Genomic DNA, 57,671 nt, shown 5'->3' with positions numbered 1-57,671 from the left:
GGTTTTGACTTTCTGTCACCATCACCTCGGGGGGGGAGGTGCCGTTGGTTTTGCGGAGAAGGGCGTGGGCCAAACTCAGGCCGCTAATACCGGCGCCGACGATTAGGGTATCGAGTACGTTTGTCATAGAGGAATCGGTCGAAAAGTTGGGAATTGGACAGCAAGCCGGGGAGTCCGACAAATGGGGGGGCTGACGTCCTAGGCTAACCGGTCGGACTGGAACAGCGTTTCGAGGTAAATCCGGGCGGCTTGGCGGCAGCTCTGCAGGGCCTCCGGCGTGTTATTCCTTCCATTTTGCAACAAAAACAGTGACAGGGCTGCGGAAAAGACCCGATCCTGATCCCAGTCCGGATGCGTTTCGAGGTAGCCCTGGAGGGATTCGTGCAGCGTTTCAGGAATTTCGGCAAAGATGCTCACACTTGTGTTCATGAAACTGCTCCCAGGGTTGAAGGTACAGGACAATCCGCAATTTTTAAAGCTGGGAGGAAGGGGAGAATGGCCCGCTTTCCGATCGCCACTCCAAAAATTGGGTAGTCGATTTATTGTGTGCTATTGGGGGGTGGGGTTGTCAATGTTGCAAAGTGTTACAACCCCCGTCCGGGCGGGCCGGACTTCACGACGGAATGGGATTTTCAGCCCTTTTTTTGTTACAGAGCTTTACAAGAAATCGAAAATTTGCCCGTCGCAATGGGGGCGATCGCGAAATCCCCAATTCGACCGCAGGTCGTCATTCTGCGACGATTTCCTGTGGAAAAAAAACCGAAATCTGTGGAAAACCCCGGGAAAGCCTGTGGAAAATCTGTGGAATTTCTGGGGAAAAATCTGCGAAAAGATAAGAATTTTAAAGCGGGGGCAAAATGGGGAAAAGCGACCCGGCGTCCCCGTCAACCCCGGGAGTTCCGGTGCCAGTCCGCGGCCTTCTCGGCGATCGCGTCCAGTTCCTCCGGGTCGATCCGGTCCAAGTTGGCCAGCATCAAATTCATCCGCCCCAGGGACTTGAGCTTGTCCCGGTGGCGGGCTAGAAAGTCCCAGTAAAAGAAATTGAAGGGGCAGGCCCTTTCCCCGGTGCGATCGCCGCGATCGTACCCGCAGCCCCGGCAGTAGTCGCTCATGCGATCGATGTAATTCGCCGACGCCGCGTAGGGTTTGGTCGCCAGCAACCCCCCGTCCGCGAACAGTCCCATCCCGATGGCGTTGGGTTGCATCACCCAGTCGTAGGCGTCCACGAAAGCCGCGTGAAACCAATCCTCCACCGCCTGGGGAGAAATTCCGGAAATCAGCGCGAAATTCGCCAGCACCATCAACCGCTGGATGTGGTGGGCGTACCCCCGCCGCTCCACCTGGGAGAGCACCTGACGCAGGCAATTCATGTCCGTCTTGCTCCCGTCCCAAAAAAAGTCCGGCAGGGGGCGGTCATGTCCGAACCAGTTGCTCTGGAAATACTCCTCGTCCACCCAGCCGTAAATCCCCGCCATGTACTCCCGCCACCCCAATACCTGGCGGACAAACCCCTCCACGCTGTTGAGGGGCAAATCGCGGGTTCGGTAAGCCTCTTGTGCGGCTCGAACCACTTCCAGCGGTTGCAGCAACCCGAGGTTGAGATAGGGGGAAATCAACCCGTGCCACATCGTCTCCTCCCCCGTCACCATCGCATCCTGGTAGGGGCCGAAGGTGGGGAGGCACTCGTCCAGAAAATACTCCAGCACCGCCCGGGCTCCGTCGCGGGTCACGGCCCAGCCGAAATCGTCGAGGCTCCCGTACAGGGGAAACGGCAACTCCCGCACCCGTTCCATCACCTCCCGGGTGATGTCGTCCGGCTCGAAGTGTGGGGGTGACGGCCTGTCGGGGAGATTCTTGGGGGGTTTGCGATTCTCCCGGTCGAAATTCCAGCGTCCCCCGGCGGGTTCGTCGCCATTCATCAACACCCCGAACCGCCGCCGTCCTTGCCGATAAAAATCCTCCATCACCAGCCGCTTCCGACTTTCGGCCCAATTCTGAAATTCCGCCCGACTCCAGATAAAATGATTGTTGGGGATGCGGCGAATCGCGATCGGCAACTGCAAATTTTCAATCAAATCCCCAAAGGGGCGATCGCTCGGTTCCATCACCCACAACTCATCGACATCGTTGGCCTCGATCCAACGATTCAGGGGCACCTCAAAATCGTCGGCCTGGCGGACGTAAGTCACCGCCGCCCCCGACTCCTCGAGTTCCCGCGCAAAATGGCGCATGGCAGACCAAATCAACGTCAGTTTTTGCCGGTGGTACGGCCGGACCCGGGCGCGAGCGAGGGACTCGATCAGGATGACGGGGGTATCTGACAGGTCGCACTGTCGGAGGGCGGCCTGTCCGCGCCAGAGCTGATCGCCTAAAATCCAGATGCCAGTTGTCATAACAATTATGGGTTGGATTGGAAATTTTCCAGGGGGAGTGAGGCGCTAGAAATCCGGCCCCCCAAAAATGGCTCGCCCACTCGATTCTATATAATGAAGTGACAACAAAAATCAGACTCCGAGCCATATCCGCGCATCCGCTCCGCGATCGGCCTCGTGGCACGCTCCGCGATCGCACACTTCAGTTGTTGACCAATTCAGCTTATTATACGGGTTGACACCGACCAGTTGGGCGAACGACTCCTGAAAATCGAGCTGCCGTTGGGCATTGCACCTTCAGTTGGATTTGAATTATGCCTGAGCTAGGTCAATCCTCCTTTCGCCGTCTTCTTCTATCCCGGATTTTGCTGTTGAGCCTTCCGGTCCTATTGATTGGCGAGTACGTCACCTATCGTAAGGCTCGCTCGGGGTTGCTGGAAACGGCCCGACTCAACTTGACCGAAAGTGCCGTCAAAAAAAGTCAAGATATCGACGAATGGTCCCGTTCTTTGAAGTCGAGTTTGATTCTCGCGGCCCGCAGTTCCGTCTTGCAGTCGGGAAAACAGGAAAACTTCCAACCCTTTCTCGAACAACTCACCTCCCAGTTGCCGTTTATCGTCAACTGCCTGCAACTGAAGGATTTGCAAACCGATCGCATCGTGGCGAGTACCTGCGGCGATCGCGCGATCGGCCAGATGCCCACGGACTTGTGGCCCGCCTCCCAACCGCAAAACTGGACCCTCAATCAATCCCAAGTCTACATCTTCAATGTCGGCCTCCCCGACCTGACCACAACTTTGACCCCCCCCGGCGACGAGGCCGAACCCGACACCGGGGGCCAATCTCCCGTCGAACCCATCCCCCGGACGCCAGAAAATCAACTGCGGTTGGTCTCCGTCGCCCCGATTTACATTTCCGACGGGAAAACCAACCAACTCCGCTACGGGTTGGGTTTGGAATCCTCCTGGATGCTCGGCGGGTACGAGATCCCCAAATCCCTCACCGGAACGACGGTGATTTTGGATCAGGCGGGAACCATCGTCGCCCACCCCAACCCCCAATCCGTGGGCTTGAATATCGAAGAATACCCGGACTCGCTCCGGCTTCAGAGCCTGCTCGCCAGCGCCCTGGCCGGCCGCAGCAACTTCATCCACCTGTTCTCATTTGAACAGGATGGGGAAGAATTGCTCGCCGGGTACAACGCCATTCCCAGCCCCATTTCTCGGACACCGGAGAGTCAGTGGGTAATCCTGGCCGTCGCCAGTTTGGACGATGCCCTCTCCGGGCTGCGGGATATCAATTCAGTTTTGATCGTACTCACCCTCAGTTTGATCGTGGCGAGTATCATCGCGGCCCTCTACCTCTCCCGGGATCTGGCCCGCCCCCTGGAAAAGCTCCGAGATTACGCCCAGCGCGTCAACAGCATCGAATCCCCGTCGCAGGTCCCCCAAAATCTCAAGATTCGCGAGGTGGAACAGTTGGCCCAAGCGTTGCGGACGATGGTCGATCGCCTCCAGTCCCGGGCGCAAGCCCTGGAGTTCGCCACCCGGGAAGCCCAAGTCGCCAACCAACTCAAGGACGAATTCCTGCGGGTGATCTCCCACGAACTGAGGACTCCCTTAAACGGGATTTTGAATTCCCTGAACTTGATTCAAGAGGGGTTTTGCGACGATCGCGACGAGGAAATGGAGTATTTGCAGATGGCCAACGATTCCGCCCTGCATTTATTCAACATCGTCAACGACATTTTGGATATCGCCCTGATCGAAGAGGGCCAGTTGTCCCTGATGCTCGAACCCACCGACCTCAACGAAGTCCTCCAGGAAGCGATCGCCCTGCAAACCCTGGAACTCCAGCAGAAAAACCTGGATTTGCAAGTGATGCTGTCCCCCGAAACTCTCAACGTCCAGGCCGACCGGGACAAACTCAAACAGGTATTTCTCAACCTCCTCAACAACGCCGTCAAATTCACCAAAAAAGGGAGCATCACCGTTTCAAGCCAACTTGAACGCCTCCCCAATTCTCTCCCATACACTTCGTCGAAATCCCCCGACTCCGCCCCGTTTTTGGAACGGGCGAGTGTCACCATCGTCGATACCGGAATTGGCATCCTCCCCGAAAAACAATCGCAACTGTTCAAACCCTTCGTGATGGTGGACGGTTCCACCACCCGGGAAGCCGGGGGCGTGGGGTTGGGATTGGCGATCGCCAACCGCCTCATGGAGATGATGGAAGGCCGCATCGAACTCTACAGCGCCGGCCTCAACTGCGGAACTCGAGTGATCGTTTCCATGCCCACCCTCAACACCGCCTTGCCCTCCGCCCAACCCGCCCGCCCCAAACGGAAAACGAAGAAGCGGGTCAAGAAATAATTTTAGATTTTAGATTTTAGATTTTTATCCTCACCTGTTATAAATTAGGTAAAACTGACGGCATTCACTAAATTTTCCCCATGACTGAACCGATCGCCCCGGGATGGCACGGCCTTCTCAACCTCACTTATGCGCCCCAAAATGGCACGACTAAAATTGTCGATAAATATGCGCGATCGCCCTTTAAAATACAGCGTCCATTTTATCCCGCCGGCGAGGAGATTTGTCAGAGCGTGGCCCTGCACACGGCCGGGGGAATGGTGGGGGGCGATCGCCTCTCCCAAACCCTCCATTTAAAACCGGATGCCAGGGCATTATTCACCACCGCTGCGGCGAGTAAAGTTTATCGGAGTGCCGGAAAAACCGCCACCCAAACCGTCGATATCCGCCTAGAAACGGGATCTCATTTGGAATATTTTCCCCGGGAAACGATCCTGTTCGACGGGGCGATTTACCGTCAGGATTTGCGGGTGGAGTTGGAACCCGGCGCCACCTGGCTGGGGTGGGAAATTGTCCGGTTCGGCCGTTCCGCCCGGGGGGAACAATTTTTAAACGGGGAGTGGCGATCGCATACGGAAGTTTGGCAAAATGGATCGCCGCTGTGGGTCGATCGCCAGTGGCTACCGGGCGATCGGGCAATTTTGGAGAGTCCCCACGGTTTGGGCGGATGGCCCGTGGCGGCAACCCTCGTCTGGGTGGGACAACCCGTCGCCGAAGACACCCTAAATCGTGTTAGAATCCTCTGGAATCGAAGAGGGGCAAAAGGAGAAGCCGGGGCCACTCAACTTTTATCGGGGTTATTGTGTCGCTATCGCGGCCCTTCCACCGCAGAGGCGATCGCCTGGTTCACCGAAATTTGGCAGGGACTCCGCCCCAATTCTGCGGGACAAAAAATCGCGCCACCCCGAGTTTGGAGCGTTTAAAAAAATCGCCTAATTTGAGGAGTTATGAATGCAACTATCACCCCAAGAAAAGGATAAGTTACTGATTTTTACCGCTGCGTTACTCGCCGAACGGCGGAAAGAACGGGGACTGAAACTGAACTATCCCGAAACCGTCGCCTACCTCTCCGCCGCCATTCTGGAAGGGGCGAGGGAGGGCAGGACGGTGGCGGATTTGATGAGTTACGGAACCACATTATTGACCCGCGATGATGTCATGGAAGGGGTGCCGGAAATGGTGGAAGAAGTCCAGGTGGAGGCGACATTTCCGGACGGAACCAAGTTGGTGACGGTACACAACCCAATTCAGTAAGTCAACCGCCCTAATATAACCATCCAGCTTTTTACAGGCAGGATGCCTGTGCTACCTACGTTTTAAAGTTGATAAAGGAGCTATGATTCCAGGAGAATTGATTGTAAAACCGGGCGAAATCGAACTCAATGCGGGTCGCCCGACGCTCAATGTCACCGTAGCAAATGCGGGCGATCGCCCCGTGCAGGTGGGTTCCCACTTTCACTTCTACGAGGTCAATTCCGCCCTGCAATTTGACCGGGAATTGACCCGGGGAATGCGGCTGAATATCCCCGCCGGAACCGCCATCCGCTTTGAACCGGGGGACGAACGAGAAGTGGAATTGGTGGCGATCGCCGGGAGTCGCGAAATTTATGGTTTTAATGGCTTGGTGAATGGGGCATTGGAACCCAAAGCGTCAGGGGAAAAAAAGAAGAAAAAGGACAAGGATAAAAAGGGAAAATCGAAGAAAAAAAATAAGTGATGGGACTCTAGCCAACGCCGCCCTTGCCAGGTCGCACCGGGAACCCACCAGCCATTTTTCAGCGGAGAATGAAATGGTAAACTATGAAGTATGTTTGACAACGTTTGTCGCTACCTGACCGAGCACTTCAGTGCCGATATCGCCTCCTGGTTGTTGGGCGAACCCGTCGCTCTGACGCGCCTGAGTCCGACGGAACTGTCCCTGCAACCGTTGCGGGCAGATGCCCTGATTCTTCTCCAATCCGAGACGGTGGTGCTGCACGTCGAATTTCAGACCCAGCCCGACGCCGAGATCCCCTTTCGGATGGCGGACTATCGCCTGCGGGTGTTTCGTCGCTTTCCTCAGAAACGGATGCGTCAAGTGGTGGTTTATCTGCGAGAGTCTGCCTCCCCGTTGGTGTATCAAACCCGGTTCGAGCTGCCCGGAACCCGACATGAATTTCAGGTGATTCGTCTGTGGGAACAGCCCGTCGCGACCTTTTTGACATCGCCGGGATTGTTGCCCTTCGCGATATTGGCTCAAACGGGCGATCGCGCGGGGGTTTTGCAGACCGTCGCCCAGGAGCTAGAGGCGATCGAGGATTTGACAAGGCGGAGTGATTTGACGGCATCGGCGGGGATTTTGGCGGGGTTAGTATTAGAGAGAGAACTCATTCAACGACTGTTGAGGCAGGAACTTATGCGGGAATCTGTTATTTATCAAGAAATCTTGCAAGAAGGGGAAGCCCGGGGCAAAGCCGAAGGTAAAGCCGAAGGCAAAGCCGAAGGCAAAGCCGAAGGCAAGATGGAAGTGGCCATGAATCTGCTGACATTCGGGATGCCCATCGCCCAAATTGCCGAGGTGACGGGATTGACCCTGGAGCAAGTTTCACAATTACAAGCCGATCGCCCGGAAGCGGGGGAAGCGGAGGAAAATCAATAGCGTTTTTCAACTGTTATTTCGCCCTTTTGTCCCGCCGGGTCGTTTCATTCTCCCCTGAAAAATGGGGAGGATAGAACGGCTTTTCCCCGACCGAGGGAGAGGAGGTAAAATTATCGTTATCAATTGGGAGTAAAAAATGAGTTATCGGATGGATCGACAAGCCTACGCGGAAACCTTCGGACCGACGGTGGGCGATCGCGTGCGGCTGGCGGATACGGAATTATTTATCGAAGTCGAACGGGATCTGACAACCTACGGCGACGAGGTGAAATTTGGGGGCGGAAAAGTCATCCGGGACGGGATGGGACAGTCCCCCATTTCTCGGGAAGATGGGGCGGTGGATGTGGTGATTACCAACGCCTTAATTTTGGATTGGTGGGGGATTATCAAAGCCGATGTTGGCATTAAAGACGGCAAAATTTACAAAATTGGTAAAGCCGGAAATCCCTACATTCAAGATCATATCAATATCATTATCGGGCCGTCCACAGAAGCGATCGCGGGGGAAGGAAAGATCCTCACCGCCGGGGGAATTGACAGCCACATTCACTTTATTTGTCCCCAACAAATCGAAACCGCGATCGCCTCTGGAATTACGACGATGATCGGCGGCGGGACGGGGCCGGCGACGGGGACGAACGCCACCACCTGCACCCCCGGATCTTGGAACATTCACCGAATGTTGGAAGCGGCGGAAGCGTTTCCCATGAATTTGGGATTTTTAGGAAAGGGAAATAGTGCCCAACCCCAGGGGTTAGTCGAACAGGTGATGGCGGGGGCGATGGGTTTGAAATTGCACGAAGATTGGGGGACGACTCCGGCGGCGATCGACACCTGTTTGAATGTCGCCGATCGCTACGATATTCAAGTAGCAATTCACACCGACACCCTCAACGAAGCCGGGTTCGTGGAAAACACCATCGCGGCTTTTAAAGAACGGGTGATTCACACCTACCACACCGAAGGGGCCGGCGGCGGACACGCACCGGATATTATCAAAGTTTGCGGCTTGAAAAATGTGCTCCCCTCCTCCACCAATCCCACCCGTCCCTACACGACAAATACCCTCGAAGAACACTTGGATATGTTGATGGTCTGTCACCATCTCGATCGCAACATTCCCGAGGATGTCGCCTTCGCAGAATCCCGCATCCGCCGGGAGACGATCGCGGCCGAAGATATCCTCCACGACCTCGGCGCCTTCAGCATGATCGCGTCCGATTCCCAGGCGATGGGACGGGTGGGAGAAACCATTATTCGCACTTGGCAAACCGCCCATAAAATGAAGGTGCAACGGGGGTTATTAACGCCGGAAAATGAGGGAGAAACCCACGATAATTTCCGCGCCAAACGCTATATCGCCAAGTATACGATCAATCCTGCGATCGCCCACGGAATTGCCGATTCTGTCGGTTCTATCGAAGAAGGAAAACTCGCGGATTTGTGCCTGTGGAAACCCGCCTTTTTTGGAGTGAAACCGGAAATGGTGATCAAAGGTGGTGCGATCGCCTGGTCGCAAATGGGCGACCCCAACGCCAGTATTCCCACCCCCCAACCGATCCACATGAGGCCGATGTTTGGAAGTTTCGGAGGTGCGATCGCGGCCACATCCCTCACCTTCGTTTCCCAAGCCTCTTTGGAAGGCAAAACTCTGCAAAAACTGGGATTGAAAAAATCTTTAGTTCCGGTTTCAAATACCCGCAATCTGAGCAAATCTGACCTGAAATTAAATGAGTTTTTGCCTCAAATGGAAGTCGATCCGGAAACCTACGAAGTGCGGGCGGACGGGGAGTTACTGACCTGCGAACCCGCGACAAGTTTGCCAATGGCACAACGTTATTTTTTGTTTTGATAATAACGAAATTTTCGATTCAAAGTCCCCCTTTTGAAGGGGGATTTAGGGGGATCTTCCGGTTTCGGCAAAAGTGTAGATCCCCCCCAGCCCCCATCCCCCCCAGCCCCCATCCCCCCCAGCCCCCCTTTGTAAGGGGGGAGAAGGGGGGAGAAGGGGGGAGAAGGGGGGAGAATTGAACTCAAAGTCCCCCTTCTTAAGGGGAGAATTCAACTCAAAGTCCCCCTTATTAAGGGGGATTTAGGGGGATCTCTTAGCGAAAACCGCTATAATGTATCAACAAAAATATGGAGGAATAATGGTCGAAAATACGCAGACGCCCAAAGTCGTCGTTGTCGGGGCGGGTTGGGCCGGTTTGGGGGCGACACACCACCTGGCAAAACAGGGTTATGACGTGACACTGCTGGAGGCGAGTCCCCAGGCGGGGGGTTTGGTGGCGGGGTGGAAAACTCCCGGCGGACGTTCCGTAGAAGCCGGAATTCACGGGTTTTGGTATCCCTATCAAAACATCTTTTCCCTAGTCCGAGAATTGCGATTAGATCCATTTACCCCCTGGACTCGTTCCGCCCAATATTCCCCCGATGGGTTAGTTGTAGAATCTCCGATTTTTCAAGATTTGCCGCGTCTTCCGATGCCGTTGGGGACGTTTGTTTATACGCAATTTAAACGGTTGCCTTTGAGCGATCGCCTGTCCGCTTTGCCCCTTTTATATGCGGTGATTGATTTCGACAATTCCGAGGAGGCTTGGCGGCGTTATGACTGCATCACCGCCCGGGAATTGTTCAAACAATACGGCGTTTCTGCACGACTGTATCACGAAGCATTTAATCCGATGTTGTTGGTGGGTTTGTTCGCCCCTGGCGAACAGTGTTCTGCCGCCGCTGCTTTGGGGATGTTGTACTATTTTATTTTGGCACATCAGCCGGATTTTGATGTCGTTTGGTGTCGCGGAACGGTGGGCGATCGCATCTTCAATCCCTGGATAGAAACTATTGAAAATTCCGGCGGAAAAGTCCTGACTAACAGGCGAGTCAGCGATTTAAAATTGGACGAAACCGGAAAGGCGACGGCCGTCATTTGCGGGGACGAACAGTTCGATGCCGATGCGGTTATTTTTGCGGTGGGAATTGGCGGCATGAAAAAAATTGTCGCCGGAAGTTCCGCCCTCCAAAACCATTCGGAATTCCGTAATATTCAGAACTTGGGTGGGATTGATGTCTTATCAACTCGCCTGTGGTTCGATCGCAAAATTACCATTCCCAAACCATCAAACGCCTGCTTCGGTTTCGACCCGACGACGGGTTGGACGTTCTTCGATTTAAACGCCCTCCACGACGAATTTAAAGACGAATCCGGAACCGTCATTGAAGCGGATTTTTACCACGCCAACCAGTTTTTACCCCTCGACGACGATGAAATTGTGGATATCGTCCACGGGTATTTGAAAACCTGCATTCCCGATTTTAAGTCCGCACAAATTTGCGATCGCAGCGTGGTTCGCCTCCGCCAAGCCGTGACCCATTTCTTCCCCGGTAGCCACCAATTTATGCTTCCCGCCACCACCAGTTTTGAGAACGTTTTCATGAGTGGGGATTGGATTGTCAACCGCCACGGTTCCTGGTCCCAGGAAAAAGCCTATGTGACGGGTTTGGAAGCTGCAAATTTGATTTGCGATCGCTTCCAATACGGCAAAAAAGCCCAGATTATCCCCGTCGAACCGGACGAAGACCACGTTCAAGTTTTGCGACAGATGAATCGAAGCGTCCGAGATATTGCCAAATCGGTCATTCCCGATCTTTGGTTGCCGTAATGTCAGCCGAATTGGTGGGTTGTCAAAAAAATCAAAGTTTGATAAAATATCATTTGAGCTTGGAGAAAAATCCGATGGTTCAGGAAATTAAAACTCCGAAACAGTCGGGCATCGTTTACCCGGAAAGCGACGGCAAGCCGATGGCAGATAATACCCTTCAATTTCGTTGGATCGTAAAAATCAAAGAAAACATCGATTTTCTATTTTCCGATCGCGATGATATCCTCGTCGTCGGCGATTTGTTGTGGTATCCGGAGGAGGGAAATAATCAGATTTCTCGTGCCCCGGATGTGATGGTCGTTTTCGGTCGTCCGAAAGGCGATCGCCGTTCCTATTTGCAGTGGAGAGAAAACGACATTCCGCCCCAGGTGGTGTTTGAAATTCTCTCCCACAACAACACCCTGAAGGAAATGGCTCAAAAGCTGGATTTTTATCGGAAATACGGGGTTGAGGAATATTATCTTTACGATCCCATGTCCGTCGATTTCTGCGGGTGGCTGCGTTCCGAGGACGGTTTTACGGCTATTGATGAAATCGATAATTGGGTGAGTCCTCGGTTAGGAATTCGCTTTGTTTTGGGGACGGAAGAATTAGAAATTTATCGCCCCGACGGGAAGTTATTTTTAACCCCGGTTGAGTTGGCAAAACAGGCGGAACAAGCCGAAAACCGAGTCCGACAGTTGGAGGAACGGTTGAGGCAGGCAGGAATCGATCCCGAACAGCTTTAAAAAGCGGGGATATGTCGGCGACAAAATTTGATCGCGATCGCCCGATCTTCCGTGTATTGAGGATAGGCAATTTTGGGGCGATCGATGATAATTAAAGGCACTCCCAATTCCCTCGCAACCTTCCGTTTTATCCCCTCTCCCCCGGCGTTTCCCGATGCCTTGGTGACAGCCAGGGAAATCCCCCACTGTCGCCATAATGAGGCTTCCAACTCCGCCGAAATGGGGGGGCGGATGGCGATAATGCGATCGCCCGTAAAACCAGAATTTAGGGCGACTTCCAGCGAGACTAAAGACGGGAGAATCCGGGCAAATAATACCGCCCGATCCTGCCATATTTTAAACTTCGGTAACGTGCGATAACCCAGCGTCAACATCACCCGCTGTCCGGCGAGGTAATCCCCCGAAACGAGGGTATCGAAGCCGTCCAGGTGCAGGACATCCGATTCGGTCGTTTTATCCAATTCTTGAATTTGGGGGCGTTCGTAACGCAAATAGGGGACGTTGCGTTCTCGGGACGCAGCGATCGCCAACCGGGAAATTTCCGCCGCGTGGGGGTGGGAGGCGTCCAAAATTGCGCCGATGTTTTGCTCTTGTAAAAATTGCTGAATTGTGGTAAGATTAAGCTGACAGACCACAATTCTTAATTGCGGACAATTGACCGGATACAAACCCTTCGCCGATTCAGTGGTGACGGTAACGGTAAAGGGAATTTGAAGGGTTGCGATCGCACCCGCCAAAGCCGCACTCTCACTGGTTCCGCCGATCAGCCACAGCCGAGGATTCGAGTCCATATTTAATCAATTTAATAGAGCAATTTTCAATCCAATGAAACAGAGTCAATCCCCCTAAATCCCCCTTCAATCCCCCTCCCGTCCCCCTTAGTAAGGGGGAAGCCCAAGGATGCTTCGCTTTGATTTATACGGGGACTTTGACTCCCTCTCTCTGTGTCCTCTGTGCCTCTGTGGTTAAAATCCAACTTAAGAAAACCGCACTTTATACATTTGAAATAACTCTCCAGACTGCCGTTTAACAACCTTCGCCCCCGAATTTTTAATCAACTCCTCCCAATCCGCGATCGCCTCCAAATAAACCTCCGTCCCCAAATACGTCTCCAAAATTGCCCAATCTTCCGCCAGAGGCATTTCCGGATTGAGGACATCAAAAACGAAGATTCCCTCCGGTTTCAACACACGTTTAACTTCGCCGATTACCTCCTTCCAATAATCCAGAGGATAGTAACAACTAAACCCCGTCGCGATCGCCAAATCGAACTGTCCCGCATCGTACTGAATGTTGTGCGCGGGGGCGAGTTCCGCCCCCTTAAACAGCTTGGAATTCAACTGCGGCCCCCTCGACAGCAACGCATCCCGCGCCACCGAACTGACATCCTGGCCGTAAAATAAAGCGTTCCAATCCCGCCAGGGGTAAATCAAAAAGCTGACCCCGCAGCCGAGATCCAGACAGTGTTGATTCTTCTTCGGTTTGGCGATTTCCCAAAACGGAGACGTCAGTTTTTCTTGGAGGACTCCCGAGACGCGATCGCGAAAAATCGGCATCGTCTCCACCTCCTGCGGGAGCTCGAACGGTTCCCCCCGATACTCCTGATTGAAACGGCGGGCGACGGCGACAATTTGGGACTGCCATTCGTCACCCGCGCCGCCACTCAAGCCGAAAAATCCTTCTGGATGGTTGCGATCGGGGGTTTTAGACATTACAATTTCCGAGAATTACCGATTCGATCCTTTCAGTGCTTTGGTAAAGTTTTGTCGGTAGGAACGGTTGGCGATCAGCAGCACCGGCCACAACAGCGACAGGGTGACGCGATTGCCAAAACTCTTTTCAAAATTCGTGCGGTTAAATCCCGACCAAAATTTCCAGACTCCACCGACGTAGACAATTAATAATGCGATCGGAATAAGGGGATTCATGAGATCAATTGCCCTAAGAAGTGAACTAGAGAATCACTACCCTTTCTGTTGTATCTTTTCGGAAAAGGTCGTCAATTGAATAGCAGATCGGGCGGATAGCATCAGCGATCGCCTTCTATCGTACCAGAAATATCCGACTTGGGGGAAGCCGATCCGATCGCCCCCAAATCCTCCGGCCTATTGCAGTTGAACAGCATTTCCGCTTCCGCCTCCCCCACCGCCAGGGGTTCAGCTTCCACCCGACTCAGCCACCGTTGCAGCGATCGCCCCCCAGTTTCGATAGACTCTTGCAGTGACTCCAGGGCCTCCCGGCGGTAAAATCCGCACAGGGGCTCCCACCTCGACCCGCGACGGGGCACCACCGCCAGACGCGATCGCGGCACCTCCTCCAACCGGGACGTCCACCGCCGCAGGATGTCCGATCGCAATTGCGGCAAATCGCAGGCCAACAGCAACAGCCAATCCGTATCAATTCGCGTCAGTCCGTCCGCCAACGCCACCAAAGGCCCCTCGCCGGGGTGGGTTTCCAGGAGAAACGGATATTCGCCCTTCACGATATCCCGGTAGCGTTCCGGCCAGGGTGTGAGGATGTAGGCGCGATCGCAACACCCGGCCGCGGCCCGACACACCCGCAGCAGCAGGGGAATTCCCGCGATCGCAATTGTCGCCTTATCCCGGCCCATGCGGGAACTTTGCCCCCCCGCCAGGATCAAAGCGGTCAGAAAATGAGTGTTCATTGTATTGGGGGAATGGGGGATGGGGAATGGGGAATGGGGAATGGGGAATGGGGAATGGGGAATGGGGAATGGGGAATGGGGAAAAATTGATACAGAGGGCAGGCACGGAGGCACTGCCCCTACAGTTATCTGATTATGATAATGTGGTGGCAACCGTCTCTGGTTGCCGGGGCTCCCCCCCGCTTCCCCCCCGCTTCCCCAAATTTAAATCAACCCGTCCATCTGCAATTCTTCGATAATCTGCAATCCTCGGGGATCGCCGACCCGCAGTAACGAGGATTTGGCATCGTCCCGGACGCTGAGATCGTCATCTTCCTCCAGGGACTCAATTAAAGCATCGATCGCCACCGCATAAACCACGTTCGAGGGCAATTCCCGACTCAACTGGCCCAAGGACCAGGCGCAATTGCTGCGGACGGCGGCCACCTCATCCCGCCGCAGGGCCTCGATCACCGGGGGCACGGCCTTCACCACCACGTCATATCCCACCTTCGCCATCTGGCCGAGGGAACTCGCCGCCCACAGCCGCACGGCGGGAATGTCCGTTTTCAGGGCGTCCAGCAGGGTATCCAAAGCCCGGGCGTCGCGGCAGTTTCCCAGGGCCCAAACCAACCCCTTGCGGACGTAACCGTTCCAATCGCGGTTGTATTGGTCGATCAGCGGTTCCACCGCGTCGGGGCTGGGGTTTCGGCCCAAAGCGTAAGCCACGCTCACCCGCACCAGGGGGCAGGAATCCTGCAATAAATGAATCAAAGGCGCGATCGCGCGATCGTCCTGAAGTTCGCAAAACGCCCGCGCCGCAATCATCCGGTGTTGCGGTTCCGGCGATTCGAGCAACGGCAACATCTCCTCCGGATCGGGCTTCGGCGCTTCCTCCTCTTCCCAGTTGTCCAGGGGACTCTCAGCCGTCGGCTGGAAATTAATTACACTCAGTTCATCATCCTCCATATCAATCACTTTACATCAGAGCGAACGCAGATGGAATAATTAACAATTGATAATTGATAATTGATAATTGATAATTGATAGTTATCAATTCATGAGCTTTTCCCCGACTCCCCACTCCCCACTCCCTACTCCCCTGACAGGGGTTTGATCAGACTCAGGGATTGGGACTGGTAGCCCAATTTTTGATAGAGGTTGAGGGCGGGTTGGTTGTGGGTGAAGACTTGGAGGCCGATCGCGCGATCGCCCCGGTTTCTCGCCCAGGTTTCGGCGTATTGGATTAAAGCCGAACCGATGCCCCGGCGGCGGTGTTCCGGGCGGACGTAGAGGAGGAAAATGTGGGAAGTGCGATCGCCCGTCACCTGGTCGATCGCGCTTCCCATCCACAGACAGGCGATCGCGGATGGGTTGTCCCCCCGGTTCGCTTCCACCCACCACAGGGGCGTCCGGCCAGAAAAATACTGATCGACGGTCCGCGCCAGGTGGGAAAATTCCCCGTCGGGGAAGAGTTCCCGGTAGGTGCGGTTCATGAATTTGACCAATAGGGCGCGATCGTGGCCAGACCCCCGGCGGATATCGTAACCCGAAATTAAAGCCTCAGACACGGATCGACGAAACCACCCCCCGCGCCTGTTCTCCCAGATGGTTAATTAATAACCCCACCGGGGCGGGCGCCTGCAAATCTCCCGGCAGGAAAATCCGGGCGCTGACGGCCACCAAGGCCACCAAAAAGATCAGAACCACGATCAGCGGTGCGATGTACTGACGGAAAAAAGCCATATCGGAAATTTCAATGGTTGATGAGAAAAATGGGAAGATCCCGTAACAAATTGTAACGCTTTTCCGGCAATTGCGGCTCTGGGGGAGCGGAGGGGGCGGAGGGGGCGGAGGAGGCAGAGGAGGCGGAGGGGGCGGAGGGGGCAGAGGGGGCAAGTTTATATTAGATTCTGTACAAACTCCCCAATCATCTTTAGATGATTTTGGCTGTTAGCTTGGGAATTGATTCCCAAGCGGGTGTCGTTTGGGCGAGAGAATTGGGGGTGAAAAGAAACCGGGTTTCTATGAGAGTTCCTCGTTCTTAATCCGATAGTCCGCTAGAAACCCGGTTTCTAATTGGCGGTGAGATTGAGGACGAAGAAACCGGAAAGTCCAAAACAACAAAGGCGAAAAATGGTGGGTTACGGCGCCGATGAAAAGTTGTGGGTTTTTCCGAAAAATTACGGCGGCGCCTAACCCACCCTACTGGACTAGGGGGGCGAGAGAATTTGGGGTGATAAGAAACCCGGTCTGCTACACCCTAAATCAAATCCTCATCGTCCAAACCGGGGCGCGGCATGGGGAGCGATCGCGCTTTCGACAACTTTCGCAGCCAGACGCCGCCCACAACCGCCACAATTAGAGACACCCAGGCGACGGTTTGTTGCAATAGCAAAAATCCGCCCGTCGCCAATAGCGTCCCCAACAATAACAAAATCGACGCGAGGACTTTTTGCAAATCCAATTCCAAATCCTGGGCAGGAGATAAACCCGTCTTCACCCGCTGCCGCCGCCAACCTGGTCCCCCCGGTCGCGCCCGTTCGTAGAAAGTTTCCAGGGTATCTTCCGACTCCGGCGCCGTCAGCAGCAGCACCGCCACCCACAGCAGCGTCACGCTGGCGGTGATGAATATGATCCGCCAACCGAAATCCTCGATTTTGAACCCGGGGGAAAGACTCGTCAGCATCCCCACCAAAAAGCTGCCGACGATCGCACTTAACTCCGCCGCCGCGTTCACCCGCCACCAGAACCACCGCAGGATCAGCACCAACCCGGAACCCGTTCCAATGGCAATTACCAAACGAAATACCGTCGCCACGTCCGTCGCCAAAAATGCCGCGATCGCCCCCAAAACCGTCACCAGAACCGACGAAAGCCGCCCCACCAATACCAACTCCCCCTGAGACGCCGCCGGGTTCGCAAACCGCAAATACAGGTCGTTGGTGATGAACGACGCCCCCCAGTTGATGGAAGTCGAAACCGTGCTCATGAACGCCGCCAGCAGCGACGCCGCCACCACCCCCAAAACCCCCACGGGGAGAAAGTCCAGCATCAATTTCGGATAGCCCAATTCTTTATCTGCCAAATCAGGATAAAGAACAATAGAAGCCAGGGCGACCAAAATCCAGGGCCAGGTGCGGATCACATAGTGCATGATATTGAACGTCCAGGCCGCCTTTTCCGCGTCCGCCTCATTTTTCGCCGCCGCGAACCGCTGCACAAATTCCCCGCCGCCGTCACTCCGTCGCCAGGACCACCATTGAATAAAGATATAGGCGAAAAAGGTGCTCGCCGTAATTCCGGCGGTTTTGCTGAAGGAAATCCACCCGTTTTCTCCCCCCACCGTCAGGGGTAAAAGGGAGAGGATATCTTTGTCGGGGGAGGCGAGGGGAACTTGTTCCACCAAGGCATCAATGCCCCCCACACTTCCCAGGGCGAAAGCCGCCACCACAACGGCGCCGAATAATGCCAGAAAAAACTGGAAAAAATCCGTCGCCACCACCCCCCAAAGTCCGGCTAAACCCGCGTAAATCAACACAAAAATGCTGACGCCGATCACGCTGAACAGTTTCAGGTTATTATCCCCCGCCTCGATACCCAAACTCTGCCAAATTTCCAGGGCATCCACCACCTTCACCATCGCCAACATCGCGTAGCCGATCGCGATACAATTCATGGGAACGGCAAAAATAAACGCCTTCACCCCCCGCAGGATCGCCCCCATCCGGCCCCCGTAGCGGAGTTCCGTCAGTTCGGCATCGGTGAGCACTTCCGATCGCCGCCACATCCTGGCGAAAATGTAGATCATGATCACATGGGAGATGCCGAAGGTCCACCACTCCCAGTTGCCGGCGATGCCGCGGTTGGCGACGACGCCGGTGATGTAGAGGGGGGTGTCGATGGAAAACGTCGTCGCCGCCATGCTGATGCCAGCCAGCCACCAGGGCAGCGATCGCCCCGAGACGAAGAAATCGGCCAGACTTTTCGACCCCTTCCGCGACAGGTACAGCCCCATCGCCATCGTCAAAATCAGGTAAATCAGGACAATCAGCCAGTCGATCGGATGCATGAATTGAAGTTTCCGGAGTTTGGGGGATCTATCATACTTTGCCCGGTCCGATCTCGTCTAGCCGCCGCTCCGCGTTTCTCGGGGAAGATCCGGAAAGATCCGGCGGCGATCTGAAAAGTTGTCAAAACGGTAATTATGCTGTTATCTTGCAAGTGTAATCCGTTGGAGATGAGTCCTCGAATTGGCTGCATTCTACACACTTATTTTGAAGGGCGGTTGACGGTCGGATCGGAACCCTTGGGAGCGATCGCCGGACTCACCTCACGACCGGAGCTATGGGTGCATTGTATGGCGATCGCCAGGACGGTCGGGACATCTGAAAATCCCCAAACCTCCCCATGACGGACAGTGGAGCGAAAGCCGATGGCTGAAAGTTGACTGCCGATTGCTATATCAACCCCCAAAATTGACAAAATTCGATCCGTTCGTTCCCCATGTTCGGGTGGATATCCAGGCGGAGATAGATGTTATGGTGACAAATTCGCAGATCGGGAAATACGGGTTGGGGGAGCAACTGTTTCAATATGCCGTTTTGAAACGGATCGCCTTACAGAGGCATTACCGGTTGCGACTCAACGTATCCCACAAAAATTTCTTGTTGTCAGAATTTAAGATCGGAAATTATGAAATTATCACCCCGGAGGAGGCAGAAAAAATTACCAATTTATATCAAGAAAAACACTTTCACTTTGACCCCGGCGTATTAGCCGTACCTTTCGATACCGACCTGCGCGGTCACTTTCAATCCGAGAAGTATTTCCGACCGATCGCCGACATCATTAGAAAAGAACTGACCTGCCAAAATCAAGCCATTACTGAAACCGTTAATCATTTCACAAATCGGCTGAGGATAGATGGGTCTGAATTGATTTCAATTTATGTAAAACGGGGCAATCTTTTGTTAGATAAAAGTCTGGAGATTGACACTTCACCGGGCTGCAATTATTATCGAAAGGCGATGGATTATTTTCAAAAAAATGGCGATCGCCCGATCTTCGTTATCTGTTCGGACGATCTCGAATGGTGCCGCCAGAATTTCCAACATCCAAACGTCGTCTATTCGCCCTTCGCGACGGAACTGGAAAATTTGGAATTGATGCGGAGCTGCGATCGCAATATCATCGCCAATAACGCCCTCAGTTGGTGGGGGGCTTGGCTCAACGACAGTCCTCAAAAACAGGCGATCGCCCCCAAGCAGTGGTTCGGACTCGGCCTGCGCCGGTTGGGGATTCCCTTATCCCTGAAACTGCCCGACTCGACCCAAGATTTGATCCCGAAAAGCTGGATCACAATCTGAGATCCGGGATTTGATATTAACTCACTTTCACCTCGTCGGCAAAACTCGCCCAGCGCACGAATTCAAACGGTCCGGCGATGGAACCCCAGAGGTGTTCGTCGGTTTCCGGGTCCATGCCGCGATCGTGGCTGACGAAGCGATCGGCGTCGATTTCAAACCGGCTGTCCAGGTAGGTCCGTTTCCCCTTCCGTTCCACCATGCAGCCTTTCCCCGGTTCCACTTCCCCCTTGAACCCCGTCCCCGTCCAGTGGGTGATGAACGTGCAACCGGGCAGTTTTTGCAACTGTTCCGTCTTCATGGTTTTCAGCCGTTCCGGTTGCCGGGAGGCCCCGAAAAATTCCTCCTGGCCGGCGATCGCGTAATTTTCCACCTGGATGTGATCTCCGGCGGGAACCAGCTTCAGCACCCGCACCCGATAGGGCCGCATCAGGTCGATATCGTAGGCCTGTTCCAAATACAGGCTCAGACCGTCCGTCAGTTCCCAGGGGAGGGGACGCACGCAGACGCGGATGTGGGCGAAAAAGGGCGGATTTTCAAAGGCCTGGGCCTGGTTGCTGAAGTCGGAAGCCAGCCACCGGCCCAAGGTGAGAATATCTGTGGCGTGTGTCATGGAATGGAAAAAATTCAGTTCGCAACACTCAACCTTTCAGGATACTACAAAACAGGGTGGAGGGAGCGGGGGAGGCGGAGGAGGCAACGGTGAAGCGGAGGGAGTGGAGGAGGGCAGGCACGGAGGCAGAGCCCCTACAACTCGGGATTTAGGGAATCTAAAATCTAACATTAGGGCGCAAGCCTTGTGCCCCTACAATCTAAAATTCCCTAACTCTCCCGGAGGCGGAAGAGGAACAGCCGCGTCGGGTTGTCTGCGATCGCGATCAAACTTTGTCCGCCGTCGGGGAGCCGGGGACCCAGAGTCATGGCGGTGACGGCGGCATCGATGCCGGAGGCTGGCCAATCCAGCAGCAGTTGTTTTCGCAGGGGTTGCACTTTGGTCAGTTCTCCCCGCAAACTGGCGATGCGGGTGGTGTCGGTGGAGTCGCCGCTGAACACTTGATAAATAGCCGTTCCCAGGCCGTCGGGCGATCGCTCCAAACTCAAAAACGAGCCGCCCCGGTTGAGGGCGACGAATCCCGCCAGGTCGGTTCCGGGCGAGTTTTCATCAAAAGGATACAGGTTTTCGGAGACGAGGAAAGACGCGCGATCGGCAATCACATAATGCAGCAGGCGCACTTTTGGCGGGCGATCGCTATCTAAATCCTGCAACAGCGGGGCTTCCGGGGCGACAAATAACCGAAACGGGTCCATTCCGCCGGCACTGAAGCCGTCCGGGGCGATGGAAAGGGATTTCAGGCCCAATTTGGGTTGCAGCCCTTGTTCGGCATCTTCCCGGGGAAAATAGGTGGGGGGGAGGGGGACGTCGTTTTTGAGTTGTCCGGTTTCCAGGTCGTATTCTCCCACCCGGAAGGGGCGATCGGGTTCGTCGGTGGCGGCGGCCACAAAGACGGATTTTCGGGGGGAAAAGACGATGCTGCGGGGATGGACGGCGAGGGGCTCGCCGGTGGATTCCCGCAAAATGGTGGTGTCTTCAAGGGCGATCTCGGAGATGTCGTCCCCGTCCCCAAATTCCAGCCGCAGGGTATAAAATTCCGGATCGCTGGCCGCCAACCCGTAGAAGCGAATTCCTTTGTCGGCGGGTTCTCCGTAGCCACTAATCTCGTAGGTGAGATCCGAAATGGGTTTGTCTTCCGGTAACTGGTAGTCCCCCAGATACTCCAGGGACAAGTCCAGAAACATTCGTTGCTCGGCGGAGACTTGGGGGATGTCGCAACCCGTCAGGAGAGTCAGCAAAAGGGCGGTGCACAGGGCGATCGCTCCCCGGAGGCACGGGAACGGGCTAACTTTAGCATATGGCTGAAATTTACCATATTTTCGATCAACTGTCAAGATTTGACTCCTTTTTTTTACAATTTCCTAATCTTAATTTAAGGGTTTTGGGGCGCGAGATTGCATCCGCAACGCTTTGCGATCGCACCTTTTTAAATTTGACAAAACTCGAACAATCGATCGCTCGTCCTGTCGGAGTCGTCGAGGGGGATGGTGAAGTCCGTCATCATTTTAGGTTGAAGGATTGTAATCGAATTCGATCCAATTATACTATGGGAGTGCATTGGGAGGTCAAAAAAATTTTCCCCCGAGGCACGGAGGAACGAGTCGATGTCGATCGTTCCGAATCTCAATGTTACTATATCTCTTTTTTGGGATGGCGTGGGAGGCACCGAAGGTGAAACAAAAAGCGATCGCACTTTTTCAGCAATATCGATGCGACATGATTTTACTCGTCTCTCTGCTGATCGCCGGAATTAAGCTGGTTTTAAATATCGATCGCGTCAGCGATTTGCGGATGTTCGACGAGACGATATATTTGGCTTCCGGCTTGCAGTTGATCGAAGACGGACTCCCCGATCCGCAGTGGGGGCCGCTTTATGGAGTGTGGTATTTTCTATTATCAAGATTGACATCCGATCCCGTCAATCTGCATTTTTTTAATCAGCAAGTTTTGCCGATCACAATTGTCATCGCACTCTATCTCTATTTGCGGACGCTGGCGGTTTCTCCGGCAATCTCCCTCGCCGCGTCCGGTTTATTTTTGATATCGGATATTTTGGAAATCGATCCCCGTCCCACCCATTTCGCACTGCTGATTTTACTGATAACTTTGATTGTCGCCACTCCGACTCGAACCGCGATCGCCTATTTATCCCGTCTGGGCATCGGGGTTTTATTGATGTCCTACGTCCGTCCGGAATATACGCTGTCGGTGGTTCTGATTTTGGCGATCGCTATTTATGAACTGATCTACAGTTTCAAAACACCCGTCAATCGAAAACGCAATTTTTCCGAAATCGGCTTATTCTTGTTGTCCGCCATATTATTACTAATTTTGATTGGCAATCCCCTGGCAGGCGGACGCAGTTGGTTTGCCTTCAGCCAGCATTTTTCCCTTAATTGGGCGGCTTGGAACCATCTCACGTTAAATCCTTGGGATCATCATGTCGATTGGATTCCCATTCTGTTTGACGGTGCGGATAACCTCGCCGAAGCCTTTGGGAATTCCCCGGTTTTATTCGTCCGCCACATTCTCGCCAATTTGAATCGATATCTCAACACATCCATCGCCATCCTCTTTGTCTCTTTTCAATCCTTCGGTTGGAGTTCGGTTTTTGTCGATAAACTGATTTTTGCCGAAATCGTTCTGTTGGCGTTTATCTGTCGGCGCATCTTTCAAAAAAGAACTCGAATTATTCAGAATTTGGATCGGAAACAGTGGCGGCGTTTGACTGTCACCGCTGCGGTTCTTTTTCTGGCGATTTTTCCGTCGGCAATTCTGATTTATCCGCGATCGCACTATTTAATTATTCAGGGTGCATTTTTGTCGATCATCTTGGCTGTCTTATTCGATGCCAGCATCGCCACATCCCCACGACAACACTTGAGGATCGATCGGGCGATCGCAGCGGGAAGCATTCTGATTCTGTTGACTCCGAATCTGGCGTTCGGGTGGTGTATCGCCTACGACTGGTGCGGCATTCCCCGCCACTTTGGTTCGGTAGAACTTCCCCACCAAAACACCGTCAATTTTATCCGAAATTTGAACATCGAAACCCCCGTCAAACTGCTGGATGCCGACGGCGGTTTCGCCACCTATTTGGGGGACAACTACACTGGGGTTTTGCCGTGGGACAAATCCCGCGATCGCACCATCGACGAATTTCTACAAAACAATCAAGCCGACGCCATATTGGTGACACCGACACTGACGGGACATCCCAACTTTCGGGGCGATCGGCAATTCCAGGATTTACTCAAAAATCCCCGATCCCGAGGATTTATCGAATATCTAATCCCCCAAACCCAATTTCGCTTCCTCCTCAAACAAAAAGAATAATATCTCTCTGTGTCCTCCGTGTCTGGAGTGGTTAATTTAATAATTTAAAAACCCGATTTCCAGGACAATCCTAGAAATCGGGTTAGAGGGAAAATTGAATTGATGCCAGATGCCAAAAATTAGGATTTCACACTCAAACCGGCTTGGGCTTGAACGTAATCCGCCAATTCGATGGGGACGGCTTTAGCTTGCCAGATTTCCTCGCAATATTCGCGGATGGCGCGATCAGAGGAAAACTTGCCGCTGCGGGCGGTATTCAGGATGGACATCCGCAGCCACAAATCGCGATCGCGCCACACTTGAGACACCCGATCCTGGCAGTCGATATAAGCCTGATAATCGGCGAATAGCATATACTGATCTTGGTGCAACAAGGAATCCACCAACGGTTGAAAGAGGGTGCTATCCCCGTCGGAAAAATAGCCGGAACTGATCGCGTCGATAACCGCCTTCAATTGGGGATTGCCATAATAGTAATCCCAGGGATTGTAACCCTCGGCTTTGCGTTGGTAAACCTCCTCGGCTGTCAAACCGAACAGGAAGAAATTCTCCTCCCCGACCTCTTCGCGGATCTCGATATTCGCCCCGTCCAGCGTTCCGATCGTTAGGGCGCCGTTGAGGGAAAACTTCATATTTCCCGTGCCGGACGCCTCCTTTCCGGCGGTGGAAATTTGTTCGGACAGGTCGGCGGCGGGATACACCATCTGGCTGTTGGTGACGTTGTAATCGGGGATAAAGACAACTTTCAGGCGATCGCGGACGTCCGGATCGTTGTTCACCACCTCACCCACCGAGTTGATCAGTTTGATGACCAATTTTGCCATAAAATAACCCGGCGCCGCCTTGCCGCCAAAAATAAACGTGCGGGGGGCAATATTAATGTCGGGGTCTTCTTTGATGCGGTTGTAGAGGGTGATAATGTGCAGGACGTTGAGATGTTGGCGCTTGTACTCGTGGATGCGCTTCACCTGAATGTCAAACAGGGATTCGGGGTTCACCGTCACGCCGACTTTCTGTCGGATGCGATTCGCGAGATCTCCCTTGATCTCCAATTTAATCTGTCCCCAGCGATCGCGAAATTCCGGATCGTCAACCAACCCTTCCAACTTCCGCAATTCGTCCAAATGGGTAATCCAATTGTCGCCAATTTTATCGGAAATCAACTGAGTTAAACGGGGGTTATTTTCCACGATCCAGCGGCGGGGCGTAACACCGTTGGTTTTGTTGCTGAATTTCTCCGGAAACAGTTCGTAAAAATCTCGCAGCGTGTCCTGTTTTAACAGTTCGGTGTGGAGCTCCGCCACCCCGTTGATGGCGTGGCTTCCCAGGCCGGCGAGGTTCGCCATCCGAATGTAGCGTTCCCCGGCTTCATCGATGAGGGACAGCCGCGAAATTTTGCCACCGTCGCGGCCGTTTGTATTTTGCAACTCTTCCAAAAATCGGCGGTTGATTTCGTAGATAATTTCTAAGTGGCGGGGCAGGAGGCTTCCGAACAGACCCACCGGCCATTTTTCCAACGCTTCCGGCAACAAAGTGTGGTTGGTATAGGCGAAGGTTTTCTGGGTAATTTCCCAGGCTTTATTCCAGGGTATCCCTTGTTCGTCCACCAACAAACGCATCAGTTCCGCCACGCCGATGGAGGGGTGGGTGTCGTTGAGTTGGACGGCGAATTTTTCGTGGAATGTTTCCAAGCTGCCGCCGGACTGCAAATGGAAACGGATCATGTCCTGTAAGGAACAGGAAACAAAGAAAAATTGCTGTTCGAGTCGCAGTTGTTTTCCCTGGAGGGGTTCGTCGTTGGGATAGAGAACTTTGGTGATATTTTCGGAGACGACTTTTTGATCGACGGCCCCGTAGTAATCCCCCAAATTGAAGGCTTGGAAATTGAACGATTCGGGCGCCTCGGCTTTCCACAGGCGCAGGGTGTTGACGGTGTTGACTTTGTAGCCGGTGATGGGGGTGTCGTAGGGGATTCCTTTGACAACTTGGTGGGGAATCCAGCGGACTCGGTACTCACCCGTTTCGTCGGTGTAACTTTCGGTGTAGCCGCCGAATTTCACTTTCACCGCCGCTTCCGGCCGGGCGATTTCCCAGGGGTTGCCATTTTGCAGCCATTTGTCCGTAATTTCGACTTGCCAGCCGTCTTTAATTTCCTGGTCAAAAATGCCGAATTCGTAGCGGATGCCGTAACCGATCGCCGGAACTTCCAAGGTGGAGAGGGAGTCCATGTAGCAAGCCGCCAGACGCCCCAAACCGCCGTTGCCCAACCCCGGTTCTTCTTCTTGTTCGACTAATTCTTGAAAGTTCAAACCGGAGGCTTCGACGGCTTGACGGACGGGCTCGTAAATTCCCAAGTTGGTGAGATTATTAACCAAGTGAGGGCCGAGGAGAAATTCCGCCGACAGGTAACAGACGACTTTCACGTCGGATTTGAGGGTCGCCGTGCGGACGGTATTCAGCCACCGCTGCAACAGACGATCGCGGACGGTGTAAGATAAGGCCAGGTAGAAGTCATTCAGGGTGGCAATTTCCGGATATTTTCCCTGGATATAAAACAGGTTATCTGCAAAAGCACGCCGCAGAGTTTCGATGTCCAATCCCGTGCGATCGTCTTCGATGGTAATGTTTCCGAAGGCCGGTTGTTCCTGTGGAGTTATGGTCATGGCTGGTTCCCACCTTTTAAATAATCGTTTCCATGTTGACATCAAGTCTTGCCCCTCCGAAATTTAATGGATTGTCCGGTTACACTTTCCTGAGTGTAGGTCGATTGACGGATCGGACAACTCAAGTCTTCAGTAGGGTAACGCTGTCAAGTTAAGGTTAGCTAAAAATTCGGTTAAAATGGAACAAGTTTTGATTTTTTTTATAAATTCAACCGGAAAAGGACTCCCCGTCCCCCACCCCCGGATCGCCACTGTATCAAATTGGCCAGAATTTGAACTCGAAAGTCTGAATTTTGTCCCGTCTGAACGTCCGTTCCGGGACTAAATGGGCGGATCTTTTTGGGGTCGAATTCTTGCCTTTAAAGATTGAGATCTGCACGGTTTTTTTTCCCCTCGTAAACGCCGATCAATAAAACCGCAACGACCAAGGGGAAAAAATAGTAGATTCCTCGAAAAACTAGCAGCAGGCTAAACAACGTCGTTTTTTTTATCGCGGGAGTCAGAGACAAAAGGAAGACGGTTTCAAAGACACCTAATCCTCCCGGAACGGTACTGAGTAAACCGGCGACCATCGCCAGCATATAGATGCCGAAAAATTGCGGATATGATAGGTTATATTGTCGGGGTAATAGCAGATAAAGTGCGGCGGCTGCAAAGCCCCAATCGAGTGTAAAAACTACAATCTGTCCGAGGGCGAGTTTGAGGGAGGGAAAGCGAAATGAGAGCGATCGCAGCCGCAACGGCGATGGGTGCAGCCCACAAATTCCTAAATAAAGTCCCGTCAATAAAAGAAAGGTAATTCCCCCAATTCGCAGAGAGTCAAATGGCAGGTCTAATTGGGAGGGGAGGATGAGGGGTTCGATTAAAAATACCCCACCGCCGATCGCACAAATTCCCACCCACAGGCTGAGGTTTGAAAAGACGATCACCTGGGCAATTTTGAGGGTTGATATTCCCCAACTTGAATAGAAACGATAACGGATCGCACCGCCACTCAATGCGGCGAAACCGATACTGGGACTGACGGCATAGGCGATCAAGCTGGCAAAGGCAATTTTAGCGCGAGATAGGGGTTGTTTGATGTAAGCAAAAGCCAGGATATCATAACAAGCGATCGCCCCGTAACTGATCACCGTAAAACCAACCGTCCCCAGCAGGGTATGGGGATCGAATTGCCGGAGATTGATCCAAATTTTACGATAATCTTGGGCTTGTAATTCTCGCAATATCGCGACGATAGCGAGACTAAAAATTACCAATCCAAGGAGGGAAAATAAACGGCGTATAATTGGAGAATTTGATGGAGGCATTAATGAAGCAGCAGATTCACGCTCGGATCGGCTGAAATGGAATCAAAGGCGATCGCACCTTACCATCATAGCATCGCCGTTCGGATTGTGAAGCGATCAAGGGCTGTCCGTCAACTTGCGTTGCCAATGATCAGATCGTAGATGAAAACGATTTCCGAACCCATGAGAGCGATCGCCCCGCCGGAGATGCGCCGATTTTGAAAAGGGATCTGAATCTGTTGTAAGATGATCGATCAGTTACCATTGGGTGATCGCCATCACATCGAGCTATGACCGCAAGCGACAAAATCAAGCCGGACTGGGCGGGGGAAGACCTGCTTTCCCGTTTCGTCAACCTCCTGATTCAAACGAAGCCGATTTATGCCCTCATGAAGCAACAGGCGAGACGGGTACTGATCAAAACAGCCGAAAAAAAGGGCATCCCCTGGCGGGACAATTCTCGCCAACTGGAAGCCTCCGACGCCGCCGAGTTGTTCGACACGATCGCCGATCCGAATTGGGTTTATCCCGACTATTATCAACTGCCCTTCCACGCCTATGACCAGGGGAATTTGTGCTGGAAAGCCGCCTTCGAGGCGGAGTCCGCCACCTACGCGATGGCGTTGCGGGTATGGCCCGGGGAAGAGTTGACTTGGGAGGCGGCACAGGAACGGTTGCGATCGAGTTTTCACCAAGTGTTAGAAACCTACAGCCCCCACCCAGTCCGGGATGTGTTAGACCTGGGGTGCTCGGTGGGCATTTCGACGCGGTGGCTGCACCGATTTTATCAAAATCGACAAGAAACCCCCGTGCGGACGGTGGGTTTGGATTTGTCGCCCTATATGTTATCGGTGGCAAAGTTCCGAGATTCTCAAGGGGAAATCGCCGAATGGAAGCACGGGAACGCAGAAAAAATGGACTTTCCCGACGAGTCCTTCGACGTAGTGACGTTGCAGTTTTTAATTCACGAATTGCCCCGGACGGCGACGCGGGAAATCTTCCGAGAAACCGGGCGAGTTTTGCGTCCCGGCGGCTGTCTGGCCATCGTTGACAATAATCCCAAGTCCCCGGTGATTCAAAATTTGCCCCCCGTCCTCTTTACCCTGATGAAAAGTACGGAACCTTGGACCGACGATTTTTACACCTTCGACGTGGAGGCGGCTTTGCAAGAGGTCGGATTTGACTACAAAACCACCGTCGCCAGCGATCGCCGCCACCGCACGATTATCGCTCTCAAGCCGAAACATTAAAATTTTGTTAAAATTTTGCAAAATTTCGACTTTTTTTTGGCGATCGCTTGCCTTTTCCGAAAAATTTTGATATGCTTTTTATATAATGGGAATATTTGCAAAATTTTTATTTGTGTTACCACTCCCATTGTGGAAGCTTATGTCAATATTCTACCCCCCGCCCCGGCCACCTGTCAACCCCTTTTCCCGACAAAAATCGATCGCGATGGGGGAGTCACGTCAGTCGCTTCGGGAATCGAGGATCGGGGAAGCCTCAATAATTATCAATTCTCAATTATCAATTCTTCCCCGCCCCTCATTTTTCGACCCAAACAGACTAGGATTTATTACCCAAAATCTGTTGCCTGAAAGCGTTAACTTCATCGACCAACTCTTGGCGGGTCGAGGCTTTGAGAAGGTAGCGGTAAACGAACCAGGCGGCGTATCCCATGCCGATCAACTCAAAAGTCGGAGCCAGCAGGGGGATGTCATTCAGGGCATCGACCACCGCAAACAGCACCTTGACCGTGACGATCGCCGCCACGATCAAGAGGACCGTAATAATGGGTCTTTGGTACTCTCCAAAAAAGCGAGAAACATAGCCCGGAAGTTCCGATAAAAAGACCACAACTTTTTGTTTGATCTCTTCAAATTGATCCGTTGCCGGTGCCGTTTCGGAGGCGGGGGTCATCGTCCCCCCCGCTTCCGTACTCGCGTCAATTGGGGTCGTCGTGGGGTCGGGACTCTGGGTGGGTTCTACCATGTTTGAACTCCTTACACTTCATTACAATTACAGTGCCATGATCAGACGGCTACCGAGGTATCCGGCTATCAGTAGAGACAAGAGTAGCAGTCTTGTAGCCATCGCCGCCACTGATTTTCGTCAAACGTAAAGTTCCGGACAACCTCAGCAGTCCAGGGGCAAACCGCACCGTTCCAGGGTATCGCCATCTTCCAACAGATCGGGTGTGGGCCGGTCTACTTGAATTTTTCCGTCCCCCAAAACCAGCGATCGCCCCGTGACCCGCCCCACCCAGCGGAGATCGTGGGAGGCGATCAGCAGGACTTGCACCGGCAAATCCTGCAAAATTTCGGCCAGGTGCCGCCGCCACCAGGGATCGAGGCCGTTGGTGGGTTCGTCGAGGATCAGGACCGACGGATTCAGGGCCAAAATCGTCGCCAAGGTCGCCAACCGTTTCTGGCCCCCCGAGAGTTCGTGGACGGAACGGCGGGCGCATTGGGTCAGTCCGAATTGGGCCAGCAGGCGATCGGCGCGATCGGCCGCTTCGGCAGGGGGGACGCCGTAATTGCACGGCCCGAACATGACATCATCAAAAATCGTGGGCATGAACAGTTGGTCGTCGGGATCTTGGAAGGCGAAGCCGATCTGGCGGCGGACCTCGGAGAGGGTGTCGGGTTTCAGGGGGGTTCCCCCGATCCAAATCTGTCCTTCCTGCGGCCGTTTCAACCCGATCAAATTTTCCATCAGGGTGCTTTTTCCGGTTCCCGTCGGCCCAAGGAGGGCGATGCGCTCTCCCGGCGTGAGGTCAAAAGAAATGCCTCGGAGGATAGGAGTTTCGGGGGAATAGCCGAAGACGAGATCCCGAACCGCAACGCCAATTCTCTCCGGGGGGTGGGTTCGCGTCATGGGAGCGTAACAATCGAGTGGGTGAGAGGGGGTGGGGCTCAACGTTCCAGATCCTTCAGGTGAATATCTCAAAACCGACAAATCCCGCCGCCAGACCGATACAGGTCCCGAAGGCGATCGCGCTGGGGCCGTCGGGGAAAAGTCGCAGGCGCCCGTCGGCTTCGGATGCCGTTCCGTAGCCCCGCAGTTGCATGGCCTTGTAAACTTGCTCGGACTGCTGGTAGCTGCGGATCAGCAGGCTGCCGGCCAGGGCCGCGTAGACTTGCAAATTCCGCCGACTGAGTTGCCGGGGTCGGAAGCCCCGCAGGACGGTGGCCCGCCGCATCATTTGAAATTGGTGGCCCAGCTCGAAGATATATCGGTAAGATATCAGCAGCATATCGGCCAAAATCGGGGATAAGCCCAGCGATCGCATTGCTTTAATCAGTGTCAGAAACGAGCTGCTTCCCAACAAAACGACGCCGACCGTAAAAATTGCCAAAAACCGGCTGGCGATCAGCAATACAGCCAAAGACCCCTCCCGCCACACCGTCACCGGCCCCCAGGTCCACAGGGGAGTTTGGCCGGAGAAAAAGGGCAGCAGGGCCACGACCCCGAGCAGAAATAGGCCGGGATATTGCAGCCGGGAGGCCAAAAAGGAGAAGGGCAATTTGGAGAGCAGGTAGAGGGCGATCGCGACGGCAAACATCGCCGGAATCAGCCGCGGCGTCTCCACGGCGGCGAAGGCGAACATCAACGCCAGCAGTCCGATCAATTTGGATTGGGGATGCCACCGATGGATGGGCGAATCGAGGTGGGCATACTCATCGAGCCTGAAATTCATTATAGGGAATCGGGAATAGGGAATAGGGAGTAGGGAGTCGTGACTTTTCAGATCGTGAGGTGTCGGATACACGTCCCTTTAGGGCGGGGAGGATGTCAACCCACCAACAATTCCGGTTTCACCCGACTCAAGAAACTGACCACCATCGCGGTAAAAACTCCTTCAATTCCCATCAGCGGGACGTGGGCGATCATCAGCCCGACGATCGCAGTCCGTTCCGTCTCGGTGTCGAAACCCGAGGGCAAGTTGGTGATCACCAGGGTAAAAAAGATTGTCGCCGCCAACCCCACCCCGATCGCCCCGGACAAAAATCCGAAGACGTTCAGGGCGAGGGCGTCCCCCATGCGATCGGCGAATCGGTTTCGCAACTGAAAGAGCGCGGCTGCCACCAGGGCCGGGACTCCCATGATCGTGGCGTTCACCCCCAAGGTGGTGAGTCCGCCGTGTCCGAACACGATCGCCTGGAAGATCAACCCGATCAGGATGGCAGGAAAGGCGTAGCAGCCCAAAACCGCCCCCAACAAGCCGTTGAGCACCAGGTGGACGCTGGCGGGGGGGATGGGGATGTGCAGGGAGGAGGCAACGAAGAACGCCGCCGTCAGCAAAGACGCTTTCGGAATGCCTTCGGTGGGGTTATTTTGTCGGTTGATTTGTCGGAGGGAATACCAGGTCGCCAAACCGGTGATTCCGTAACCGGCGATACAGATTTGGGCGGGGAGAATCCCCTCGGAAATATGCATAAAACTTCGCAAGTCAAAAGTCAAACGTCAAACGTCAAACGTCAAAAGTCTTACCGATCGAGAAGAGAGAAACGGTTTTCTCACGGCTCAAAAGGAGAGGCCTTTGACCCGATTTGTCGGCGGTGCGGATCGGAGCCCGCGTCAACCTTCCGATTCCTGACTCCTCACCGACCGGGTTTCGCCCGGTTTGGAGGGGGCGGGTTTGAACCGCGAAAAGAACAGGGCCGTCCCCACAAATCCCCAGATTACCGCCGCGGCCGTGACCCAGGTTTGTAGGGAATTTGATTGTAATGAAGAATTCGGCGCGATCGCATCGGTCCGGGAGCGGGTATCCCCCGCCGCTTCCGCACCGGCGGCCGGACCCACGGGGACGGCGATCAGGTCGCCGTGTCCCGCCTGACGGACCTTGACTTCCCACAACCCGCTTTTGTCGGGGTCGGGAATGAAGACGAACCGGCCCCGGCTGTCGGTGAGTCCGGTTTTCCAGGGCTCGGCCGGGTTGTCGGGGCTGTAGACGCTAACTTGGGCGTCGGCCATCGGCGTCCCCGAGTCGTAGCGGGCCTCGATCTCGACGGCCGAGGTCTTTTGATATTCGATGTTGGCCCCGTGGGCGATCGCCCGTTCCGGGATGCCGGCGGCTGAGAATAACAGCAACGGAAGGGCGTATTTCCATCTCACGTCTCAATCTCCTTCAAATTACGGCACTCGGGGCGATCATCTCATCCTCCCGGACTCGGGGGAGTTTCTTTAAGGTCAATTCCCAAATTCCGATCAGCCTTCTCCGCCACTCATCTGGGTTTCGGTGCAGTGGCCCTCCCCGACGTGGGCCAGGTTGGGCAGGATCTCCATCAATTGTTGATACTCGGCTTCGGAGAGTTGGGCTTGCAGGGTGTCGAGATCCGCGTCCACGCTGCCGTCAGTGGCCATCGCCGCGATGGGGTCAAATCCCAAGGCCCCCGTGTTGATTTCGTCGTCCGGGGCGGCTTGGCCGTCTCCAAACAGGTGGTCGAAGTGGAACGTGGCCTCCATTTCGGCCCGATCGCCCGGTTGCAATATCCCCTTGCGATCGTCCCCGACATAATCCCCGCAGGTGAACGCCAGTTCTTCGTTGATCTTGAGGGTGAAGGGCACGGTTTGGCCGTCTTTGGAGGCCGTCCCTTTGATTACCAACGGATAGCCCGCGGCCGGTCCTTCTGGGGCCGGAACCATTTTCCAAGACAGGGCGCTGTAACGTCCCGGAGGCGCTGGAACTTCGTTCACCAAAATAGTTTCGGCGTCCTCGTCCCCCGCCGCCAAATCCACCGTTTTGGATTCCACCAAACTGATGATCTGTTTGACTTGAGGTTCGCCCCCCGCGTCGGCATCGTAGGGCACCAGCGTCTCGTAAGCCCGGGCTTCGGCAAAGTTTACATAGAGATTCTCAAAGTCAATTTGCCACCCATCTTTGCTGACAAAACCCTTGCGGACGAAGTCCTCGCCGTTGGCCCGAAATTCCATCGTCCCCACCTCGCCGCCGACCGGTTGCGCCGCCGTCGTTTCGGGGGTTTGACTGTCGGAAACTTCCGGCTCCGAGGTCTGCGGTTGGGAGCAGCCGAACAGCGGGATCGGCCCCAACAACACCCAAGTTGCGATTGTGACCCAATGTTTTTTCATCTCGCACGACACGGTAGAGTTGACCCCAAGCATTATAGATAAAACAACTGGTATTTGCCACGACAATAAAAATTCGGTTCTGGCAATCCCCAGGGGGGGCATATTCGGGCAGTTTCTACCTTTCGGTAGGGCCGCGATCGCCAATCATTGGCGATCGCTTCGAGTCGAATCGTGGACAATTGATGGGTTTTATAATCCTCAAAAATGACCGAAATTTTTTCAATCAAATACCTAACCAAAATCGATGATTTGTTTTTCCGTCATATTGCTGTGGAGAGGGGGGTGTACAAATTAACCACAGAGGCACGGAGAACAGGGAGGAATTTTTGGGGTTGATGCTTGAGAATCGCGATCGCGATTTCAGACCCCAAAATGCGATCGCATCCCCAAAAACGAAATCCCGGACTTCCAACCCAACTTATTAAATTTTCCTGAAAAAACTTGACAAATACTCTATTTTGTGAAACAAGAGGGCATCGGGACAGCCCGAGTCCGAGATGTCGCAGAGCCTACAAACCGAAACTATAAAATCCTGGCATAATATTCAGGCAGTCGTTATGCGGGGTTGCCCGACGGATATTACTCAGCATGAGAGATCTTGACCAGAACAAAACAATCGAACTCCTCAATTCCATCATGGAATTCGAGTTGGCGGGAGTCGTCCGATACACCCACTACTCGCTGATGGTGACCGGGCCCAACCGCCTGCCCATCGTGCAATTTTTCCAAGCCCAAGCCACCGAATCCCTCACCCACGCCCAGCAGGCGGGGGAAATTCTCACCGGTTTGGAGGGACATCCGAGCCAAAAGATCGCCCCCATCGAGGAAACTTACCAACATTCCGTCAAGGATTTATTGGAGGAAAGCCTCGTCCACGAGAAAAAAGCCCTGGAGATGTACAAAACGCTCCTCGGCGTCGTCGAAAATGCCAGCATTTACCTGGAAGAATATGCTAGAACAATGATCGGTCAGGAAGAACTGCACAACATCGAGATCCGCAAAATGCTGCGGGACTACAGCGGCAATTGACCTGACCGATCGCCCACTGAAAAAACCGATTCCATGAACTTCAGCGACGCCCTCCCCACCTTTGCCGTCACCCTCCGAGAAGGGTTTGAAGCCGCCCTCGTCGTCGGCATCGTCATGGCCTGCCTGAGTCGAGCCAAACAGACCCACCTCAACCCCTGGGTGTATTTTGGCATCGGGGCGGGACTGCTGGCCAGCGCCGGCGTGGGGGTTTTATTCGCGGCCTTAATTCAGGGCGTCGCCGCCTCGGAAAATCCCGCCGCCCCAATTTTCGGACAGTTGTTGGAAGCGGGGTTCGGCGTCGTCGCCATCGCCATGTTGAGTTGGATGCTGATCTGGATGACGCAGCAGGCAAAATCCCTGAAAGCCGAAGTGGAAGGGGCGATCGGTTCCGTTATCAACCGCGGCGGGACGGCGGCGGGGTGGGGCGTTTTTACCCTCATTTTCATCGCCGTCTTGCGGGAGGGGTTTGAAACGGTTTTGTTCATCGTGGCGAAGTTTCAACAGGGACTCGCCCCCGCGATCGGGGCCCTGGCCGGAATTGCCGCGGCGGCGGGTTTGGGAGTCCTCCTATTCAAGTGGGGAATCCGCATCGACATCCGCCGATTTTTCCAGGTGATGGGCGTGTTTTTGCTGCTGATCGTCTCCGGTTTGGTGATTTCGGCTTTGCGGCATTTCGACGCGGCGGCGGCGTTGCAGGGGGATCTGTGTTGGGCTCAGGCGTCGTGCATTTTGGGGCCGCAGGTTTGGAATTTGCACGAGATTTTACCCGATCGCGAGTTTCCCGGCGTCCTCCTGAAAGCGTTATTCGGCTACCGCGATCGCATTTATTTAATTCAGGCGATCGGCTATTTGTTATTTTTGCTGACGGTGGGCGGCTTCTACTTCCAAAGTTTGACGGGACAAACGCCCAAATCCGAGAGATCTCCGGGCAACCAGAGACGGTTGCCCCCACAGTATGAGTCAACAGAATGAGTCAAGAGTCAGGACTCATATCAGATCGGGTTTTTGACTGATATCAGATCCGGTTATCCCCTCCCAAACCTCCCCAATCCACGAAGCGAGGATTTTTGCCACAAGAAAAGGGAATTGATTCCCGAGCGGTCTCGCATATCCGACACGTTTTTTTTCCGGGCATTCAACCGGATTTGATATGACAATCGATCTGCAATCCTCTGCAGAGGATTTTTGCTATTGGCGTGGGAATTAATTCCCGAGGGATTCTCAAGTTAATCCGAAGGCGGAGAATGCCGCCCAATAGTAGGGATTGGAGAAAGGATATTCCTGCATTTTAAAACTTGCCAAACTGGTTTTTTGGTCGTTAATTTTCTTGGAGTTTTCTTCCCCTTGAATTTTTTCGAGATAAGCCAATAATTCGACTTCGTAGGTTTCGGATAATTCGGTTTGGGATAAGCTGCGGAGGCGGATGTGAGCCTGTTGCAGGGCTTCCGCGACGCCCAATTCCCGGCGATAGTGATAGTATAATCGGGCGAAAATGGCGGTTGGAATTTCTCCGACGCACCACAAAGGCGCGATCGCAGTTGATGCCCCCATGCATAGAAAGGCACTGTTAAAATTGAGCAGTTGTTCGGTTTTGGGTTCTGAGGTTTCACCCATTGTTTGGCAGCGAGATAGAAACACTTCCAGCAATTCGGGCGATCGCCAACTCAGCAAGTGTTGCAAAGATATGGTTTCTGAAAATAGGTTGATTGGGGATGATAGGGGAGTATCGGAATTGAATTGAATGGCTTGTCCGCAATACAAAACCTGCACTTCATTCAGGAATTTTTTGTAGCGATCGCAACTCAGATTTTCACCTTTTAAATAGTGGCTCTCGGGAACCCGGAACTGTTCCGCCAACGCCTCGCATTCATAACCCGCCAGGATAGATTCCGGCCGGGAACTTTCCGCCAATCCAAAAGTCGTGGAAGTCGATAAGGTGGGGAGGTTAGAAACCGTTTGAGATCGCCCCTCCCGCACCTGGCGGGACAGATCCAAAACCTGGCAACTCGGGGCGATTTTGATCCGGAAGCGATCGCCGAGATAGCCTTCCCCGCCGGAAATCGGCAACGCCGCAAACGGACAGCAATGTAAACCTAAATGGGGGATAATTAACAATTCTTGAATGCCATCAAGATGCTCTGCAATCAGGCGATCGAGCTCTAACCGCTGCGATAATTCTGCCAACATTTCCACCATGCGATCGCGCCAAGACGACGTTTTTTCGACATCCGGTTGCAGCCAATTTTCTGCCAGCCACGCCCCCAAATTGTCCCGTCCCTGTCCCCCACAGGTGTGCCGGGATATATTGAAACTGTCGGTTTCCGCCCAAGGATCGTCTGCCTTGCCCCGCCGCAGGACGAAAACGTGGGTCGCAGCCTCCGCAATATAGACGCTCAACAGGGCAGTTACAGAATTAGAAATTAACGCCGAAATTCGGTCTGTTTCCAACGGTTGAACCCGCAGCATCCCCGCCCACACCGGATCGCGATCGCGGATCTTCGCCCACATCTTTTGCTTTTCGGCTTCCAAGCCGTTCAGCGTCACGGTTTCCGCCCGGAAAATAGCGATGTGATTCATGCGAATTCCCGCCGCCGCGAACTGTTTCATTTCCTCCGACTGGCGCCGGAAGTGGAGGGTATCCATTTGCTCTTGGAAGCGGTGATAATTGTCCAACAATTCGGTCAGTTCTTTTTCCGTCCCCCCGTACTCCCGCGAGAGAAGAGAAACCCACTTTTGAATTCGCGATCGCTCCCCGTATTCAAACGCCCGCTCCAACCCGCCGGCATCCTCCGAATTGCCATTAATATAAGCCTGTACGATGCGATCGTAGAGTCCCGTCGCTTCCGCCACAATTTCCGATCGGCGGGGAGAAGTCATCGTGCCGCTGCAACTCTGTTCCAACGCCTCGATCGCCCGAGAATACCCCTCGATCGCCAACTCCCAATTATCTTGATTAAATCCGATATCTCCCAAGTGCCGTCCCGCCGTCAGACAGTCCATCGGCAACGTCAAGGGTGTCGCTTTTTCCAGACTCTCCCGAAAGGCTAGAATGGCATCATCAAACTGTTCCGTAATTTGATAAATTTGGCCGAGATTGTTGACGGCCGTAACTTCCTGGCGGACGTCCCCCATTTCCCGGGCGATCGCCAACGCCTGCCGGTAATGTTCGATCGCCCCGGTCCAATCTTCTTTGAGTCGGTAAGTATTGCCCAAATTCATCAGGGCCGTCCCTTCCCCCTGCGGCGACGGAATTTTTCGCGCTATTTGTAAGTGTTGTCGGTAGTAGGCGATCGCCTGGTCGAAATCCCCCTTCAACTGATAGGTGGTGCCGATATGACTGAGGCTGTTGGCGACCCCGAAATCGTAATTGATGCCACGGGCAATTTTGAGAGCCTGATGGTGGGCGACGGTGGCGCGATCAAACTGTCCCAGCGCCGCGTAGGCGCTGCCCAAATTGGCGAGAAAATTGGTTTCCCCGAACCGGTAGCCGAGCTCCCCCGCCTTCGTCGCCGCCCCTTCGATGTGGGCGATCGCTTCTTCATAACGGCCCAAAGTCGAATACAATTGACCGAGGCTACCCAATATGTTCACCTCCCCAAATCGATAATTCGTTTTTTGGGCAATTTCCAAAGCTTGCTGGTAGCCGAACAGCGCCTGATCGTGCTGCCCGACGGCATAGCAGACGTGGGCGAGGCTGCTGTAGGCGTTGGCTTCTCCCTGGGGATATTGCATTTTGCGGGCAACGGCGAGACATTGTTTGTGAGCTTCGATCGCCTGTTGGTACTGTCCCAAAGAATGGTAAACATTCCCCAATTTGCCCATGCAATTAATCGCCCCCCGGTGATTGTTCACCTCCTGATACAGGACCAGAGCCTCTTGCCAAGAGTTGAACGCCTCCTGGAACTGGTTGCCTTGAAACTCCTGGACCCCCCGCTTGAACAGTTCTTCCGCCTTCGACTGTTTTTCCGCCGCCACTTTTGGATCGAGTTGCGGTTGGGGCGGTTGGGGCGGCGGCGTCTGGGGAGTGGGGGCGGGTTGCGGTTGGGGCGGCGGCGGCGGCGCGACGGGGCGGTTTTGTTCAATCCAGGTGGCGATGCTTCCCGCCGCTTCGATGCGATCGGCCATTTCCCTCAACCGTTCGGCATCTTCCTGACAATTGCGTTCGATGAGGGTGGCACAGACTTCGCGGAGGAATGGCACGAACTCCTCGTCCGCCAGGATGCCCAGGTGGGAATTGAGGATTTCGGGAGATTGAGCGTCAGAGTTGATGAGCAAGCTGTAGACAATTTCGTAATACGTCTGTTTGATCGTGTTGTCCATTGCGATCGCGATTGAATGTTGGTTTCGGCAGGTGAGACACCCTTCTATCCGGGGTGAGAGGACCCCGCAAAGTCCCGAACTGGAACGACACCCGACCGCCACACCGACAGGTTGCAATCCGGTTTTCTCCCAAAACTGTATACTATTTTCCCCCGCGATCGCCAGTCCGCCACCGTAGGGGGTGGGGAAAATGAAAAATGAAAAGTGAAAAGTGAAAAATGACCGACTCCCTAATACCGACTCCCGACTCCCTAAATTTCCACTAACTAAATTGTTGCGAGTAAAAATAGGCGTAGCGATCGCCTTTTTTCAACAATTCCGCGTGGGTGCCCGACTCGACAATTTTACCGCCCTCCACCACCAAAATCCGGTCGGCGCGGCGCACCGTCGCCAGTCGGTGGGCGATAATAAATACCGTCCGCCCCTGCATCAGCCGTTCTAAAGCCTCCTGGACCAGGGTTTCCGACTCCGAATCTAACGCCGACGTCGCCTCGTCCAAGATTAGAATTCTCGGGTCCAGCAATACCGCCCGGGCGATCGCGATTCGCTGCCGCTGTCCCCCGGAAAGCGTGATTCCCCGTTCCCCAACCACCGTTTGATAGCCCTCCGGTAGCTGGCTGATGAAGGGGTGGGCGTTGGCGATTTTGGCGGCCTCCTCCACCCGTTCGAGGTCGTAGTCGGCCCGTCCGAAGGCGATATTTTGGGCGATCGTACCGGAGAATAATATCACTTCCTGGGGGACGATGCCGATCTGGCGGCGGAGGCTGGGCAGGGTGACGTCCCGGATGTCGATCTCGTCGATGCGGATCTCCCCGGATTGGCGATCGTAAAAGCGGGGCAGAAGGCTGACAATCGTGCTTTTTCCGGCTCCTGACGCGCCCACCAAGGCGACCATTTCCCCCGGTTGGACTGAAAGATTAAAATTGTCGAGGACGGGCAGATTGGGTGCGAAATCCCCCGCCCCGATGCCGGCTTTTTCCCCGAATGTCGGATAGGTGAAACAGACGTCGTGATATTCGACTTTTCCCTTGACGTGGGGGAGCTCCCGGGCGCCCGGTTTTTCGACGACGGTAGGTTGGATGGCGAACAGTTCAAAAATGCGATCGCACGACGCCTGACCCTGTTTGAATTCGCTGTAATTGCTGGTGGTCAAAGAAATCGGATCGATCAACAACGCCACGGCCGTGACGTAGCTGATAAAATCCGTCCCGGTGATGTGACCTTTGGAAATTTGCCACCCCCCCAAAAAGAACAAAAATATCACGCTCATCGCCTCCAAAAAACCGACAACGACGAATTGCAACGCTTTGATTCGTTCGGCCAAAAATCTCGCCCGCCGGTTGTGTTCCGCCTCCAGAGAAAACCGGGACACTTCGTAATCTTCGGCGGCGAAGGCTTGCACCAACCGGATGCCGCCGAAAACTTCTGTCAGCAGGGCGGATAAATTGGAAATGCGGGTTTGGCTGTGGCGGGTAAAATGGAGGAGACGTTCTCCGAACCAGCCGATCAAAACCGCCATCAGCGGGGCGATAATTAAAGTCGCGAGGGTGAGTTGCCAGTTGATATAAATCATGTAGCCGAGGACGACGATCAACTGCAAAATGCAGGGGATAAACTGGTGAAAAAACTTGTTGATCACTTCCCCGACGCGATCGATATCTTCGGTGAGGCGGTAGGCGAGATCCCCCGTTTTTGCCGTTTCAAAATAGCCGACATTCAGCCGGTGCAGATGGCGGTAAGCCTGCTTTCGCAGGTCGAGGGCGACGGTGAGGGCCGCTTTCGCCATCAGGGTGTCCTGGCCGTATTGCACTGTACCACGAATTAGGAATATAATTGCCGCCACCCCCGCCAATTGAGCGATCGCCCCCACCTCTCCCCGGCCGATATACCCCGCCATCCGACCCATCAGCCAAGCCAGCAGCGGCCAAAAAACCGTAAAGGCGAGGGTGCAGACTAATGCTTTGGCGATGGTTCCGGCCTGGGGGCGGATGTAGGGCAGCAGTTGCCAATAACTGGAGGTTTGTTTCAAGGGGAATGACAGATCTCGATACCACTTCTTTAGGGTATCAGGTTTGGGGTTCCGGAAACTGCCAATCCGGAGTTGAAGTTGGCGATCGCATTCTCTGTAACAGCCACCGAGAGGTTACACTATTTTTATTCCTGTTACCTGCCGTATTTGCAAGGGGGGGAAATGAATGAGAAATTGACGCCGGAACAGTTCAACCAACTCGTCGCCGAAGTCGATCGCCTGTCGCGGGTTCGGGACGCAGAACTGGATCGAGAACAGGTGAAACAAATTTTGCAGGAACTCCACCTGCCGACGGATCATTTAGACGAGGCATTGATGCAGGTTCGTCGCCGGGAAGCGTTGGCGAAGGAACGACGGCGGCATCGTTTTCTGATGGTGGGATTGGGATTAGTGTTCGTCGGAATTGCCGGGTTGGGGTCGTTCCAGTTTCATCGACAACGGCAGGCGTTCGCAGCCGTTTACGCCAATCCCAATCAAAGCCGTCTCACCTTGGAACGATACGATCGCACCCACGACTTTAAAGTTATCGAACGCCAAGGATATCCCACTATTTACTATCAAGTAAAACTACAACAAACCCCCGTCGGCCGACAACTGACCTGGGGGTGCAATTAGACCAATCCCCTGGGTCAACTCGCCCACCAAAATCGCTACCAAACCCGCCCCATCGAAAAAAACGTCTGGAACACCCGCTGCCACCAGTTGGACGCCAATTCCCCGCCGGGAACCTGGCGAGTCGAGATGTTTTTGGGCGATCGCATTCTGAGTCAATCCGAATTTACAGTCGAGTAAATAACATCCCATTATGAACGTCAAAAAACCGGAAAATACAACCGATTATTCCCGCGTCAACTTGCCATTTTCCGCCGAATTGGCAGAAGAATTATTGGACAATTACGGTTCTCCCTTGTACGTCTACGACGGCGACAAATTGGCCGCAACCATCGCCGAAATTACCGCCGCCATTCCCCACCCCAAAACCCAGTTTCAATTCGCCAGCGTCACCAACGGCAATATTTCATTGCTCAAAATTTTCAACCGCCACGGCTGGGGGCTCCACGCCAACACGCCGGGAGATGCCTTTTTGGGATTGAAAGCCGGATTCGATCCCGCCACAATTGTCTTCACCGGCAGCAACCTGAGTTCTCAGGAATTTGAAATGCTACTCAACTGGGGCATCGCCACCTACAACTTGGACAGCCTCCAGCAACTGCAAGAATTTGGCGAAATTTTTCAAACCGTCAAACCTCCACTCTCACCTCGCATCGGGTTTCGTTTAAATTATCCCGAAATCACCGGCGAAAGTCGCATCGGCATCCGCCCCCAGGAGTTCCCCGATGCCGTCAAAATTGCCGCATCCTGCGGCTTAAAAATTACCGGACTGCATTTTTATCGCGGCACCGGAACCAACGCCACCCCCGCATTTACCCAGTCCATACAACCGATTTTGGCGATCGCCCAAAACCTGCCAGATTGGCATTATCTCGACTTTGGCGGTGGATTCGGCTACCCCTACCAAAAGGGAAATGTCGCTTTCGACTGGCGGATGTTCGGACAGGAAATCACCGCCGCACTGCGAAATTTAAACCGAGATATCGAGTTAATTATCGAACCGGGACGGGCCGCGATCGCCGGTTGCGGAACCCTGCTGACAAAAGTCATCTCGGTGAAACGGCAAGACCAAAAAAGCGTTGGGAAAATCAACATGATATCGCCAACGCATTTCCCGTCAAATCAAAAGAATTGGAGACGTGGTTAAATCGTTGGAGTCAAGTCAACGGCGAACCCGAGAAATTATTGCCCTCTCCCAAAGAAGAAAATTCGACAACTTTTGTCAGTCCCGAAATCAGTTCCTACAGCTTCGATCGCGTCATCGTTTGCGACCGATCCGCGATCGCCCAATTTCTCCTCGCCAACAACTTTCACTTCGAGCATAACTGTGCCATCTTGAGTATTACCGGATATCCCCAAAGCATTTTTCGCACCGTTCTAGAAATGCTCAAACGCAACCCCAAATTGACCGTTTATGCACTCCACGACGCCAGTCCTCGCGGTGTCGGCTTGGTACACCACTTGCGGAATACTCCCCAATGGTTCGGCGATCGCGATATCGAAATTTATGATATCGGCTTGCGGCCCAGCCAAATTTTTTCGGGTCGGGATTTCTTCGTCCGCAATTCTGCCGAGTCCCAACAGCAGGCGAACCAAATTTCAGTCGCAGTGAAACAAACCCTATCCCCCGAAGAAATCAAATGGTTGGCAAAAGGAAACTTCGTGGAATTGGAGTCATTGACACCCCGAAAACTTCTGCAAATTCTCGCCCAAACCTTGACCCTGAGTCGCACCGAATGGACGGGTCAAGCCATTGACGGAACGAGCGACACGACAACGACGACGGAGATCGCAATTTTCAGTTCTTCCAGCTTCGGATAACACGACGAACATTCACCAAAAAGGCAAAAAAAACCTCAAAAACCCTCTGTGTTCTCTGTGCCTCTGTGGTTAATCCCCTCCATAAATTAACATCAATCTCGATAAGTTTGCAACCAAATTTCCAAACTCACCAACAGCCACAATTTAATCCCAAAGCGATGGTAAGCCGGACTCTCCGGATTGAAAAACTCCCGGATAAACCCCTGATTGATATAAGGTGCGATCGCGGCATTTTTATTCAACAGCAACGCCTTCGTCCGCCACCGCCAGTGCCGGGAAAACCACCACCCCACGGGAACCCGCATTCCGCTTTTGGGACGGTGGATGATGGCATCCGGCAAAAGACCCGCCGCGGCCGATTTCAACACCGCTTTTTCGTCGGCGACGGACAATTTATATTCGGGGGGAGTTCGCAAACTCAACTCGACAACACGGCGGTCAAATAACGGCGATCGCCCTTTCAATTCCGCCGCCGTGGTTAGATTATTCACCTTCGTCAAAATGTGATCCGCCTCGAATCCAATCCCCCGGATAAATAAGCGCCGACGGGTTCCCCTTGGGGTAAGGATTCTTCCACGATCGCACCCAACAGCGATCGCAATTTTTCGCCGTGGAATTCCAAAGGACGATCGCGATCGCCGATTTTTTCTTCCGGTTGCCAATACACTTTTATCTGTGGTGAAATCGACCCTTCAGACCAGCGGTGTAGGGTTCCCGGACGCAGTTCCCGAACCCCCCGCCAGAGGGTCTGTTCTCCGGGAACAAATGCACAGGAAAGATAATCTCGCAACGCCACAGAATCCAATTCCCGCGAATGAAATGCTGCCAACGTTCTCAACCGAGGCGCGACCCGCAGCGTCCCACCGACGGCCGTATAATACAACGTTTTCCCACCCACCGCATCCCGCGCCAGCCACAATTCCCGATTCTCCCGATCCCAAATGACCAATCCAAATATCCCATTCAATTGGGCGATCGCACCGGGAATGTCGCCACAAGATGCGAAAAATTCGGCGATAAAATCGGGTTTATATTGCCCATGATTTTTGTCAATTAAGTCGCCCTCTCCCACCACCACAAATCGCCCATTCGAGCTGACGGTCGGTCGAGTTTGATAGACGGCGATCGGCCCATCTTGCCACGTTCTCTCCCCCGCCGGAACCCTTTCGATGCCGAAACTCACCCACCCGTTTTGAGGCGGCGGTGAAACCGGAAATAAATCACGGTGGGGGAAACTCAAAAACTGAAACGGAGACAAAAGAGACATACTCGAATTTAAACCCAAATCAATCGATTTTAATTGCCAATTTTTTTATTCTAAAAACTGTTGAATTGTCGCCACCAACTGCTTGAGTCTGACCGGTTTGCTGAGGTAATCATTTGCCCCGGCGGCCAGAGAGCGATCGCGATCGCCCGCCATCGCCAAAGCCGTCATCGCCACAATCGGAACCTCGACTAACTGCAAATCGTTGCGGATCTTTTCCATCGCCTCCAAACCGTCCATTCCCGGCATTTGAATATCCATCAAAATCAAATTCGGTTTGTGAGTCCGGGTCAAAGCGATCGCCTCCTCCCCATTTTTCGCCACCACGACGCGATACCCTTTCGCATTCAAATAACTCGAAATCGTACTCCCATTCGCCTCGTTATCTTCGGCCAGCAAAATCAACGGCGAGATCGGCGGTCGAACCGTTTCAATTTCTCCCCCCATTTCGGGCCGATTTTCCAGTTCCGGAGCTGGGGGGGCGATCGCGTCGCAGGGCAAATCCACCGTAAAACAACTCCCCTTCCCCACTTCGCTGGCGAGCCCCACTTCCCCGCCGTGGAGTTCGACGATGCGCTTCACCAAAGCCAATCCCAAACCCGTCCCCACATTGGTGCGATTCAAGGCGCTGTCGATTTGAACGAAAGGCCGGAACAGTTTTTTGATGTCCTCCGGCGCGATGCCAATGCCCGTATCCGCCACCGCAATCCGCAGGTAATTTTTATCATTTTCAACGGATAAAAAAGAAACGTCCAGGGTGATACGACCCCCCTCCGGCGTAAATTTTACGGCGTTGTTGAGCAGATTAATTAATACTTGGCGAATCCGACGCTCATCCACTGATACATCGGGGAGATTTTTCGGCAATTTCGTCATCAATTGAATATTTTTTTTGACCGCTCCATGTTTGACAAATTCCAAGCTAGACTGACACAAATAAACCAGGGATGTGGGGGCGCGATCGAGCTTGATTTGACCCGACTCGATTTTTGAGAGATCCAAAATATCATTGATCAGCTCCAACAAATGGGAACCGCTGCTTTCGATAATTTGCAGCGCCTTCATCTGCTCCCCAGTCACCGCCCCCAAAACCCCCTCTTGCAGCCCCTCCGCCATGCCCAAAATCGCGTTCAGGGGGGTGCGGAGTTCGTGGCTCATGTTCGCCAAAAATTCGTCTTTGAGGCGGGTCATGTGAGCCAAAGCCCGGTTTTTTTGCTGCAATTCTTGATTGAGTTTCCGGAGCGTCAGGTGGCTTTTAATCCGGGCTTTCACCACCGGCGGATTCAGGGGTTTGGTCATATAATCCACCGCCCCCAACTCGAACCCTTTGGTTTCGTTGCCCACCTCGCCGAGGGCGGTCACAAAAATCACCGGAATTTCCCGAGTCTCGGGGTGGGCTTTCAACCGGGTACAGACTTCGTATCCGTCGATTTCGGGCATGACCACATCCAAGACGATCAGATCCGGAACCGGTTCTTTGACGGCCAGTTGCAGCGCTTTTTCCCCCGTCGTGGCGGCGATGACCGCATAATCCTCTTTGAGGATCTGCATCAGCACTTGTAAGTTGTCGGGGCTGTCATCGACAATCAAGATTTTGGGTTTCATCATCAAACACCGATTCACCGTTATCAATTTTAGGTCGGAATTGGAGGCATCAATTCGCCTTAGAATTATCTAATAATTTTCTAACGTTTGGTCGAGATCGCGCAGCAAATTTTCGGCTTCGTCGGTGTCGAATTCGGCGAGTCGCCGGGCGATCGCCTCCACCCGATCGCGCAGTGACTTGCCCCCCACCTGTCGCCGCAGGGTTTCCAAACGGGCGGTCGCCTCCCCCAAATCCGCTTCCAGCAGCCCGATGATGTCGGCGATCGTTTTGGCGATCGCCGCGACATCGAGAGGCTCCGCGGCGGACTCGGGCTCGGGTTCGGACTCGGGTTCGCCCCACTCCGCCAGCAGGGCGTCGATCGCCTCCATCACCGCCGCGAGATCTCGGCTCAAATCCTCAGTCTGGGTGGTTTGGGATATTTCCCGCCGCAACTCCCGCTCCAGGCGGTCAGCCGACCGGTAGAGGTCGTCGGCGCCGATATTCCCCGCCGCCCCCTTGAGGCTGTGGACAAGATTGAAAGCCGCGGTGCGATCGCCCCCGTCCATCGCCGCCCGGATCTCCGAGGCGGACTCCGCGTGGACCGTGCGGAACCGCCCCAGCAGCCGCCGGTAAGCCTCCGAATTGCCCCCGATGCGGGACAACCCCAGCTCCACATTCAATCCCGGCCTCGACGACACCGCCGGGGGCCCCGAATCCGCAGGTAGCGCCCCCGGCGGGGCGGGACGGAAATCCCGGCGGGCCGGGACGATCCACTTCGCGATCGCCCCGTACAATTGCGGCGGGTCGATAGGTTTGGAAACGTGGTCGTTCATCCCCGCCTCCAGGCTTTTGGCGCGGTCCGTGCTCATGGCGTGGGCGGTCATGGCGACGATCGGCACCGTGGCGAACCGCTCCGTTTCCGGGTCGCCCATCACCGCCAGGGAGCGGATCTCCCGCGTCGCCGTCCGCCCGTCCATTTTCGGCATCCGCACGTCCATCAAAATCAAATCGTAACCCGACGAGCGCACCTTCTCCACCGCCTCGATCCCGTTCCAAGCCACATCCACATCCATCCCCGCCGCCGCCAACAACTCCACGGCGATCTGTTGGTTGACCTCATTATCTTCCACCAGCAAAATCCGCGCCCCCCGAATGGCAGACAACATTTCCAGTTCCAGCGCCGGCTGCTTCCTTTGCTTCCGAGTGGGAACCCCGCAACCGAACACCTCCGAAATCGAGTCGAACAGCCGGGAGCGATCGATCGGTTTCGGCAGCAGGGCCTCGATCCCCACGGACGCCGCCAACTGCCGGATATCCGGTCGGTTGTAAGCCGTCACCATCAGGATGTGGGGGATGTGAGACAGTCGGGGGTCCGCTTTGATGTGTCGGCTCGTCTCGATGCCGTCGAGGCTCGGCATACACCAGTCCATCAACACCAGTTCAAAGGGGTCGTCCGAGGGGGCCCGCCGCAACAGTTCCAGGGCTTCAAACCCGGAGGTGGCGGAGGTGACGCGCAGCGACAGGGACTCCAAAATCTCCGCCAGAATCTCCCGCACCTGGGGATTATCATCGACCACCAGGGACTTGACCCCGCGCAGGTCGGGAACGGGCGCCTGTCCGAAAGCAGAGTTCACTTCGCAGAGGTAGCCGAATTCGATGTGAAAGTAAAAACTGCTGCCCCGGCCGAGCTCGCTTTCCACCCCGATTTCGCCGCCCATCAAATTCACCAGGCGCTTGCAAATCGCCAGCCCCAAGCCGGTGCCGCTGTATTTGCGGGTGGTGGAGGCATCCGCCTGGGTGAAGGCTTCAAACAGGTTGTCCATTTGGGACGGACTCAGGCCGATGCCCGTATCCCGGACGGTAAATTTGAGCCTCACCGTCCCCTCGGCCGCGCCGAGGGTTTCCACCGACACCAGCACGCTGCCCTCGGGGGTGAATTTGACGGCGTTACCGGTCAGGTTCATCAGCACCTGGGACAGGCGCAGGGAATCCCCGACCAAGGTGGGCGGCACGTCGTCCCCGGTGCGAAAGATCAGTTCGATGCCCTTTTCGACGGCCTTGAGGGCGAGGATGTTGGAGATGTTGTTGAGAATTTCGTCGAGTTCAAAGGGGGCCGACTCCAGTTCCAGCTTCCCGGCCTCGATTTTGGAGAAGTCGAGGATGTCGTTGATGATTTGCAGCAGGGATTGGGCGGAAATCTCAATTTTGCCGAGGTAGTCCGTCTGCAGCGGCGTGAGGTCGGTTTTTTGAGTCAAATAGGTCAGCCCCAGGATGGCGTTCATGGGGGTGCGGATCTCGTGGCTCATCAGAGCCAGAAATTCGCTCTTGGCGCGGTTGGCGTATTCGGCCGCCGACCGGGCTTCGTGCAACCGCCGTTCGGCTAATTTCCGCTCGGTGACGTCCTGCACCGTGCCGACGAGTTGGGTGACGTTGCCGGCGGCGTCGCATAGGGGTTCGCCCCGGGCGACGATATCGATCCAGGCACCATCGGCGCGGCGGACGCGGGATTCGAGGTCGTAGGGACTGGCGGTGGCGATCGCCCGTTTGACGGCGGTTTCGTGGATTGGGCGGTCGTCGGGGTGGAACAATTGCGAGATCGCCTCGAATGAGGGGGCTTGCGTCCCCGGTTGCAGCCCGAAAATGCGGAAGGTCTCCTCCGACCAGGTGACGCGGCCGGTGGCCACGTCCAATTCCCAACTGCCCAGTTTGCCGATGCGCTGGGCCGTCCGCAGGTGGGCTTCCCATTTGAGCAGGGTTTCTTCGGCCCGCTTGCGATCGCTGATGTCGTAGTTGATGCCGATCATCCGTTCGGGGTTGCCCACTTCGTCCCGGTTCACCAGGGCGTAGCCCTTGATGTGGCGCACGCCGCCGCCGGGGAGAATCACCCGAAATTCGGGGTCGTAGTCTTTTTCCCCCCCCAGGGCCTCGGCGATCGCCCTCTCGGCCGAAAGGCGGTCGTCGGGGTGGACGCGGTCGGCCCAGCCGTCGTAAACGTTGCCGAATTCGTCCGGGGCGATGCCGTAGAGTTCATACATCCGGTCGTCCCAGGTGAGGACGTTGCGGGTCACGTCCCAATCCCAGATCCCGATCGCCCCGGATTTGATCGCCAGTTCCAGGCGGTCGGAAAGGTGGCGGAGTTGCTCTCGGGACTCTTGCAGTTTGGCGGTGCGGCTCTCGACCCGGTTTTCGAGTTCCCGGTTGAGCCGTTCCAGGGCGATTTCGGCCCGCCTGCGATCGCCGATATCCGTCACCGTCCCCAAGTAGCCGACGACCTCCCGCCGCTCGTTGACTTCGGGGACGCACTGGCCGTAGACCCAGGTGATCTCCCCGTCGGCCCGCAGAAACCGGTATTCGAGTTGGAAGGGGCGATTTTCTGCCACCGACCGCTCCCACTCGGCGACCACCCGATCGCGGTCTTCGGGGTGCAAGCTCTCTTCCCACCGGCGTCCCCGGGCGGTTTCCGGGGTCAAACCCAGCATCTGGCAGCAGCGATCGTTGATATAGGTGCAAAATCCCGCCCGGTCGGTCTGAAAGATGCCCACGGGGCTGGCGGCGACCAGGGAGGCGTAGCGGCGCTCGGCTTTCCGCCGTTCGGCCAGTTCGGTGCGGGCGGTTTCGTAGGCCGTCGCCTGCCGGATGGCGATCGCCACCTGGGTCGAGATCTGCCGCAGCAGTTCGATTTCCTCGGGTTGCCATTGCCGGGGTCGGTCCCGGTGACTGGCGATCGTCAGCCCCCACAGTCGGTCATCCACCACCACCGGCGCCATCAGCTTGGCGCGGATGTCGAAGCTCAACAGCATTTCCTGGTGGCACAGGGTCATCGACGCTTCGTAGATGTCGTTGACGACCCGAATTTGACCTCGCCGGTAGGGTTCGACCCACTCCGGGCTGACGCAGGGATCGTGGACTTCGGTGTGCAGGACGCTTTTTCCCCCCTCCGAGATCGCTTCGGCGACGACGGTGCCGCTCAGGTCGGGGCGGAACTGGTAAATGATGACGCGATCGCAGGCCAGGGCCTCCCGGAGTTCCCCCACGGTGGAATCCAAAATGGTCGGCAAGTCCAGGGAGGCGCGGATCTGGGCGGCGATGCGGGACATCAGCCGTTCCCGCCGCGCCAGGGTTTCCAGTTCCCGAGTCCGTTCGGCGACCTTCTGTTCCAGGGTGCGGTTGAGCGCCAGGGCGTCTCGGTGGAGTTCGGCCTGTTGGACGGAGACGCCCACCTGCACGGACAATTGTTGGAGGAGTTGGATGTCGGCCTCCCGCCACTCCCGGGGTCCGCCGCACTGGTGGACGATCAGCAGCCCCCACAAATAGGGCAGCGGCGCGTCCGGCAGCAGCACCGGCACCACCAGGTTGGCCCGCACCTGGAACCGCTCCAGCATTTCCCGGTGGCAGGGGTTCAGGTCGGCGGTGTCAATGTCAGCGATCGTCAAGATCCGGCCCTCCCGGTAGGGGTTGGCGATCTGCGCCGATCGAAAGCAGGGCTCGACGATCGGGGTATTCAGGCAGGGGGGATATTCTCTGAGGGTGGACTCGGCGACGATCGCCCCCCCCATGTCCGGCTCGAACCGGTACAGGAGGGCGCGATCGGCTTTCAACAGTTCCCGCACCTGTCGGATGGCGGTCTTGAAAATCTCGTTTAATGGGGCCGGCATTGGGGGTTCGGGTCTCCTCCTGCCATCAATGGGACTCGGCGGCTTGCAATAAAGCGATCGCCCCCACCAGGATCTGATGTTCCAACACCTGAATGCGGCGGTGGAGGGTTTCTCGGGTGTCATCGGGCGCCACCGGAACCGCCGCCTGCATCAAAATCGGGCCGCGATCGACTTCCAATTCCACCAGGTGCACCGTACACCCCGTTATTTTGACTCCAGCCTCCAAGGCTTGTTCCACGCCGCGGATGCCCGGAAAACTCGGCAGCAGGGCGGGGTGCAGGTTGATCATTTTGTGGGGAAACGCTTCCACCAAAACGCGGGTGGCGATCCGCATCCACCCCGCAAACACGATCAAATCCAAATCGTATTGATTTAAAGTTTTGACAACTGCCGCGTCGAAGGCTTCCCGAGTGTTGTATTCCCGATGGTTGACGAGGATGGCGGGCACGTCGAACTTTTCCGCCCTGCGGATCACCCCGGCTTTCGGGTTGTTGTGAATTAAAATTTCGATCTGGGCGTTGAGCTTCCCGTCGCCGATCGTCCGGGCGATCGCCTCAAAGTTGCTGCCGCTCCCGGAAGCCAAAACCCCCAACTTGAGGGGTTTCCCCGGTACGAACAGCGGCGAGGGCACCGGCGGTGAAATCAGGTGGGACGTGGTATCGACGGGGGTCGGATGGAGGTTCATGAACTCAAACAATGGATGGGATCGCGGAGCTGACCCGATTCTCGGGCCGAAAAACTCCCCCATTGCGGGGGGCTTTTCAAATTGCCTGCTTGAATTATCGCAGCTATCTCCGATCCCGTCACGCGATCGCTCCTATCGCTGCTGTTGATAAAATTGCAGCACCTGCTGGGTGTAATCCGCCGTCTGGGGGGCGTCGTACTGGTTCGGGTCCCCCGTCATCCACCACGCCGCCGCCCGGCGCACCGCCACCATCTCGTTATTGCCGCTGTTGGCATATTCCTCTTCCAGGATATCTTTCATCACGCACCCCAACACCTGGCGGGCCTTGGCATCGTTGGCCTCGAACTGGGCGGGGGTCAGTTCCTCGCCGATGCAGAGTCTCGACCACCTGGGGATATTCTCCGGCTTGATCTGCCAGTCGCTATAGAGTCCGTCATCTGCCGTCCCCGTCTGCGGTGCCGCCCGTCGCAGGGCCTCCACCAGCGCCCGCACCTGGGCGTCTGAAACCTGGGCTAACACCGGAGTCGCCCAAAGTAAAACAGTTGCCATCAATCCCAATACGCTTCGCATCATTCGCTCCGATCGCAACTTGACAATCATGTTGAATTACGATAGCGCGTTTGGATGCGATCGGCCTCCGTCCGCAGGCGGTGGCGGCGATCTGTATCCGGCCGTCAAAAAAAGGCCCCGCGAGTCGGGGCCTTTTGCTCAATCTAATCCAATGGGTTGCCGGTTTGAGGCGAACTCAGCGGATTGCCCGTCCGTCGCCCTCAAATGATCAGAAAATTGCTCTCACCCAAGACCGTGGCATCCACGCCGACCAGAGTCGCCAACACCTCGCCGGTGGCCGCCACGATAATATCGCCGCCGGAGAAACTCAGGCCCTCCAACCGCAGGCCTCCCGACAATCCGATGGTATCGATCGCCTCAAAGTCGGTGATGCGATCGGTCCCTTCCCCCGGTCCGAGTATGAATAAATCGGCCCCACTTCCCCCGGTCAGGATATCGTTGCCGAGCTCCCCGTCGAGGATGTCATTTCCGTCACCCCCCAAAAGTTCGTCATCTCCTTCTTTTCCCTTCAGGTCGTCATCCCCGAGGTCGCCGTTGATCGTATCATTGCCGAGACCCCCGTTCACGGAGTCGTTGCCCTGGCCTCCGAAAAGCAAGTCATCTCCGGCATCGCCTTTGACGAGATCGTTGCCTTCGCCGCCGAAGAGTTCGTCGTTTCCGCCGTCGCCCAATACCTCGTCGTCTCCCTTGTCGCCGAAGATCAGGTCATTTCCATCTCGTCCCTTGGCCAGATCGTTGCCCTGGCCCGCAAATATCGTGTCCGCTCCCTCGTCGCCCCGGATTTCATCATCTCCCAACTGACCCAACAGTTGGTCATTTCCGGTGTCGCCCCTGAGCAGGTCGTCGCCGTCGCCCCCTTCGAGGATGTCATCTCCGTCGCCCCCGAAGAGTTTGTCGTCGCTGGCATCGCCCCGGAGTCGGTCATCTCCGGCATCGCCTTTGACCAGGTCGTTGCCGTCGCCCCCGGTGAGGTCGTCATCTCCGTCGCCGGCGAGGAGTTTGTCGTTGTTGCCACCCCCATCAAGGGTGTCATTGCCGCCATCGGCCCGGAGTAGGTCGTTACCCGCCCCGCCGTCGAGGGTGTCATCTCCCTCACCGGCGAGGAGGTTGTCGTTTTCGTTGCCGCCGTCTAAGAGATCGTTTCCGTCTTCGGCTTTGAGCAAGTCTTTGCCCTCGCCCCCGTCGAGGATGTCTTCACCTTCCCCGGCGAGGAGTTTGTCGTTGTCGTTGCCGCCGATTAATTGGTCGTCTCCGGCTTCGGCTTTGAGCAAGTCTTTGCCATCGCCCCCGTCGAGGGAGTCCGCCCCTTCGCCGCTCAGGAGCTTGTCATTGCCCTCGCCACCGTAGGCGACATCATCTCCGGCGTCTCCCCGGGCTAAATCGTTGCCACTTCCCCCGTTCAGGGTGTCGTTATCTTCCTCGCCGAAAAGTTTGTCGTTGCCGTCCGAACCGGAAAGGTCATCGGCGCCGGCCCGTCCGAAAATGATGTCGTTGCCGGTCAGCCCATCAATCGCATTTTCTTCGGAGTCGCCGAAAACTTTGACATTGTTGTTCGCACCTGGAATCGTTTGATTGGTCAGCATTTTTTATTCCTTTGTTTCCTGTCGATGTTCCATCGGTAGTCGCAAACCAAAACAGCTATCAATTGGGGAATTCAATTCTCTAAAATTGAGTTCTTTTTTGGGAAAACCAGATAACATTATTTGAGGGTATTTATATTTTTTTGCGCTCTGGACGGGGGAAGACTGACGCTAAAACCCGCAAGGTAAAAGCGTTTTTTTTGGGCATTGACTGTTGCCTTGTTCCGGCGGTCTGCCGGAGATAAAATTCCGGTCGCCGACCCAAAAATTTGGGGTTTCGGTACGGGGGAGAGTCGAGGCGCAATATGGCCGATCGCACCAATATCAGCGGGATTGACGGTCGATTGACGGTCGAAAACCGGATCTGATATAAGATCAAATCCGGTCCGATTTCCCGGGTTTCAGGGTTCTCATCAATCCACAATTTATCCCCCTCGACAAGGGGGAGCTGGCGGCGATCTGCCATCGCGTTTCGGTCAACAACCGGGTCTAATATAAGCAGTTAAAAAATAGAATAAACGGCGCGATTTATGCGAGTCAATCGGGTTTTTTGAAAATCATCGGAATTTGTGTAAAGTTTTCGTGAAGTCCCCGGGGCGGCGGGATGTGTCTCTAATGCTGGCATCGGGGACAAAAATGGGCCGATCGCCCCGCCAGTTTGAGGCGTTGAATGGGAGTTTCGCAAACCCGGCAGGGTTCGCCCTCGCGGTTGTAAACCCAGGCGCGGCCGCCGTAGTTGCCGTTGACCCCTTCGACGTTGAGGAAGTTGCGGATGGTGGTTCCCCCGGAGGCGATCGCATCTTCCAAAACCCGGAGGATCTGGGGGTGCAGGGCTTCGACCTGTTTGGACGTCACCTGACAACTGGGGGTGGTCGGTCGAATTCCCGACAAAAATAGGGCTTCGTCGGCGTAGATATTCCCCAACCCGGCGATGAAAGACTGGTCGAGGAGGGCGGTTTTGACGGGACGCCGCGCGAGCCGCAGCCGGCCGGCTAAATATTCGGGAGAAAATTCTTCGCTCAGGGGTTCGGGTCCCAATTCCCGCAACCCGGAAATCACGTCTGCGGCGACGACATCGGGGGGCACCCACCACATCTGGCCAAAGGTGCGCTGATCGACGAACCGCAGTTCCCGTCCTCCCGCAAAGAAGAGGCGGACGCGGGTATGTTTTTGCAGGGGTTCTTCCGGGGTCAGCCACAGCAGTTGTCCGGTCATCCGCAGGTGGACGCCCAGCCAACCGGCTTCGGAGGTTTGGGTTTCGATTCTGGGGGTTTCGATGGCGGGATCGGGTTGCCGGCCCGGTGGGGCGAGTCGGGCCAACAGATATTTTCCCCGCCGATACCAGCGGGCGATCGCGACATTTTGCACCCCCGAGATGAACTCGGACGCAGAAAGCGGGCGGGCGATCGTGCGCGTCAACAGCACGTCCCCACCCACGATATTCTGGTCGAGGGTCGTCTGGTTCAGACCCTCCTTAACGGTTTCAACTTCAGGTAACTCCGGCACCGAATCGGGCGATCGTATTGAGAGCGATCGTTGCGCCTACTTCTTCTTAGCCGGGGCGGCAACTTCCATCAACTCGTCTTCTGCAAAGTTGTTGGTATTGACACCGCCATCGACGCCGGAGTAGGAGTTGTAGTTCACTTTTTCAAAGCGAACGATCACCGGATAGCGAATTCCGCTTTGATCGACGGAAACGACGGTTCCAACTTCTTGATACCAGTAGGACTCTTTCCGCAGGATGCGAACTTTAGAACCACGTTGAACCATGGGCTTCTTTTCCTCTGTACTGTAAAAACGGATAAAAGCGTGTGGCACTCCCCGCCCGCAAGGGACGGGGATTCTTGCTTCACCGGGAGCCGGAGTTTTACGACGTCCGGGTCGTAGCCTAGCCCTCCACAAGCTTTCACGGCCTGCCCGACCGTGAGTTTGAGTTTAATTAATCTACAGCCTACTACTGGATCTGCGTTCTAGTTCACTTCATTCTTTTAAGTTTTATTGCTAATCGATCCACTCGACCCGGACGAAGTGCGCCGGACGTTCCCACCAGTCCCGGGTTGCGCTCACTTCCACCACCCGCAAGTTGAAGGGAATGGCGGTGGTGACGTATCGCTGGGCCAACTGTCCCAAGTCGGGACTCAACTGGGTCGCCACCGCCGCGGCCATTCCGAGTCCCAGCAGTTGTTCGACGGGGCCTTTGGGCAGCAGCCAGCTCATGCCCACGGCCAACCCCCCCGCCATCAACATCCCTACGGATAGATTCGTCCCGCAGCGGGGGTGGACCGCCAGATCCCACTCTCCCCGGGTGAGGCGGTGCAGGGCGATTTGTACGGCTCGCCGCAGTCGCTCCGAGTTGACCGGCCCGTAGAGGTAAAATCCGGTTTCGGTGGACATCCCCCCCAGGCGATCGCCCCGGGACCCGTCATTTTCGGCCCCCGCCATTTCCTCCAACACCCAGACGGTGGCGTGTTCGAGGGCGTGGACCTGGCGGATGGTCAGCACTTCCTTCAACCCGGAAATGAACCCCAGGCGATCGAGAAGCTCCCGATCTTGGCCGGGGTCGGCGACGAACTCGAAGGGAAAGGAACTGGAACTGGAGGCAGAACTTGCAGAAGATGTCATGTGAATCTGGGGAGAAGTGGTGAATAATTGATAATTATCAATTGTCAATTATCAATTATCAATTGTCTTGTCGCTGGCCGTCGCGGAAGGTTCCGGGAAAGCGCTTTCCGCCGGGGTCGATCAGCACGCCCTGGCCGTGGGGGATGCCGCCCCGAAATTCGCCTTCGTAGCGAAAACCGTTGGGGAAGGTGCAAGTCCCCTTGCCGTCAAGTTCTTGGTTGAAGAACTCTCCCTGACAGCGGGTGCCGTCGGTGCGGGTGAAGGTACCCCGGCCGAAGGGTCCGCCGGCGAAGAATTCGCCCTCGAAGCGATCGCCGTTGGCGTAGATAAACTCTCCCTGGCCGTCGGGTTGGCTGCTGGTCACGCCGCTGCCAATTTCAGTCACCAGCTCGAATTCGCCGACGTAGCGATCGCCGTTGGGGAAGATGACGGTTCCCTGGGTGATGTTACCGTCCTGGAACACCCCCACCACCCGGGAATCGTCCGAGAAGATGAACACCCCCTGACCGTTGGGGAGGCCGTTGCGAAATTCGCCCTCGTAGCGATCGCGGTTGGCGTAAACGTAGACGCCCCGCCCTTCCGGCTGGCCGTTGACGAAGCCGCCCTTGTAGTTGTCGCCCCCCTCGTAGTTACATTTCACCTGTCCGGTGGGGAGTTGCCCCTCGCACACCGGAGGACGCCCTCCCGCATCCTGAGCGACAACCGGCAGCGAAGGACCGAGGCCCAGGGTTCCCGCACAGGCGACGGTCGCCGCGGCCGCAAAACTCAATTTTTTTGGCGTGGAATGAAACATGACACTGACCCATCGCGCATTTGGAGTTCGATTCAATCCCGACCCCCTAGAATTCGGAATGGTGTAGGGGTCGTTGCCCTCAAGAGCGATCGCGAAGCCGTTCGGAGTTCGGGGGCATCACAATCATGTTGGCATTTTCCCCTGGGGGTTGGGCGGTATTAGGGTCGAGAGAGAAGTCACCTTCTCTCCCTCCCATTCAGAACCGTGCATGAGACTTTCGCCTCACACGGCTCCTAGTTCAGTCGTCTCGTTATCATGAGTACGACTCTTGCTTAGGCTACCATCTATGGCAGTCTTGGCATCGTGACAGTGGCGGTGCAGCAGTTGGAG

At 55.1% G+C, this 57,671-nt stretch carries 51 protein-coding genes (1 of these 51 running past the window's edge); 17 read left to right on the top strand and 34 right to left on the bottom strand.

Features of this window, described 5'->3' with window-relative positions:
- The 3 genes from hemG to AC0QHF_RS29150 all read right to left on the bottom strand — a co-directional run.
- Positions 1-127, bottom strand: the beginning of a protein-coding gene (hemG, locus tag AC0QHF_RS29160; RefSeq protein ID WP_324707791.1) for a protoporphyrinogen oxidase. The gene continues 1,319 nt to the left of window position 1, outside the view; only the first 127 of its 1,446 coding nucleotides appear in the window; it begins with the start codon at positions 125-127; the stop codon falls past the left edge of the window.
- A gap of 71 nt (positions 128-198) precedes the next feature.
- Complete coding sequence (locus tag AC0QHF_RS29155) at positions 199-429, bottom strand: DUF2811 domain-containing protein (RefSeq protein WP_324707790.1); 231 nt, start codon at positions 427-429, stop codon at positions 199-201.
- A gap of 455 nt (positions 430-884) precedes the next feature.
- Complete coding sequence (locus AC0QHF_RS29150; RefSeq protein WP_324707789.1) at positions 885-2,393, bottom strand: cryptochrome/photolyase family protein; 1,509 nt, start codon at positions 2,391-2,393, stop codon at positions 885-887.
- A 293-nt stretch (positions 2,394-2,686) separates the two neighbouring features.
- Between AC0QHF_RS29150 and AC0QHF_RS29145 the strand changes: the two genes are divergently transcribed.
- The 8 genes from AC0QHF_RS29145 to AC0QHF_RS29110 all read left to right on the top strand — a co-directional run bounded on the left by AC0QHF_RS29145 (position 2,687) and on the right by AC0QHF_RS29110 (position 11,772).
- Positions 2,687-4,744, top strand: coding sequence for a sensor histidine kinase (locus tag AC0QHF_RS29145; protein WP_324707788.1), 2,058 nt, complete (start codon positions 2,687-2,689; stop codon positions 4,742-4,744).
- 80 nt (positions 4,745-4,824) lie between these two features.
- Positions 4,825-5,667, top strand: coding sequence for an urease accessory protein UreD (locus tag AC0QHF_RS29140; RefSeq protein ID WP_324707787.1), 843 nt, complete (start codon positions 4,825-4,827; stop codon positions 5,665-5,667).
- Positions 5,668-5,695: 28 nt separating this feature from the next.
- Positions 5,696-5,998 (top strand): urease subunit gamma, encoded by a 303-nt coding sequence (gene ureA, locus AC0QHF_RS29135; protein ID WP_324707786.1) that lies wholly within the window; start codon positions 5,696-5,698, stop codon positions 5,996-5,998.
- A gap of 82 nt (positions 5,999-6,080) precedes the next feature.
- Entirely contained in the window at positions 6,081-6,461 is a 381-nt protein-coding gene (locus AC0QHF_RS29130) for an urease subunit beta (protein WP_473113747.1), read from the top strand.
- A 90-nt stretch (positions 6,462-6,551) separates the two neighbouring features.
- A complete protein-coding gene (locus tag AC0QHF_RS29125) occupies positions 6,552-7,382 on the top strand; it encodes an Rpn family recombination-promoting nuclease/putative transposase (RefSeq protein ID WP_324707785.1) in 831 nt (276 codons plus the stop codon).
- Between the two features lie 136 nt (positions 7,383-7,518).
- Positions 7,519-9,234 (top strand): urease subunit alpha, encoded by a 1,716-nt coding sequence (gene ureC / locus AC0QHF_RS29120; protein WP_324707784.1) that lies wholly within the window; start codon positions 7,519-7,521, stop codon positions 9,232-9,234.
- Between the two features lie 298 nt (positions 9,235-9,532).
- The gene (locus tag AC0QHF_RS29115; RefSeq protein WP_324707783.1) at positions 9,533-11,044 is read left to right on the top strand and encodes a hydroxysqualene dehydroxylase; all 1,512 of its coding nucleotides are present in this window, start codon (positions 9,533-9,535) and stop codon (positions 11,042-11,044) included.
- Between the two features lie 74 nt (positions 11,045-11,118).
- Positions 11,119-11,772 carry a Uma2 family endonuclease gene (locus AC0QHF_RS29110; RefSeq protein WP_324707782.1) on the top strand — a complete coding sequence of 218 codons (654 nt, stop codon included), beginning with the start codon at positions 11,119-11,121 and terminating at the stop codon, positions 11,770-11,772.
- Here AC0QHF_RS29110 and AC0QHF_RS29105 read toward each other — a convergent pair.
- The 8 genes from AC0QHF_RS29105 to AC0QHF_RS29070 form a co-directional block, all read right to left on the bottom strand.
- The gene (locus AC0QHF_RS29105; RefSeq protein ID WP_324707781.1) at positions 11,769-12,563 is read right to left on the bottom strand and encodes a cobalt-precorrin-6A reductase; all 795 of its coding nucleotides are present in this window, start codon (positions 12,561-12,563) and stop codon (positions 11,769-11,771) included. The genes AC0QHF_RS29110 and AC0QHF_RS29105 overlap by 4 nt on opposite strands.
- A gap of 186 nt (positions 12,564-12,749) precedes the next feature.
- Positions 12,750-13,484, bottom strand: coding sequence for a class I SAM-dependent methyltransferase (locus AC0QHF_RS29100; protein ID WP_324707780.1), 735 nt, complete (start codon positions 13,482-13,484; stop codon positions 12,750-12,752).
- 15 nt (positions 13,485-13,499) lie between these two features.
- On the bottom strand, positions 13,500-13,700 hold the full coding sequence (locus AC0QHF_RS29095) for a hypothetical protein (RefSeq protein WP_324707779.1): 201 nt from the start codon (positions 13,698-13,700) through the stop codon (positions 13,500-13,502).
- Positions 13,701-13,801: 101 nt separating this feature from the next.
- On the bottom strand, positions 13,802-14,437 hold the full coding sequence (locus tag AC0QHF_RS29090; RefSeq protein WP_324707778.1) for a molybdenum cofactor guanylyltransferase: 636 nt from the start codon (positions 14,435-14,437) through the stop codon (positions 13,802-13,804).
- 204 nt (positions 14,438-14,641) lie between these two features.
- Positions 14,642-15,385, bottom strand: a complete 744-nt coding sequence (locus AC0QHF_RS29085) for a HEAT repeat domain-containing protein (RefSeq protein WP_324707777.1) — start codon at positions 15,383-15,385, stop codon at positions 14,642-14,644.
- A 125-nt stretch (positions 15,386-15,510) separates the two neighbouring features.
- Complete coding sequence (locus tag AC0QHF_RS29080) at positions 15,511-15,987, bottom strand: GNAT family N-acetyltransferase (protein WP_324707776.1); 477 nt, start codon at positions 15,985-15,987, stop codon at positions 15,511-15,513.
- A complete protein-coding gene (locus tag AC0QHF_RS29075) occupies positions 15,980-16,162 on the bottom strand; it encodes a hypothetical protein (protein WP_324707775.1) in 183 nt (60 codons plus the stop codon). Before AC0QHF_RS29075 ends, AC0QHF_RS29080 begins: the two co-directional genes overlap by 8 nt.
- A 517-nt stretch (positions 16,163-16,679) precedes the next feature.
- On the bottom strand, positions 16,680-18,488 hold the full coding sequence (locus tag AC0QHF_RS29070) for a sodium:solute symporter family protein (RefSeq protein ID WP_324707774.1): 1,809 nt from the start codon (positions 18,486-18,488) through the stop codon (positions 16,680-16,682).
- Between the two features lie 168 nt (positions 18,489-18,656).
- On the opposite strand from AC0QHF_RS29070, the gene AC0QHF_RS29065 reads away from it, so the two are divergent.
- Positions 18,657-18,830 carry a hypothetical protein gene (locus AC0QHF_RS29065; protein ID WP_324707773.1) on the top strand — a complete coding sequence of 58 codons (174 nt, stop codon included), beginning with the start codon at positions 18,657-18,659 and terminating at the stop codon, positions 18,828-18,830.
- A gap of 127 nt (positions 18,831-18,957) precedes the next feature.
- Complete coding sequence (locus AC0QHF_RS29060) at positions 18,958-19,785, top strand: alpha-1,2-fucosyltransferase (protein WP_324707772.1); 828 nt, start codon at positions 18,958-18,960, stop codon at positions 19,783-19,785.
- A 16-nt stretch (positions 19,786-19,801) separates the two neighbouring features.
- Here AC0QHF_RS29060 and AC0QHF_RS29055 read toward each other — a convergent pair whose 3' ends face one another.
- Positions 19,802-20,395, bottom strand: a complete 594-nt coding sequence (locus tag AC0QHF_RS29055; RefSeq protein ID WP_324707771.1) for a chromophore lyase CpcT/CpeT — start codon at positions 20,393-20,395, stop codon at positions 19,802-19,804.
- Positions 20,396-20,604: 209 nt separating this feature from the next.
- Entirely contained in the window at positions 20,605-21,729 is a 1,125-nt protein-coding gene (locus AC0QHF_RS29050; protein ID WP_324707770.1) for an esterase-like activity of phytase family protein, read from the bottom strand.
- A 292-nt stretch (positions 21,730-22,021) separates the two neighbouring features.
- On the opposite strand from AC0QHF_RS29050, the gene AC0QHF_RS29045 reads away from it, so the two are divergent.
- The gene (locus AC0QHF_RS29045) at positions 22,022-23,731 is read left to right on the top strand and encodes a hypothetical protein (RefSeq protein WP_324707769.1); all 1,710 of its coding nucleotides are present in this window, start codon (positions 22,022-22,024) and stop codon (positions 23,729-23,731) included.
- A gap of 119 nt (positions 23,732-23,850) precedes the next feature.
- On the opposite strand, the gene AC0QHF_RS29040 is transcribed toward AC0QHF_RS29045, so the two are convergent.
- Together AC0QHF_RS29040 and AC0QHF_RS29035 are read right to left on the bottom strand one after the other, a co-directional pair.
- Complete coding sequence (locus AC0QHF_RS29040) at positions 23,851-26,394, bottom strand: glycogen/starch/alpha-glucan phosphorylase (RefSeq protein ID WP_324707768.1); 2,544 nt, start codon at positions 26,392-26,394, stop codon at positions 23,851-23,853.
- 359 nt (positions 26,395-26,753) lie between these two features.
- Positions 26,754-27,653 (bottom strand): lysylphosphatidylglycerol synthase domain-containing protein, encoded by a 900-nt coding sequence (locus AC0QHF_RS29035; protein ID WP_324707767.1) that lies wholly within the window; start codon positions 27,651-27,653, stop codon positions 26,754-26,756.
- 320 nt (positions 27,654-27,973) lie between these two features.
- Between AC0QHF_RS29035 and AC0QHF_RS29030 the strand changes: the two genes are divergently transcribed.
- Positions 27,974-28,933, top strand: coding sequence for a class I SAM-dependent methyltransferase (locus tag AC0QHF_RS29030; RefSeq protein ID WP_324707766.1), 960 nt, complete (start codon positions 27,974-27,976; stop codon positions 28,931-28,933).
- Between the two features lie 316 nt (positions 28,934-29,249).
- Here AC0QHF_RS29030 and AC0QHF_RS29025 read toward each other — a convergent pair whose 3' ends face one another.
- The 6 genes from AC0QHF_RS29025 to AC0QHF_RS29000 all read right to left on the bottom strand — a co-directional run bounded on the left by AC0QHF_RS29025 (position 29,250) and on the right by AC0QHF_RS29000 (position 33,776).
- Positions 29,250-29,675, bottom strand: a complete 426-nt coding sequence (locus tag AC0QHF_RS29025; RefSeq protein WP_324707765.1) for a CAAD domain-containing protein — start codon at positions 29,673-29,675, stop codon at positions 29,250-29,252.
- A gap of 144 nt (positions 29,676-29,819) precedes the next feature.
- Positions 29,820-30,560 (bottom strand): energy-coupling factor ABC transporter ATP-binding protein, encoded by a 741-nt coding sequence (locus AC0QHF_RS29020; RefSeq protein ID WP_324707764.1) that lies wholly within the window; start codon positions 30,558-30,560, stop codon positions 29,820-29,822.
- A gap of 55 nt (positions 30,561-30,615) precedes the next feature.
- Positions 30,616-31,383, bottom strand: coding sequence for a cobalt ECF transporter T component CbiQ (cbiQ, locus tag AC0QHF_RS29015; RefSeq protein WP_324707763.1), 768 nt, complete (start codon positions 31,381-31,383; stop codon positions 30,616-30,618).
- Positions 31,384-31,478: 95 nt separating this feature from the next.
- Positions 31,479-32,123, bottom strand: coding sequence for a cobalt transporter CbiM (cbiM, locus tag AC0QHF_RS29010; protein WP_324707762.1), 645 nt, complete (start codon positions 32,121-32,123; stop codon positions 31,479-31,481).
- Between the two features lie 141 nt (positions 32,124-32,264).
- Entirely contained in the window at positions 32,265-32,801 is a 537-nt protein-coding gene (locus tag AC0QHF_RS29005) for a carboxypeptidase regulatory-like domain-containing protein (RefSeq protein WP_324707761.1), read from the bottom strand.
- A gap of 93 nt (positions 32,802-32,894) precedes the next feature.
- Positions 32,895-33,776 carry a DUF4382 domain-containing protein gene (locus AC0QHF_RS29000; RefSeq protein WP_324707760.1) on the bottom strand — a complete coding sequence of 294 codons (882 nt, stop codon included), beginning with the start codon at positions 33,774-33,776 and terminating at the stop codon, positions 32,895-32,897.
- A gap of 588 nt (positions 33,777-34,364) precedes the next feature.
- Here AC0QHF_RS29000 and AC0QHF_RS28995 point away from each other — a divergent pair.
- Both AC0QHF_RS28995 and AC0QHF_RS28990 read left to right on the top strand, forming a co-directional pair.
- Entirely contained in the window at positions 34,365-34,805 is a 441-nt protein-coding gene (locus AC0QHF_RS28995; RefSeq protein ID WP_324707759.1) for a ferritin-like domain-containing protein, read from the top strand.
- Between the two features lie 33 nt (positions 34,806-34,838).
- Positions 34,839-35,777 (top strand): FTR1 family iron permease, encoded by a 939-nt coding sequence (locus AC0QHF_RS28990; RefSeq protein WP_324707758.1) that lies wholly within the window; start codon positions 34,839-34,841, stop codon positions 35,775-35,777.
- Between the two features lie 249 nt (positions 35,778-36,026).
- Here the strand turns inward: AC0QHF_RS28990 and AC0QHF_RS28985 are convergent, their stop codons facing one another.
- Positions 36,027-39,125 carry a CHAT domain-containing protein gene (locus AC0QHF_RS28985; RefSeq protein WP_324707757.1) on the bottom strand — a complete coding sequence of 1,033 codons (3,099 nt, stop codon included), beginning with the start codon at positions 39,123-39,125 and terminating at the stop codon, positions 36,027-36,029.
- A gap of 262 nt (positions 39,126-39,387) precedes the next feature.
- Positions 39,388-41,154 carry an ABC transporter ATP-binding protein gene (locus AC0QHF_RS28980; RefSeq protein ID WP_324707756.1) on the bottom strand — a complete coding sequence of 589 codons (1,767 nt, stop codon included), beginning with the start codon at positions 41,152-41,154 and terminating at the stop codon, positions 39,388-39,390.
- Between the two features lie 162 nt (positions 41,155-41,316).
- Here AC0QHF_RS28980 and AC0QHF_RS28975 point away from each other — a divergent pair, with 162 nt between their 5' ends.
- The 3 genes from AC0QHF_RS28975 (at position 41,317) to AC0QHF_RS28965 (ending at position 43,587) form a co-directional block, all read left to right on the top strand.
- Positions 41,317-41,769, top strand: a complete 453-nt coding sequence (locus tag AC0QHF_RS28975; protein ID WP_324707755.1) for a hypothetical protein — start codon at positions 41,317-41,319, stop codon at positions 41,767-41,769.
- Between the two features lie 190 nt (positions 41,770-41,959).
- Complete coding sequence (locus AC0QHF_RS28970) at positions 41,960-42,913, top strand: diaminopimelate decarboxylase family protein (RefSeq protein WP_324707754.1); 954 nt, start codon at positions 41,960-41,962, stop codon at positions 42,911-42,913.
- Positions 42,898-43,587, top strand: coding sequence for a toprim domain-containing protein (locus tag AC0QHF_RS28965; protein ID WP_324707753.1), 690 nt, complete (start codon positions 42,898-42,900; stop codon positions 43,585-43,587). The genes AC0QHF_RS28970 and AC0QHF_RS28965 overlap by 16 nt, the downstream gene beginning before the upstream one ends.
- 92 nt (positions 43,588-43,679) lie before the next feature.
- Here the strand turns inward: AC0QHF_RS28965 and AC0QHF_RS28960 are convergent, their stop codons facing one another.
- The 11 genes from AC0QHF_RS28960 to AC0QHF_RS28910 all read right to left on the bottom strand — a co-directional run bounded on the left by AC0QHF_RS28960 (position 43,680) and on the right by AC0QHF_RS28910 (position 57,341).
- Positions 43,680-44,078 (bottom strand): asparagine synthase-related protein, encoded by a 399-nt coding sequence (locus AC0QHF_RS28960; RefSeq protein ID WP_324707752.1) that lies wholly within the window; start codon positions 44,076-44,078, stop codon positions 43,680-43,682.
- Between the two features lie 5 nt (positions 44,079-44,083).
- The gene (locus tag AC0QHF_RS28955; RefSeq protein WP_324707751.1) at positions 44,084-44,854 is read right to left on the bottom strand and encodes an asparagine synthase-related protein; all 771 of its coding nucleotides are present in this window, start codon (positions 44,852-44,854) and stop codon (positions 44,084-44,086) included.
- A gap of 45 nt (positions 44,855-44,899) precedes the next feature.
- On the bottom strand, positions 44,900-46,459 hold the full coding sequence (locus AC0QHF_RS28950; protein WP_324707750.1) for a response regulator: 1,560 nt from the start codon (positions 46,457-46,459) through the stop codon (positions 44,900-44,902).
- Between the two features lie 66 nt (positions 46,460-46,525).
- Complete coding sequence (locus AC0QHF_RS28945) at positions 46,526-51,091, bottom strand: PAS domain-containing protein (protein ID WP_324707749.1); 4,566 nt, start codon at positions 51,089-51,091, stop codon at positions 46,526-46,528.
- A 25-nt stretch (positions 51,092-51,116) separates the two neighbouring features.
- Positions 51,117-51,776, bottom strand: coding sequence for a phosphoribosylglycinamide formyltransferase (gene purN, locus AC0QHF_RS28940; RefSeq protein ID WP_324707748.1), 660 nt, complete (start codon positions 51,774-51,776; stop codon positions 51,117-51,119).
- 132 nt (positions 51,777-51,908) lie between these two features.
- Complete coding sequence (locus AC0QHF_RS28935) at positions 51,909-52,349, bottom strand: hypothetical protein (RefSeq protein WP_324707747.1); 441 nt, start codon at positions 52,347-52,349, stop codon at positions 51,909-51,911.
- 197 nt (positions 52,350-52,546) lie between these two features.
- Positions 52,547-53,929 carry a calcium-binding protein gene (locus AC0QHF_RS28930; RefSeq protein WP_324707746.1) on the bottom strand — a complete coding sequence of 461 codons (1,383 nt, stop codon included), beginning with the start codon at positions 53,927-53,929 and terminating at the stop codon, positions 52,547-52,549.
- 609 nt (positions 53,930-54,538) lie between these two features.
- A complete protein-coding gene (locus tag AC0QHF_RS28925) occupies positions 54,539-55,432 on the bottom strand; it encodes a DNA-formamidopyrimidine glycosylase (RefSeq protein WP_324707745.1) in 894 nt (297 codons plus the stop codon).
- 36 nt (positions 55,433-55,468) lie between these two features.
- Positions 55,469-55,696 carry a photosystem I reaction center subunit IV gene (locus AC0QHF_RS28920; protein ID WP_324707744.1) on the bottom strand — a complete coding sequence of 76 codons (228 nt, stop codon included), beginning with the start codon at positions 55,694-55,696 and terminating at the stop codon, positions 55,469-55,471.
- A 231-nt stretch (positions 55,697-55,927) separates the two neighbouring features.
- Positions 55,928-56,548 (bottom strand): DUF6391 domain-containing protein, encoded by a 621-nt coding sequence (locus tag AC0QHF_RS28915; RefSeq protein WP_324707743.1) that lies wholly within the window; start codon positions 56,546-56,548, stop codon positions 55,928-55,930.
- A 58-nt stretch (positions 56,549-56,606) separates the two neighbouring features.
- A complete protein-coding gene (locus tag AC0QHF_RS28910; RefSeq protein ID WP_324707742.1) occupies positions 56,607-57,341 on the bottom strand; it encodes an MORN repeat-containing protein in 735 nt (244 codons plus the stop codon).
- Positions 57,342-57,671: the final 330 nt, after the last annotated feature.

Source organism: Lyngbya sp. CCY1209 (assembly GCF_055795065.1).
This window is presented reverse-complemented; position numbering and strand designations above follow the sequence as displayed.

Bases quoted from the DNA above. Each gene is read 5' to 3' on its own strand.
- AC0QHF_RS29155 (WP_324707790.1), bottom strand. From the start codon at position 429: ATGAACACAAGTGTGAGCATCTTTGCCGAAATTCCTGAAACGCTGCAC.
- AC0QHF_RS29150 (WP_324707789.1), bottom strand. From the start codon at position 2,393: ATGACAACTGGCATCTGGATTTTAGGCGATCAGCTCTGGCGCGGACAG.
- AC0QHF_RS29145 (WP_324707788.1), top strand. From the start codon at position 2,687: ATGCCTGAGCTAGGTCAATCCTCCTTTCGCCGTCTTCTTCTATCCCGG.
- AC0QHF_RS29140 (WP_324707787.1), top strand. From the start codon at position 4,825: ATGACTGAACCGATCGCCCCGGGATGGCACGGCCTTCTCAACCTCACT.
- ureA (WP_324707786.1), top strand. From the start codon at position 5,696: ATGCAACTATCACCCCAAGAAAAGGATAAGTTACTGATTTTTACCGCT.
- AC0QHF_RS29130 (WP_473113747.1), top strand. From the start codon at position 6,081: ATGATTCCAGGAGAATTGATTGTAAAACCGGGCGAAATCGAACTCAAT.
- AC0QHF_RS29125 (WP_324707785.1), top strand. From the start codon at position 6,552: ATGTTTGACAACGTTTGTCGCTACCTGACCGAGCACTTCAGTGCCGAT.
- ureC (WP_324707784.1), top strand. From the start codon at position 7,519: ATGAGTTATCGGATGGATCGACAAGCCTACGCGGAAACCTTCGGACCG.
- AC0QHF_RS29115 (WP_324707783.1), top strand. From the start codon at position 9,533: ATGGTCGAAAATACGCAGACGCCCAAAGTCGTCGTTGTCGGGGCGGGT.
- AC0QHF_RS29110 (WP_324707782.1), top strand. From the start codon at position 11,119: ATGGTTCAGGAAATTAAAACTCCGAAACAGTCGGGCATCGTTTACCCG.
- AC0QHF_RS29105 (WP_324707781.1), bottom strand. From the start codon at position 12,563: ATGGACTCGAATCCTCGGCTGTGGCTGATCGGCGGAACCAGTGAGAGT.
- AC0QHF_RS29100 (WP_324707780.1), bottom strand. From the start codon at position 13,484: ATGTCTAAAACCCCCGATCGCAACCATCCAGAAGGATTTTTCGGCTTG.
- AC0QHF_RS29095 (WP_324707779.1), bottom strand. From the start codon at position 13,700: ATGAATCCCCTTATTCCGATCGCATTATTAATTGTCTACGTCGGTGGA.
- AC0QHF_RS29090 (WP_324707778.1), bottom strand. From the start codon at position 14,437: ATGAACACTCATTTTCTGACCGCTTTGATCCTGGCGGGGGGGCAAAGT.
- AC0QHF_RS29085 (WP_324707777.1), bottom strand. From the start codon at position 15,385: ATGGAGGATGATGAACTGAGTGTAATTAATTTCCAGCCGACGGCTGAG.
- AC0QHF_RS29075 (WP_324707775.1), bottom strand. From the start codon at position 16,162: ATGGCTTTTTTCCGTCAGTACATCGCACCGCTGATCGTGGTTCTGATC.
- AC0QHF_RS29070 (WP_324707774.1), bottom strand. From the start codon at position 18,488: ATGCATCCGATCGACTGGCTGATTGTCCTGATTTACCTGATTTTGACG.
- AC0QHF_RS29065 (WP_324707773.1), top strand. From the start codon at position 18,657: ATGAGTCCTCGAATTGGCTGCATTCTACACACTTATTTTGAAGGGCGG.
- AC0QHF_RS29060 (WP_324707772.1), top strand. From the start codon at position 18,958: ATGGTGACAAATTCGCAGATCGGGAAATACGGGTTGGGGGAGCAACTG.
- AC0QHF_RS29055 (WP_324707771.1), bottom strand. From the start codon at position 20,395: ATGACACACGCCACAGATATTCTCACCTTGGGCCGGTGGCTGGCTTCC.
- AC0QHF_RS29045 (WP_324707769.1), top strand. From the start codon at position 22,022: ATGTTACTATATCTCTTTTTTGGGATGGCGTGGGAGGCACCGAAGGTG.
- AC0QHF_RS29040 (WP_324707768.1), bottom strand. From the start codon at position 26,394: ATGACCATAACTCCACAGGAACAACCGGCCTTCGGAAACATTACCATC.
- AC0QHF_RS29030 (WP_324707766.1), top strand. From the start codon at position 27,974: ATGACCGCAAGCGACAAAATCAAGCCGGACTGGGCGGGGGAAGACCTG.
- AC0QHF_RS29025 (WP_324707765.1), bottom strand. From the start codon at position 29,675: ATGGTAGAACCCACCCAGAGTCCCGACCCCACGACGACCCCAATTGAC.
- AC0QHF_RS29020 (WP_324707764.1), bottom strand. From the start codon at position 30,560: ATGACGCGAACCCACCCCCCGGAGAGAATTGGCGTTGCGGTTCGGGAT.
- cbiQ (WP_324707763.1), bottom strand. From the start codon at position 31,383: ATGAATTTCAGGCTCGATGAGTATGCCCACCTCGATTCGCCCATCCAT.
- cbiM (WP_324707762.1), bottom strand. From the start codon at position 32,123: ATGCATATTTCCGAGGGGATTCTCCCCGCCCAAATCTGTATCGCCGGT.
- AC0QHF_RS29000 (WP_324707760.1), bottom strand. From the start codon at position 33,776: ATGAAAAAACATTGGGTCACAATCGCAACTTGGGTGTTGTTGGGGCCG.
- AC0QHF_RS28995 (WP_324707759.1), top strand. From the start codon at position 34,365: ATGAGAGATCTTGACCAGAACAAAACAATCGAACTCCTCAATTCCATC.
- AC0QHF_RS28990 (WP_324707758.1), top strand. From the start codon at position 34,839: ATGAACTTCAGCGACGCCCTCCCCACCTTTGCCGTCACCCTCCGAGAA.
- AC0QHF_RS28985 (WP_324707757.1), bottom strand. From the start codon at position 39,125: ATGGACAACACGATCAAACAGACGTATTACGAAATTGTCTACAGCTTG.
- AC0QHF_RS28975 (WP_324707755.1), top strand. From the start codon at position 41,317: ATGAATGAGAAATTGACGCCGGAACAGTTCAACCAACTCGTCGCCGAA.
- AC0QHF_RS28970 (WP_324707754.1), top strand. From the start codon at position 41,960: ATGAACGTCAAAAAACCGGAAAATACAACCGATTATTCCCGCGTCAAC.
- AC0QHF_RS28955 (WP_324707751.1), bottom strand. From the start codon at position 44,854: ATGTCTCTTTTGTCTCCGTTTCAGTTTTTGAGTTTCCCCCACCGTGAT.
- AC0QHF_RS28950 (WP_324707750.1), bottom strand. From the start codon at position 46,459: ATGATGAAACCCAAAATCTTGATTGTCGATGACAGCCCCGACAACTTA.
- AC0QHF_RS28945 (WP_324707749.1), bottom strand. From the start codon at position 51,091: ATGCCGGCCCCATTAAACGAGATTTTCAAGACCGCCATCCGACAGGTG.
- purN (WP_324707748.1), bottom strand. From the start codon at position 51,776: ATGAACCTCCATCCGACCCCCGTCGATACCACGTCCCACCTGATTTCA.
- AC0QHF_RS28935 (WP_324707747.1), bottom strand. From the start codon at position 52,349: ATGATGCGAAGCGTATTGGGATTGATGGCAACTGTTTTACTTTGGGCG.
- AC0QHF_RS28930 (WP_324707746.1), bottom strand. From the start codon at position 53,929: ATGCTGACCAATCAAACGATTCCAGGTGCGAACAACAATGTCAAAGTT.
- AC0QHF_RS28920 (WP_324707744.1), bottom strand. From the start codon at position 55,696: ATGGTTCAACGTGGTTCTAAAGTTCGCATCCTGCGGAAAGAGTCCTAC.
- AC0QHF_RS28915 (WP_324707743.1), bottom strand. From the start codon at position 56,548: ATGACATCTTCTGCAAGTTCTGCCTCCAGTTCCAGTTCCTTTCCCTTC.
- AC0QHF_RS28910 (WP_324707742.1), bottom strand. From the start codon at position 57,341: ATGTTTCATTCCACGCCAAAAAAATTGAGTTTTGCGGCCGCGGCGACC.